Here is a 55,874-nt window from a genome sequence, read left to right on the forward strand (position 1 = left end):
GTGAGGTTTTCGCTGACCCAGCGGCAGTAGGCGTCGTATTCGGTGCGCTGGATGTGGAACTTTTCGGCGAAGTAGAACGGGAAGAGCCGTTCGCGGTGCTTGAGGTAGTTGAGGAAGGTCCAGGGGCTGGCGGGGTCGGCGAGGGTGACCAGGTCGGCGAGGAAGGGGACTTGGAGGGTGGTGCCTTCGATGAGCAGGCCGGGGTGCCAGCGGAAGGCGCGGCGCTGTTCGTAGAAGGCGGTGTCGAGTCCGCCGGGTACGCCGTGGGCGAGGGCGGCCAGCGACAGGTTGAAGGGGCCGATGCCGATGCCGACGAGGTGGTGGGGCTGTTCTTCGGCGGTGGGGGGCTGGGGCGTCATCGGGGGCTGCCTTCCGGGTGGATGGGGGGTGCGGTGGTGCTGAGTGCCGCGTCGAGGAGGGTGTGCAGGTCGTGGGTGGTGAGGTGGGGGTTGAGCAGGGTGGCTTTGAGCCAGAGCTGGCCGTCGGCGCGGGCCCGGCCGAGTACGGCGGTGCCGTCGGTGAGCAGGGTGCGCCGGATGCGGGCGACGGTGTCGTCGTCGGCGCCGTACGGCCGGAACAGGACGGTGGAGATGACGGGGGTTTGATGGAGCTCCAACTGCGGGTGCCGCTCGATGAGTTGGGCGAGCTCGTACGCGGCTGAGCAGACGCGGTCGACCAGTGCCGCCAGGCCGTCGCGGCCGAGCGCGCGCAGGGTGACGGCGATTTTGAGGATGTCGGGGCGGCGGGTGGTGCGCAGGGAGCGGCCGAGGAGGTCGGGCAGGCCGGCGTCGGTGTCGTCGTCGGCGTTGAGGTAGTCGGCGGTGTGCGCGAGGGGGGTGAGAAGGGCCGGGTCGGGGACGACGAGGAGGCCGGCCGCTACCGGCTGCCAGCCGAGTTTGTGCAGGTCGAGGGTGACGGAGTGGGCGCGCTCCAGACCGGCCAGCCGGTGTCGGTGCCGGTCGCTGAAGAGCAGGGGCCCGCCATGGGCGGCGTCCACATGGAGTTCGGCGCCATGTGCGGCGCACACATCGGCGATGGCGGGCAGTGGGTCGATGGCGCCGGTGTCGGTGGTGCCGGCGGTGGCGACGACGAGGGTGGGGCATCCCCTGTCCGAGGGAAGCCCGGAGCCGGGGGAAGGGTGGTGGAGGCCGGCGAGGGCGGTGTCGAGTGCGGCGAGGTCGACGGTGCCGGTGGGGGCGGGTACGACGACGGGTTCGGGCAGGCCGAGCAGCCAGGCGGCCCGGTGGACGGAGTGGTGGGTGTGGGCGCCGCACACGACGTGGACGGGGCCGTGTCGTTCTCTGGCGAGGAGGAGGGCGAGCTGGTTGGACTCGGTGCCGCCGGTGGTGACCAGGGCGTCGCCGTCCGGCCAGATCTCGGCGGCGAGGGTGCGGGTGACGAGGGCTTCCAGCGCGGAGGCGGCCGGGGCCTGGTCCCAGGAGTCCATGGACGGGTTGAGGGCGGACGCGGCGAGGTCGGCAGCGGCCGCGAGGGCGAGGGGCGGGGTGTGGAGGTGGGCGGCGCAGTGCGGTTCGGCGGGGTCGGCGGCGCCCTCGGCGAGGGTGCGGACGAGGGTGGCGAGGGCTTCTTCGGCGCCGGTGCCGTGCGGGGGGAACACATCGTGGGCCGCGTCGCGTACGCGCTGGGCGACGGCTTCGGCCCCGCCGACGGGGAGCGGGCCGCCCCTGGCCCGCGCGCCCTGGTGCAGGGCGTCGAGTACGACGTCGAGGAGGGGGCGCAGGGCGGTGGGGCCTGCGGTGCCTCCGGCTAGGGGCGGGTACATGGGGATCCTTCGGGTGTGCGCGTCTCGGCTACACCAGCGTGCGCCGGGGTCCGCTGGTGTAGCCGTCGTGCGCAACGATCTCTACCCGAAAGTGGTACTGCCTTGTGTTTGGGGGGAGTTGAGGTGGCTGGGGGGTGCTATGGCCCCTGTGGGAGGGGCTGGGTGTGTGGCTAGGGGGTGTCCGGTGGGTCAGGGTCGGACAGGGCGCGGCGGCTGGTGCGGTGCATCGCAAGGCGCCGGAGCGTCTTGATAGCGGAGCTATCGGGGCGTTTCGGCAACGCGGCGAGGTGCCGTGCCAGGCGTCGCGACCCCGGCCATGATCCGCCGGACACCCCCTAGCCCCGTACCTTCAGTGCCCTTCGCAGGTCGTCCACCTGGTCGGCCAGTTTGCGGCGCAGGGCCGGGAGGAGGTCGTCCGTGGCCAGGCAGGATTCGCCCAGGGCCAGTGTCTGCTCGTCCACCGCGAACAGCGGGAACCCGTGGCGGCCCGCTGCCTCGGCGATCGCGGGGCCCCGGCGGGTGGCCAGGGGGACGACGTCCTGGTAGTAGCGGGCGACGTACGGCTGGAGCAGTTCGGCCTGTTCGGGCTGCCAGAAGCCCTGGGCGGTGGCGTTGAACAGGTAGTTGGAGAGGGCGTCGCCGGTGAACATCGCGGACCAGGCGGCTTCCTTCGCGGTGGCGGTGGGCAGCGCGGCCCGGCAGCGGGCGGCGCCTTCCTCGCCGGTGGCGCTGGGGTCGTCGGTGAGGGCGGCGGCGATTTCCCGCTCGTCGCTGGCGCCGAGGACGGCGAGGCGGGTGAGGATGCGCCAGCGCAGTTCGGGGTCGAGTTCGGGGCCGCCGGGCACGCTGCCGTCGGTGAGCCAGGAGCGGAGGGTGTCGGGCTGGGCGGCCGCCGAGATGAAGTGGCGTACGGCGGTGAGGCGCAGGCCGGGGTGGGAGCCGTCCTCGGTGCGGCGGATCAGGTCGCGGGTGAGGTCGGTGAGCAGGGCGAGGGCGGCGGGGCGTTCGCCGGCGGGCAGGTAGCGGTCGGCGATCTGGGTGCCGGCGAAGAGGAGCACGCCCTGGACGACGGCGAGGTCGTTCTCGCGCGGGAGGTGGGTGCGGGCGGCCTCCAGGTAGGCGGCGGGGGCGAGTTGGCCGTCGCGGACCATGTCGCGGGCGGCGTTCCAGATGACGGCGCGGGTCAGGGGGTCGGGCAGCCCGGACAGGGAACGCAGCGCCGTGTCCCAGGAGTCGGCGTCGAGGCGGACCTTGGTGTAGGTGAGGTCGCCGTCGTTGAGCAGGAGCAGGGCGGGGCGGGTGCCGGGGCGGTGTTCGGCGGATTCGCCCTGGGGTACGTCGAGTTCGAGGCGTTCGCGCAGGACCAGGCGGCTGTCGTCGGCGGGGTCGGTGTCGTAGGCGCCGGCGGTGATGCGGTGGGGGCGGCTGCCCTGCTGGTCGACGGTGAGGTGCCAGGAGCCTTCGGCTTCGCCGATGGAGGGTGTGAGGGTGTCGACGCCGGTGGTGCCGAGCCAGGCCGCCGCCCAGGCGTGGACGTCGCGGTCGGTGGCGGAGGCGAGGCTGTCGATGAAGTCGGCGAGGGTGGCGTTGGCGAACTTGTGGCGGGCGAAGTGGGTGTTGATGCCGGCGAGGAAGTCCTTCTCGCCGAGCCAGGCCACGAGTTGGCGCAGGGCGGAGGCGCCCTTGGCGTAGGAGATGCCGTCGAAGTTGAGCATCGCGGAGGCGGTGTCGGGGACGGCGTCGGGGGCGGGGGCGACGGGGTGGGTGGAGGGCCGCTGGTCGGCGTCGTAGCCCCAGGACTTGCGGGTGATGGCGAAGTCGACCCAGGTGTCGGTGAAGCGGGTGGCTTCGGTGAGGGTCTGGTAGCCCATGTACTCGGCGAAGGACTCGTTCAGCCAGATGTCGTCCCACCAGCGCAGGGTGACGAGGTCGCCGAACCACATGTGGGCCATTTCGTGGGCGACGACCATGGCGCGGGTCTGGCGTTCGGTGTCGGTGACGGCGGAGCGGTAGATGAATTCGTCGCGGAAGATGACGAGTCCGGGGTTCTCCATGGCGCCCGCGTTGAATTCGGGGACGAAGGCCTGGTCGTAGGAGTCGAAGGGGTAGGGCTCTTCGAACTTCTCGTGGTAGCGGTCGTAGCACTGCCGGGTGATCTCGAAGAGTTCGTCGGCGTCGGCGTCCAGGTGGGGAGCGAGCGAGCGCCGGCAGTGCAGGCCGAAGGGCAGTCCGGCGTGTTCGGTGGTGACCGAGTGCCAGGGGCCCGCGGCGACGGCGACGAAGTAGGTGGCGAGCAGGGGGGTGCGGGCGGCCTTCCAGCGGCCGTCGCCCTGCTGCTCGGTGATGCTGTTGGCCAGGACGCTCCAGCCGTCGGGGGCGGTGACGGTGAGGTCGAAGACGGCCTTCAGGTCGGGCTGGTCGAAGGCGGCGAAGACCCGCTGGACGTCTTCCATGAAGAGCTGGGTGTAGACGTAGGTCTCGCCGTCGGCGGGGTCGGTGAAGCGGTGGAGGCCTTCGCCGGTGTGCGAGTAGCGCATGGCGCAGTCGATGCGCAGCTCGTGGGGGCCCGCGGTGAGTGCGGTCAGCGGGATCCGGTTCTCGACGAGGGTCTCGGGGTCGAGGTGGTGTCCGTCGAGGGTGACCGTGCGCAGGGTGGCCGGCTTGAGCTCGACGAAGGTGTCCCCGGCGGTGCGTGCGGTGAAGTGGATGACGGTGTGGGAGTCGAAGGTGTCCTCGCCGGTGGTGAGGTCGAGGTCGACTTCGTACCGCTGGATGTCGAGGAGTCGGGCTCGGGTCTGCGCTTCGTCGCGCGTCAGTACGGACATGGGGCCATGCTGCCTGACGTGGCGGGTTCCGCACAGTGGAATGTGGTGTGGGGCGGGGGGCAGGGGGCGCGAAGAGGGCTTCGGCGGTGGGCTGTTGGGGACGTTCGAGACCGGGGCGGTCCAGGTGTCCGGCCATGGCGTCGCCGGCCGGCCCGGGGTGCTGCGCCACCGGTTCTGTCGTCACGGGCCGGTCACGGCACCGGGGGCGGTGCGGTGGTGCGGACTCCGTGCGACAGGTCCGGCATCAGGCATGGGGCGTGGTCGGTGGTGCCGTCAGGCGGATTTGGCGATCGTCTCGTGGTGTCTGATGACCTCGGCGATGATGAAATTGAGCAGCTTCTCGGCGAAAGCCGGGTCGAGTTTGGCGTTCTCGGCCAGGCGCCGCAGCCGGGCGATCTGCTCGGCTTCGCGCGAGGAGTCGGCCGGGGGGAGTTTGTGTGCGGCCTTGAGGTGGCCGACCTGCTGGGTGCATTTGAAGCGTTCGGCCAGCATGTGCACGACGGCCGCGTCGATGTTGTCGATGCTGTCGCGGAGCCTGGTCAGCTCCGCCTGCACGGAGGGGTCGATCGTGGTCATGGTCGTCGAGCTTACGTGGCGTGGCCCGCGATGGTCGGTGGATGTTCAGGATGCGGGATCCGGTTGCTCCAGCCTCCGGGTACGGCGCGGCCCTGCTGCTCGCGGAAGCGTACGGGTGCCAGGCCCACGCGGCGGGTGAACAGGCGGGAGAAGTAGGCGGGGTCGTCGTAGCCGACGCGGCGGGCGATGGCGGCGACGGGCAGTTCGGTGGCGGCGAGGAGTTCCTTGGCGCGGCCGAGCCGGATGCCGAGGAGGTAGTCCTTGGGGCTGCATCCGGCGCCCCTGCGTACCGCGGTGCGCAGTTCGGCGGGGGTCATGCCGTGCCGGGCGGCGTGTTCGGCGACCGACAGGGGCTGGAAGGCGTCGCGGGCCAGGGCCTGGAGCACCGGGTCGCCGTCGGGGGCGACGTCGGCGCGGGCCCGGCGCAGCGCGACGAGCAGTTCGTGGACGGCGGCCGCGGTCTCGACCTCCAGGAGCGGGTTGCCGCGGCGGGCGGCTCTGGCTATGCGGCCGACGGCGGCGCGGGCGCCGACGGTGTCGCCGAGGGGGACGACGGGGCGGTCGGGTTCGATGTAGCCGAGTTCGGTGTAGGTGGTGGTGGCGGGGCCGGTGAAGTCGACGAAGGATTCGTCCCAGCCGGTGGCCGGGTCGGGCCCGTAGTGGTGGGGTACGCCGGGGGTGAGCCAGATCAGGGCGGGTGCGGTGACGGTGATCCGGCGGCCGTCGGCGCCGCGGAACCAGCCGCTGCCCGCGCCGATGACGACGGCGACGTGGTGGTCGAGGGTGCGGGGGCCGACGGTGGGCAGGGTGCCGTGCTGGAGTCCCACGCCGAGGCAGACCAGGCCGAGCCGGTGGTGGGCCGGACTCGGGGTGAAATACCGCATCCAGGTGTGATACATGGCGGTTCGCCCTCTCCGGTGTCCCCCTTGTGTCCAATCAGCGCCGATCTTTGTCCATGGACCGGCGGCACGCCAGGGGCCAGAGTGGCCGGGCGTTGTGATCGAGAGAGATGGGCGGGCTGGCCGGTGGCCGACTTCACCGTGGGGGACGAGGACTTTCTGCTCGACGGGCGGCCGGTGCGGCTGCTTTCGGGCGCGCTGCACTACTTCCGGGTGCACGAGGCGCAGTGGGGGCACCGGCTGGCGATGCTGCGGGCGATGGGCCTGAACTGCGTGGAGACGTATGTGCCGTGGAACGTGCACGAGCCGTTCCTCGGCCGGTACGAGGATGTGGGGGCGCTCGGCCGGTTCCTGGACGCGGCGCACGAGGCGGGCCTGTGGGCGATCGTGCGGCCGGGGCCCTACATCTGTGCCGAGTGGGAGAACGGCGGGCTTCCGCACTGGCTGACCGGGCGGCTGGGGCGGCGGGTGCGGACGGACGACGTGGAGTACCTGGTGCATGTGGACCGCTGGTTCCGCACCCTGCTCCCCCAGGTCGCCGAGCGGCAGAGCGACCGGGGCGGGCCGGTCCTGATGGTGCAGGTGGAGAACGAGTACGGCAGTTACGGCAGTGACCGGGGCTATCTGCGCCATCTCGCCGATCTGCTGCACGAGTGCGGGATCACGGTGCCGCTGTTCACCTCGGACGGCCCCGAGGACCACATGCTGACGGGGGGCTCACTGCCCGGTGTGCTCGCCACGGCGAACTTCGGCAGCGGGGCCCGCGCGGCCTTCGAGGTGCTGCGCCGCCATCAGCCGTCGGGGCCGCTGATGTGCATGGAGTTCTGGTGCGGCTGGTTCGACCACTGGGGTGCGGACCATGTCGTACGCGGTGCGCGGGACGCGGCGGCGACGCTGCGGGAGATCCTGGAGTGCGGGGCGTCGGTCAACATCTACATGGCGCACGGCGGAACCAACTTCGCGGGCTGGTCGGGCGCCAACCGGGCCGGTGAGCTGCACGTGGGCGCGCTCGAACCGACGGCAACGTCGTACGACTACGACGCGCCCGTCGACGAGGCGGGCCGGCCCACGGAGAAGTTCTGGCGCTTCCGCGAGGTGCTCGCGGAGTATCAGGAGGGCCCGCTGCCCGAACTCCCGCCGGAGCAGGTGCAGTTGGCGGGTTCCTTCCCGGCACGGCTGGACGGCTGGGCACCGCTGCGCGACGTCCTGGATGTCCTGGGCGGCGAGGAGATCGAGTCGCCGGTCCCGCCGACGTTCGAGGAGCTGGACGTCGACCGGGGCCTGGTCCACTACCGCCTGGACGTTCCAGGGCCCCGGCAGCCGTATCCGCTGAGTGTGCTCGGTCTGCGTGATCTGGCGACGGTGTACGTCGACGGGGAGCGGGCCGGGGTGCTGGACGGGGAGGACGCGACGCTGCCGGATCCGGTGGCGGGGGGTGCGGTGGTCGAGCTGTGGGTGGAGTCGCTCGGGCGGGTCAACTACGGGCCGCGCAGCGGGGAGTCGAAGGGGATCACGGGCGGGGTGCTGCATGAGCGGCAGTTCCTGCACGGGGTGCGGGCTCGGGGGGTGCGGCTGGATGCGTTCGGGGTGGGGGCGGTGGCGAAGGTCCCCTTCCGAGAGCCGTCGGGGGCGGGGGCGGCCGGGCTGTACCGGGGGTGGGTCGAGCTGCCGGCCGGCGCGGCCGAGTCTTCCTGGGCGGAGCTTCAACTGCCCGGATGGGGGCGGGGGTTCGTGTGGGTGAACGGGTTCTGTCTGGGGCGGTACTGGTGGGTGGGGCCGCAGCGGGGTCTGCACGTGCCGGGGCCGGTGTTGCGGGCGGGCGTGAATGAGGTGTGGGTTCTTGAGCTGGAGGGGGCGGGGGAGGTGGACGGGGTGGTGCTGAGAAGCTGATTTCTCCCCCTTCCCGCCCCTTCCCGCCCCGGAGGGTTTGGGGAAGGGGCGGGGTGGGGTTAGACCTCTTTTGCCTCCCACGAGTCCAGCGTGAATTCCGCCGACCCGTCGTCGCCCACCTTGCGCAGGCCCACCCACGCCTCTCCCGCTCCCGGCGCCGTGAACTCGTAGGAGAACACGGTGGGTTCGGTGGCGACCGGGAGTGCGGACCGGGTCAGCTCGCGGGGGTCCGGGGCGTCCACCGCCGTGATCCAGGCGTACTGGCCCGCCTTCTCGTTCTCGTAGCGGAACGAGATCCGGTAGCGGCGGCCCGGCTCGAAGCGGACGGTGTGCGGGACCGTGCGGTAGACCACGCCGGCGTTCTCGCCCCGCGACTTCAGGGACTGCGTGCCGTCCACGATGTCGTCGATCGCCTTGCCGTTCCAGCCGCGCTGGGTGAACGGGGCGTGCCGCTGGGCGATGTGGGTGCGCGGGTCGGTGGAACCGCCCGCGTCGCCCTTGACGAAGACGCCCCAGCCCTGGGGGACGTTCTGGAAGTCCTCGTGGGCGAGCGTGCCCGGCTTGGTGGTGGGGGTGGCGGGGACGACGCGTACGTTGTCGAAGCGGACCCGGGCGGCGCCCGCGTCGGCGCGCAGGGTGAGGGTGACGGGGCCGCCGCCGGAGGGGACGGTGAAGGGGGTGGACATGCGCTGGAAGCGGGTGTCGTGCTTGCGGTCGGCGGCGACGTAGTTGCCGGCGGTGGAGGTGTCCGTCCAGTTGGTGGCGGTCACCCCGTCCGCGGTGCGGATGTCGAGCGCGGCCCGGCGCCGCTCCCCCGCGCTTGTGCCGACCTCGACCTGGACGGAGGCCACATAGGTGCCGGGGGCGAGGCGGGCCAGGCGCTGGGAGACGGCCGCCGCTCCCGCGCCGGCCAGGACGAGTTCGTAGTCGCCGAGCGGGCTGAGCGCGACCTTCGCGCTGCCGGTGACCTGCCAGCCGTTCAGGGAGCCGGAGTTGAACCCGGGGTCGTGCACGGGCGTGAACCGGCCCCAGCCGGGGTCGCCCTGGGCGGGTGCCCGGTCCCGGTACACCACGTACGGCCGGCCCGCCGCCGCGCCGTCGATGGTGATCCGGCCGGCGCGGACCGGGAGGTCGCGGACGAACGCCCGGCCCTGGTCGGTGAGCTGGTACAGGGCCACCTTGCGCAGGCCCGACCAGCCGCGCGGAAGGCGCCAACTGCTGGTGCCGCCCGCCGGGTTGTAGTGGTAGAGCTTCGCCGGGTCGGTGGCGTCGCGGGGCTCCCACGGCAGGAGGTAGGTCCCGCCGTCGTACACCAGGCGGGTGTCGGTGGTGATGCGGCGCGCGCCGGAGGCGTCGGAGACGGAGGTGCGGGTGGGGCCCGCGAAGGTGACTTCGTGGTCGGCCCACCGCTGGATGGGGTACGCCTGGAGGTACTTGGCGGGCAGCGACTCGGTCCAGATCAGGTCGTAGAACGTCTTCCAGTCGGTCTTGCCGGTCCAGCCCTCGAAGTTGCCCATGTGGACGTGGCCGAGCAGGGTGGGCCACTTGTTGGCGAAGACGTCCTTCTGGTGGTGGCGTATGAAGCGGATCAGCTGGGAGTTGATGCCGCGCGAGGTGTCGGGGCCGTAGTCCGTCTCGTTCGCCCAGTGCGACCACACCGAGGAGCGCTCCAGGCCGTGGGCCCATTCGGAGGCCACCAGCCAGCCCTGGTCGCGCAGGGCGCGCTGGAGGCGGTCGGAGGTCCAGCCCGATTCGCGGAACACGTCGATGTAGACGGCGTTCAGGGCCGGGTCGGCGTCGCGGCGCAGATCGGCGAAGCGCCGGACGATGTCCGCGGAGACGAGATCGCGGCGCTGGTCGATGCGGTACGACTGGTCGAGCCAGTCCCACTGCGGATCGGTCCGGTCGACGAGGGTGTCGGAGAAGGCGTGGGCGACCGGGTAGGACTCGGTGGCGTTCACGTGGACGGCGAAGTCGCTGTTCCACTTCTTGCCCTCGCGGACCAGCGAGTTGAGGTCGGCGAGGCCGCCCGCGCGCTGGTTGTAGTTGCCCGCGTAGTCGGGGTGGGCGGAGTCGTGGCCCTCCGACTGGTAGCCCTTGAGCAGGGTGTACTGGCGCAGTCCGTCGGTGGCGAGCGAGATCCGCTTGACGTTGTCGAGGGTGGCCAGGAACGGGTTGGTGGCCTGCGAGGCGAAGTTGAAGGGGATGTGCGGGACGACCCTGAGGTGCTGTTCGTCGGCGCCGAGCGGGGTGACCATGATGTCGCGGAACGCGATGGCGGCGTCCTGCCAGTCGACCACGCCGTCGCCGTTGCGGTCCGTGGTGACGATGACGGTGGCGTACGGGAGTGGCTCGGTGTCGCCGGTGGCGGCGGTCGCGGCGCGGTGGGTCCACTGTCCGGGTGCCAGCTGTGCCTTGACGTAGCCGTCCTTCTTGAGGGTCTGGCGCCACAGCCGGCCGTTCTCCCAGGTGGCCCCGGGGGTGGTGTCCGGCTTGTCGTAGACGGTGTTGGTCTCGATGGCGCCGCCGAGCCCGTGGTGGGCGAGGACCGCGTAGGCGCAGCCGGTGGGCGCGGCGTCCGGGGTGGTGGTGGCGGTGGGTGCGATCAGGGTGTCGCCGCTCTTGGACTTGTCCAACTGGAGCCTGGCCGCCAGGAGTTGGGCGCCCGTCTGGTCGCTGCGTACCGACAGCAGGGCGAGGCCCGGGATCTGGAGGGTGCCGACGCGCAGGGCCGCGGTGTCGTCGACGCGGGTGACGCGCCAGTCGGTGCGGCGGCCGTCGACGCGGATCTCGACGCCGATCTCGGTGCCGCCGTCGAAGGCGAGGGTGTAGGCGATGCGGTCGGTGCCGGGGCGCGAGGTCACCCGGGGGGTGTGCGGGGTGCCGTCGATGAGGACCTCGGTGAGGGTGTCCTCCTGGCCGTGCAGTACGGCGCCGCTCGCGCGGTCGGTGTACGAGACGATGCGCGGGAACGCGGTGTCGACGCGCACGTCGAGTGCGGCGGAGCGCACCACGGCCTCTCCCGCCGTGCGTGCGGCGGCGAGTGCCGTCGAGGGGATGCCCAGGGCGGCTCCGGCTCCCGCGAGCGCGGTGGCCGCGACCACCGTCCTCCGCTTGGGCCCGTGCAGTTCGGCGTTCACGCTCGCTCCTCCTCGTGACGGCTTCGGGTGCACGCCACGATGGGCCGACGGGCGCGGGTGCGCCCATGGACAAAGGAGGGACAGGTGTTGGACTAACGGGGTCCGGCGGGCTCCGGGTCCAGCGGTGGGGGCGGGCGCCTGCGCGGTGCGGGAGTGCCTACTCCGCGTCCAGCGGCAGTACCGCCGTGACCTGCCAGCCGCCTTCGGGGGCGCGGCCCGCGGTGAGTTCGCCGCCCATCGCGGTGACCCGTTCGGTCAGGCCCGCCAGGCCGAAGCCTCCGCCGCGGGCCTGTTCGGCGAGCTTCACCGCGCTCGACCCGTCGTCGGCGACGCGCACTTCGAGTCCGCTGTTCGTGGTGCGGATGCCGATGCGTACCGCCGTGGCGTTCGCCGCGTGCTTGCGGACGTTGGTCAGCGACTCGCGCACCACCCGGTGGGCGACGGCCGCCACCTCGCGGGGCAGCCGCTGCTCCAGGCCCGCCTCCACGTAGAGCACGGCGGGCGGCCCGGCGCGTGAGAAGCGTTCGGCGAGCGCGCGGATCTGGGCGATGCCGGCCACCGGCTCGGTCTCCGCGGCGCCCTCGCGCAGCACCCGCACCAGGCGCCGCATCGCGCCGAGCGCCTCGCCGCCGGCCTCCTCGATCCGCGCGAAGGACTCGGCGGCGCGTTCGCCCGAGACGGCGGTGAAGCGGGCGGCCTGGGCCTGGACGACGATGCCGGTGACGTGGTGGGCGACCAGGTCGTGGAGTTCGCGGGCGAGTTCGATGCGCTCCGCGGCGCGGACGGCCTCCAGGTCGCGGACCCGCTGGCCGGACTGTGCGCGCATCAGCAGCGAGTACGCGCTGACGACGACGGCCAGCACGGCGAACAGCAGGGTGAACCGGCCGGGTTGGGCGTCGCGTACCGGCACGGCGGTGCAGCCGAGGCCGAGGACGGGTCCGAGGACGGCGGCGGTGCGGGCCGGGGTGTACAGGAGCACGGAGGACAGCAGCACCAGGAGGGCGATCGCCTCGCCCATCCCCCAGACGATCTCGGGCCGTCCGGCGAAGAGCAGGCCGGTCGCGGTCCAGCTGATGGCGGCCGCGGTCCAGGCGCGCGGGATCAGCGGGATCTTCGGCCAGGGCACCGCGCAGATGCACACCATGATCCCGGCGCTCCACACGATGGCGTGCGGCCGGGTGGGCTGGCGGGCGAGCGCGACCCCTTCGTAGGTGACGAGGGTGACGAGGACGGCGGCGAGCAGCAGCGGGGCGGTGGCCGCGGCGCGCGGATGGCGCCCGAACCAGCTGCGTACGGGGCTCACCGGCGCCTCACGCGGCGCTCGTGGCGAGTCCGCTCTCCCAGGCCCAGGCGGCGATCTCGACGCGGTTGCGGGCGCCGAGTTTGCCCTGGACGTTGGCGAGGTGGGTCTTCACGGTGGACAGGGACACGTACAGCTCGCCGGCGATCTCGGCGTTGGTGGCGCCGCGGGCCAGGCAGCGCACGACGTCGCGTTCGCGTTCGGTGAGGGGCTCCGAGGGGCGGCGCCCGCCGTCGGCGGGGCGGGCGGATGCGAGTTCCTTCAGGAGCCGGACGGTGATCGCGGGCGAGACCAGGGCGTCTCCGGCGGCCGCCGCGCGTACCGCCTCGACCAGCATTTCGGGGCTGGCGTCCTTGAGGAGGAAGCCGCAGGCGCCGCCGTGCAGCGCGGCGTGGACGTATTCGTCGAGGTCGAAGGTGGTGCAGATGACGATGCGGGGGCGGTCGCGGCCGGAGAGGCGGCGGGTGACTTCGAGTCCGTCGAGGCCGGGCATCCGGATGTCGAGGAGCAGCACGTCCGGGTCGAGGCGTTCGACGGCTTCGAGGGCGGCGAGCCCGTCGACCACGTCGTCCAGGACCTCGATGTCGGCCCTGCTCTCCAGGATCATGCGGAAGCCGGTCCGGACCATTTCCTGGTCGTCCGCGATGACCACTGTGAGAGACATGCCCCTATATGAGCAGGTTGGGCCGGACGCCCGCAAATTCGGGGCGCCCGGCCGGACGGGGCCGCTACAGCGTGGCGGCCGCCTGGGCGATCGCGGAGGCGAAGGTCGAGACCTCGGAGTAGACGCCGGGGTAGCCGGGCTCGGCGCAGCCCTGGCCCCAGCTGACGATGCCGACCTGGATCCAGGCGCCCGTGTCGTCCTTGCGGAACATGGGTCCGCCGGAGTCGCCCTGGCAGGTGTCGACGCCGCCCTGGGCCAGGTAGCCGGCGCATATCTCTTCACCGGGCACGAGCTGGCCGCCGTACGCCTGCTGGCAGTCGGCCTCGGGGACGAAGGGGACGGCCGCCTTGCGCAGATAGCGCTCCTGTCCGCCGCCTTCGCTGGTGGCGCCCCAGCCGGCGATGGTGAAGGTGCCGCTGTTGTACGCGGCGGTCGTGGCGATCTTGAGGGTGGGCTGGTCGATGGGCTGGGCCAGCTTGATCAGCGCCCAGTCCTTGCCCTGGCCGTTGTAGCCGGGGGCCTGGAGGACCTGGGTGGACTGGACCGTGACCGCGCCGGAGCTCTGGAGGTCCACGACGCCGCCGGTGGCGGTGATGGAGGTGTTGGCGCCGCTGCCGTCGACGCAGTGCGCGGCGGTGAGGACGATCTGCTGGGTGTAGAGGGCGCCGCCGCAGCCCATGGAGAGCCGGACCATGAACGGGAACTCGCCCTGGGCGGCCAGGTCGCCGCCGACGACGGGCCGCGGTGAGGCGAAGGCGTCGGTGGCGGGCAGGCTGAACGCGGCGGCGAGGACGGCCGTGACGGCCAGGCATCTGCGGAGCGCGCGCATGATTTTCTTCAACTGACTGCCTCTCGTGGGGGGTTGACTGTCATACGCACCGACGGACCGCGCCCGTCGTTCAACATGACATGGGCGCGTCAAGGTGCGTTCCGGGATTATCCGGAGGCCGCCGCGCCCGCCACAAGGCCCCCTTTCCGGCCAGCCCCCCGCGGGGCCCGGCGCCCTTACAGTGGAATCCGGTCCACGGTTCGGAACGGGGGTGGCAGCGTGGGCGCCGACAGCCCGGTCGTGCACGGCTATCCGCATCTCGACACGGTGCGCGCTGCGATCACCGCGCTGCACCGGCGCCTGTCCTACGACGGGCTCCAGGGGTACGCGACCAGCGTGCTCCCCGTGGACGTGGCCTTCGCCGACCACGACGACCTGTATCCGGGAGCCCAGCGGGTGGCTCGGGCGCTCGTCCAGCACCTGCATCTGCCGGACGCCCGGATGATCGTCAGTTTCCGCGAGATGGAGCACGCGGCGAGCGTCGAACTGGCCGCGGGGCCCGAGTACTTCATCGAGCTGAACGACCGGTTCCGCCGCCACCGCAGGGACATCGGGGCCGCGCTCGCGCACGAGATCACCCACGTGCTGCTGCACCGCCTGGACCTGACGTTCCCGGGCACCCGCGACAACGAGATCCTCACCGACACCGTGACCACGTATCTCGGCGCGGGCTGGCTGCTGCTCGACGCCTTCCGCGAGGACGGGGTCTCCAGCCAGAAGCTGGGCTATCTGACCCCGGAGGAGTTCGGGTACGTGCTCGCCAAGCGGGCCGAGCTGTTCGGCGAGGACCCCTCGCCGTGGTTCACCAGCCCGCAGGCGTATCCCGCGTACACGGCGGGCGCGGCGCGGGCGCGCGGCGACGGGCAGCTGCCCCCGCTCGTCGCGGCCGGCTGGGCGGGGCGGCGGCGCTACGCCAAGGACCGGAGGTACGCGCGGGAGCACGGCGGCGCCTGGGCCGAGTCCGGCTCCCCCTACTCCTTCGAGCCGGGACCGGAGGGCCTGCGGGTCTGCTTCGCCTGCCCGACCTGCCGCCAGCGGATCCGGGTGCCGGTGCGCGGCCGGGTCCGGGCCCGCTGCGGTCTGTGCCGCACGGTCCTGGAGTGCGACACCTGACCCCGGGGGCGGCACCCTCGCGGGGAGGAGCCGGCCGACCGCCAACTAGGCTTCCGGGCAGGGGGCTTGTGACGAGGTGACTGCCCCGTGAGCGACGGGGTGGTGGGACGCATGGGTGCACAGCGGACGGTCCGGGCACGGCGGATCAGGGAGTGGTTCATCGGGGCGCCCGCGCCCGAGCCGAGAACGCTGCCCGACGCGCTCGGCCTCGCCGAGAACGCGCCCGATCTGCAGCGCCTGTGGCGCTGGCAGCCGCAGCAGCTCGACCGGATCGAGCAGCTGTACGCCGCCGCCCAGCGGGCCTTCGAGCGGCGCACCCGCGACGATGTGTGCCGGGCCCTGGAGCAGGCGGTGCGGGGCGGTGTGCGGATGGCCGCGGTCGAGCACGCCGAGACGCGCGCCGCCGGCGCCGAGCGCCTGGCGGACGAGGCCGACGCCGCGGCCCGGCGCCTGGACTCCGACGCGGCGCTGGCCAGCAGCCGCGGGCTCAACACCGGGCTCGCCTTCGGCATGGTGCTCAGCCCGGTCGTGCTGGTCCTGGTCTTCGCCGTGGGCGAGGCGGTGCCCGCGCTGTTCCACAGCACGCTGGCCTGCCCGGAGCAGCTGAGCCTGATGCACGCCCTGGTCTGCTTCGCGGGCGGGGCGCTCGGCGCGGTGTTCAGCGTGATCGTCCGGCTGCGCAACGCCTACCAGCTGATGCGGCGGGCGCCGGGCCGCGGCGGGGTGCAGAACATACCCGCCGATCCGCGCCAACTGGCCCAGGTCATGCGGCAGGAGGGCTGGTACCGGGTGGTGGTCGGCTGGTTCCTGGCCACCTCGCTGTTCCTGCTCATCAACGGCGGCGTCCTCACCATCTTCGCGCCGCCCGCCACCCCGGCGGGCCTGTGCGGCGCGGGCCCGCTGTCGCTGGCCGACCACGAGGCGCTGATCAAGGCGTTCTTCTTCTGGGGCACGATCGGCTTCCTCGCGGGCCTGAACGAACGCTGGGCGTACGGGCTGCTGCGCCGCGGCGGCGGCGACCGCCACCCGAGCGACCCCGCCTCCTGAGCCCGCCCCGCGCCGGGCACCCCGCCCCGCGTGGCCGAAATCAGCTGACCGGATCCGTACGCCAACGGCATCGCGCCCGTCGCCCCGCGTTCACCGCCGGGCCATCAACCACCCTCGTAATGGAGTTGTCTGTACAACAGTTGTCCGTACAACTTGGAGCTCCCGTGATCGCCCCCCGTATACGCACCGCAGGCCTCGCCGTGACCCTGGCCGCCTCCGCGTTCGCCCTCGCCGCCTGCGGCGCCAAGCCCGGCGCCTCGACCGCCGCGGCCGACTCCGGCAAGGGCGGCAAGAACCTCGCGACCGCCGCCTCGGCGAAGGACGCGGGCGGCCTGGACGCCCTGGCCGCCGCCGCGAAGAAGGAGGGCACGCTCAACGCGATCGCCATCCCACGCGACTGGGCGAACTACGGCGCCGTCATCGACGGTTTCCAGCGGAAGTACGGCGTCAAGGTGTCCGTCGAGAACCCGGCCGGGACCAGCGCCGACGAGATCAACGCGGTGAAGACCCGCAAGGGCCAGGACCGCGCCCCCGACGTGCTCGACCTCGGCGCCTCCTTCGCGCAGTCCGCCGGCCAGCAGGGCCTGACCGCCCCGTACCAGGTCGAGGCCTTCGACAAGATCCCCGCGGGGCAGAAGGACGCGCAGGGCCGCTGGTTCAACGACTACGGCGGCTACGTCTCCATCGGCTGCGACGCCAAGCGCGTCAAGGTGTGCCCGCAGACCTTCGCCGATCTCCTGAGGCCCGAGTACAAGGGCCAGGTCGCGCTCAACGGCAACCCCACCAAGGCCGGTTCGGCCTTCGCGGGCGTGTACGCGGCGGCCCTCGCCAACGGCGGCTCGCTCGACAACATCCAGCCCGGCCTGGACTTCTTCGCCAAGCTGAAGAAGGCCGGCAACTACAACCCGGTCGAGTCGACCCCGGCCACCGTCGAGAAGGGCGAGACGCCCATCTCCATCGACTGGGACTACCTGAACGCGGGCTACGCCGACGAGTTCAAGACCAAGGGCCTGGACTGGAAGACCGTCGTCCCCGCCGACGGCGTCTACGCCCAGTACTACTCGCAGGCCGTCAACAAGGACGCCCCGCACCCGGCGGCGGCCCGCCTGTGGCAGGAGTACCTGTACTCCGCCGAGGGCCAGAACCTGTGGCTCAAGGGGTACGCCCGCCCGGCGCTGATGCCCGCCATGGAGAAGGACGGCTCGCTCGACAAGGACGCCGCGGCCAAGCTCCCCAAGGTCAGCGGCACGCCCACCTTCCCGACCGAGGCGCAGAACACCCAGGCGAAGAAGACCCTCGCCGACGGCTGGGCCAAGGCGATCTCGGGCTGATCACCTCATGACTGTCGCCACCACCTCAACCCCCGCCGCCACCAAGGCAGTTGTGCGCACCGGGCAGCGCCGGGCCCGCAGGCGCCCCGGCGCCTGGCTCGCCGCGGTCCCGCTGCTCGCCTTCGTCGCGCTCGCCTTCGGCCTGCCGGCCTTCGCGATGCTCAACGGGGCGCTGTCCGTCGACGGCTCGTACGGGCTCGGCAATCTGCGCCAGTCCCTTCAGGGCGCCTACTGGACCGCCCTGCTCGGCAGCGTGAAGCTCGCGGCCACCACCGCCGCCATCGCCGCCGTGCTCGGTCTGCTGCTCGCGCAGGCCGTCGTCACCTCGCGCGGCAAGGCGCTGCGCGAGGCCGTCCTCACCGCTTCCGGGGTGCTCGCCAACTTCGGCGGCGTCCCGCTCGCCTTCGCCTTCGTCGCCACCCTCGGCAACGCGGGCGTCCTGACCACCAAGCTGGGTCTCGCCCAGCACGGCTGGAGCCTCTACAGCTTCTGGGGACTCGCCCTGACCTATCTGTACTTCCTCATCCCGCTGATGGTGCTCACCGTGGCACCGGCCCTTGACGGGCTCCGCCCGCAGTGGCGCGAGGCGGCCCGCGACAACGGGGCGAACGCCTGGCAGTACTGGCGCCACGTCGGCATCCCGGTGCTGCTGCCCACCCTGCTCGGCGGCTTCGTCCTGCTGTTCGGCAGCGCGTTCGCCGCGTACGCCACGGCCGCCTCGATGGTGGGCAGTTCGGTGCCGCTGGTCACCATGCAGATCGCGGACGCGCTGTCCGGCAACGTCCTGGTGGGCCAGGAGAACGTGGCGCTCGCGCTCAGCCTCGACATGGTGATCGTCGCCCTCCTGGTGATGGCCGTCCATCTGCCCCTTCAGCGAAGGAGCGCCCGATGGCTCGCCTGACGTATCCGCTGCGCCCGTGGCGCGGGGCGGTCCTGCTCGTCGCGGGCACCTACTTCCTGGTCCCGCTGCTCGCCTCCCTGGTGTTCACGGTGGACGTGCCGGGGCAGGGCCTCACGCTCTCCTCGTACACCCAGATCTTCGGCGCCGACGGCTTCACCGCCGCGCTGCTGCGGTCGCTGGGGCTCGGCCTGTGCACGGTCGCGCTCGCGCTGCTCCTGGCTCTGCCGGCCGCGCTCGCGGTGCGGCTTTCGGGTTCGGGGCGGCTGCGGGCGGTGCTCGAAGTGGTGTGCACGCTGCCGCTCGTGGTGCCGCCGGTGGCGCTGGTGGCCGGATTGGGGACGGTCCTCAAATGGGGCCCGGACCATCTCGCCACGACCCCGCTGTACGCGACGTTCGCCGCCGTCCAGAACCCCGGCTTCCCGCTGGTCCTGGTCTTCGCGTACGTCGTGATGGCGCTGCCCTTCGTGTACCGCTCGCTGGACGCGGGGCTGCGGGCCGTCGATGTGCGCACCCTCGTCGAGGCCGCCCGCGACCTGGGCGCGTCCTGGCCGCGGGCGCTGCTCGCCGTCGTCCTGCCCAATCTGCGCACCGCGCTCCTCAACGCCTCGTTCCTGGCGCTCGCGCTGGTGCTCGGTGAGTTCACCGTGGCCTCGCTGCTCGGATTCCAGCCGTTCGCGGTGTGGATCGTGCAGGCCTCCGGGTCCAACGCCCAGCTGTCGGTGGCGGTTTCGCTGCTCAGCCTGCTGCTGACGTGGGGGCTGCTGCTGGTGCTGACCGGCCTCGCCCGCACCCGCGGCACCCGCACGACTCGTAAGAAGAAGGAAGCCGTCTGATGACCACCGCACCGCCGCGCACCGGCACCGCCCTCACGATCCGGGGGCTGCGCCGCACCTTCGGGTCCGCCGTGGCCCTGGACGGGCTCGACCTCGATGTCGCACCGGGCGAGCTCCTGGCGCTGCTCGGCCCGTCCGGCTGCGGCAAGACCACCGCACTGCGGGTCCTGGCGGGCTTCGAGCGCCCCGACGCGGGCGAGGTGCTGCTCGACGGCGAGGACATCGTGCCGGTGCCGGCCAACCGGCGCGACACCGGGATGGTCTTCCAGTCGTACAGCCTCTTCCCGCATCTGAGCGCCGCCGACAACGTGGCCTTCGGCATGAAGATGCGCAAGGTCGCCGCTCCCCAACGGCGCGCCCGCGCGGCCGAGTTGATGGAGCTCGTGGGCCTTCCCGAGCACGGCGACCGCTTCCCGCACCAGCTGTCCGGCGGCCAGCAGCAGCGCGTGGCGCTGGCCCGCGCGCTCGCCCTCCAACCAAGGCTGCTGCTCCTGGACGAACCGCTCTCGGCCCTGGACGCCAAGGTCCGCGTCCAGCTGCGCGAGGAGATCCGGCGCCTCCAGCTCGAACTCGGCATCACCACCGTCTTCGTCACCCACGACCAGGAGGAGGCCCTCTCGATGGCCGACCGGGTCGCGGTGATGCGCGGCGGGCGGCTCGAACAGTGCGCGGCCCCGGCCGAGTTGTACGACCGTCCGGCGACCGCGTTCGTGGCGTCCTTCATCGGCACGATGAACCGCGTCCCGGGCAAGGTCACCGACGACGGCCTCGCCGAAGTGCTCGGCGTGCGCCTCCCGGTGGACGGCCCCGCGACCGGCACGGTGTTCCTGCTGCGCCCCGAGGCCCTGGAGGTGACGGACGGCGGACCCGACACGGTGACCGGGAGCTCCTTCCACGGCGCGAGTACGCGGCTCAGCGTCCGCCTCGCCGACGGCACCGAGGTCAAGGCCGACCTGCCCTCGCACACCGCCGGCTCCTTCGGCGCGGGCGCCCGCGTCACCGTACGGCCGCAGCCGCGTCCCGTGCTCGCGGCGGGTGAGGACGCGTGAGCGGGCTGCGGGCGGTCCTGTTCGACATGGACGGCACCCTCGTCGACACCGAGGAGGCGTGGGTCGAGGTGGTCGAGAAGGTCGCGGCCCGCCACGGCCACGAGCTGGCCGGCGAGAGCCGCCGCGCGGTGTACGGGCGCTCCGTCGAGGACACCGCCGAGCTGCTGCACGAGGTGCTGGGCGCCCCGCGCGAGCAGCTGGCCGCCGAACTGGGCGCGGACTTCACGGCGCGCCTCGCCGACGGCGCCGAGCCCCGGCCCGGGGCGCTGCGACTCCTGCGCTCGCTGCGGGAGTCGGGGGTGCTCACCGCGCTGGTGTCGGCGTCGCCGAGCGCCGTCGTGCGCAGGGTCGCGACCTCCCTCGACGGCCACCGCTTCGACGCGGTGTACGGGGCCGAGGACACGGCACGCACCAAGCCCGCCCCCGATCCCTACCTCGCGGCGGCCGCGGCGCTCGGCGCGGACCCGGCGCGCTGCGTGGCGGTCGAGGACACCGCGACGGGCATCGCGTCGGCGGAGGCCGCGGGCTGCGCGGTGCTCGCGGTGCCGTCCGTCGAACCCATAGCGCCCGCCCCCGGGCGCACGGTCCTGACTAGTCTGGAGGAGGCGGACCTCACCTTGCTCCGCTCACTGATCGGCAGTTGAGGGGGTCGGGGTGTCCAGCAAGTCGCCGCTCTACCGGAAGGTGGCCGCGGACCTGCGGATCGCGATAGCGGCCGGTGAGTACGGTTCGGGGGCGCGGCTGCCCGCCGAGGACGAACTCGCCCGCCGCTACGGCGTGTCCAGGGGAACGGTCCGCCAGGCGCTGGCCGCGCTGCGCGTCGACGGTCTGGTGACCTCGCGGCGCGGCGCCCGCCGGGTGGTGCTCGGCGGGTCGGCCCGGCTGCAGAGTTTCGCGGAGCTGAGCTCGTTCGCCCGCTGGGCGCGCTCGCTGGGCGAGGAGCCGGGCGGCCGGACCGTCGCCGTCGACCCGGCCGCGGCCGACGAGGAGGAGGCCCTCCACCTCCAACTGCCAACGGGTACAAGGGTGTTCAGGGTGCTGCGGGTGCGCACCCTGTCGGGCGCGCCGGTGATGGTGGAGCGTACGACCTATCCGGAGCGGATCGGCGAGCTGGTGGCTGCGCTGGCGCCCGACGCGGTCTCGCACACCGACCAACTGGAGCTGCACGGCGTCCTGTTCACCGACGCCCAGCACACCATCGACGTGGTTCCCGCCGACCCGGACGACGCGGAGCTGCTCGGCTGCCCGGCCGGTCAGGCGCTGCTGCGCGAGCGGCGGCGCTCCACCGACCCGGCGGGCACCCCGGTCGAGTGGTCGCAGGACCGCTATCTGCCGGGGACGGTGGCCTTCACGGTGCACAACTCGACGGCGACCAGCGCGCTGGGACGCCGGTTCGGCGAGGAGTGAGCCACAACGAGGGCCCGCCCCGCCCCCTGCCAGGGGACGGAGCGGGCCCGGGTTGCCGCGGCTGCCGGCTCAGCAGCCGAAGTCGATGAGGCTGAACGTGGCGTAGTGGTCGGCGGTGTAGTAGTCCTCCTGGGACTGCTCACCCGTCACGATCCGGCGGGCGCCGCGCGTCGGCGCACCCGGCGTGATCACGGTGTACTCGTGGTAGTAGCCGCTGCTCTGGCTCGGCAGCACCTGCTCGCGGTTGGTGAAGACGACGCCGTCCTGGCGGTACGGGAACGGGCCGCCCTGGTCGATGAGGTCGAGGGTGTCGTGCGCCTGGGACGGCAGCGCGGAGTAGCAGACGCTGCCGACGGACTGCACGGATACGGAGGCGGCGGTGGCCATGGGGGCGGCCGACGCGGTTCCGGCGACCGGCCCGGTGAGGAGGGCGGCGGCTATGGCGGCCGCGCCACCGAGGGCTGCGATGCGTGGGGGGATTCTCATGCGGACCATGATGACGCGCGTAGAGCGGGGGCCGTCAACGCCAAGTCCGTTGATTTTTCTACCTGTTAACCAAGACGGCCGAGTGCGTAACGCAAGCGCCGCCGGACCTTAAGCCGTACGCAACCTAAGATCATCAGCGGCTCTGCCGCGACCCGTACACCGTCCCCGGCGGCTCCGCCTGGGCCAGCAACTCCAGTACCGCCGCGCCCGCTTCCCGCGGGGTCCAGCGCGCCCCCTTGTCGCTGCTCGGCCCGGGGCGCCAGCCCTCCATCACGGTGATGCGGCCCGCCTCCGTCTCGAAGACCCGGCCCGTCACACCCGCGCTCGCGGCCGAGCCCAGCCACACCACGAGCGGCGAGACGTTCTCCGGGGCCATCGCGTCGAAGGCCTCCGCCGTGCCCGGCGCCGCCATGGTGTCCGCGAAGGTCCGCTCGGTCATGCGGGTGCGGGCCGCCGGGGCGATGGCGTTGACCTGGACTCCGTAGCGGCCCGTCTCGGCCGCCGCGACCAGGGTGAGACCCACGATCCCGGCCTTCGCGGCGCTGTAGTTGCCCTGACCCACCGAGCCCAACAGGCCCGCTCCGGAACTGGTGTTGATGACCCGCGCAGCGAGCTCGCGGCCCGCCTTCGCTTCGGCGCGCCAGTACGCGGCGGCGTACTTCAGCGGCAGGAAGTGGCCCTTGAGGTGGACCCGCATCACCGCGTCCCAGTCGTCCTCGTCCAGGTTGACCAGCATCCGGTCGCGCAGGAACCCCGCGTTGTTGACCAGCGTGTGCAGCGCGCCGAACGTCTCCACCGCCGTCGCGACGAGCGAGGCCGCGCCCTCGGCGGTGGCGATGTCGCCGCCGTGCGCCACCGCCTCGCCGCCCGCCGCCCGGATCTCCTCCACCACCGACTGCGCGGGGCCGCCGATTGGGGTCTCCCCTGGTCGAGCGGAGCCGAGACCTTGGGGAACGCCCGCCCCGTCGAGTCCGACCCCCAGGTCGTTGACCACGACCCTGGCCCCCTGCTCAGCGAACGCCAGCGCGTGCGCGCGGCCGAGCCCCCGCCCCGCGCCGGTCACGACCACGACCCGGCCCTCGCACAGTCCGCTCATCTTCCGTTCCCTTCAGGCTTGTTGACAGTGGCGGCGTCCAGGAAGGCGGGGCGTTCGCCGCCGCCGTGGACCAGGAGGGAGGCGCCGCTGATGTAGGAAGCCCGCGCGGAGGCGAGGAAGACCGCGGCCGCGCCGACGTCCTCCGGCTCGGCGAGCCGGCCCAGCGGCACGGTCCTGCCCACCGCGGCGACGCCCTCCGCGTCCCCGTAGTGCAGCGCGCTCAGTTCGGTGCGGACCATCCCGAGGACCAGGGTGTTGACGCGGACCTCGGGCGCCCATTCCACCGCCATCGAACGGGCCAGGTTCTCCAGGCCCGCCTTCGCGGCGCCGTACGCGGCCGTGCCCGGCGAGGGCCGCACCCCGCTCACGCTGCCGATCATCACGACCGAGCCGCGGCAGGCGCGCAGATACGGCCGGGCGGCCAGCGACGCCGTGAGCGGGGCCGTCAGGTTCAGGGCGATGACCCGCGCATGCCGTTCCGCCTCGCCCTCGCCCTCGCCCTCGCCCTCGCCCTCGCCCTCGCCGAGCAGCCGGTACGGGGTGCCGCCCGCGTTGTTCACCAGCACGTCCAGCCGCCCGCGGTCGGCCGCGACCGCCGCGAAGAAGTCCCGTACGGCGTCCGGTTCGCGCAGGTCGAGCGGGCGGAACTCGGCCTGGCGGCCGCCGGATTCGACGGCCGCGTCGGGCGGTCTGCGGGCGCACACGATCACGTCCGCGCCCGCGCCGAGGAACGCCTTCGCGATCCCCGCACCCACGCCCCGGGTACCACCGGTGACGACGACTGCCTTCCCGGCCAGCTCCATCCGCTGCTACCTTCCTCACCTAACAAACGTTTGGTGGAAAGGTAGCTGATCCGCCCATGGGTGTCTCCACCGCAAGCCCCGAGAAGGGCATTCACGTCGTCACGGTCGACTTCCCGCCCGTCAACGCCCTTCCCGTGCGGGGCTGGTACGAGCTCGCCGACGCGGTGCGCGCGTCCGGCCGCGACCCCGAGGTCCGCTGTGTCGTCCTCGCCGCACAGGGCCGCGGCTTCAACGCCGGGGTCGACATCAAGGAGATGCAGCGCGACCGCGGCCACACCGCCCTCATCGGCGCGAACCGGGGCTGCTACGAGGCCTTCGCCGCGGTGTACGAGTGCGAGGTGCCGGTCGTCGCGGCGGTGGGCGGGTTCTGCCTGGGCGGCGGCATAGGCCTGGTGGGCAACGCCGACGCGATCGTGGCGAGCGAGGACGCCACCTTCGGCCTGCCCGAACTGGACCGCGGCGCGCTCGGCGCCGCCACCCACCTCGCCCGGCTCGTCCCGCAGCACCTGATGCGCGCGCTCTACTACACCTCGCGCACCGCGACGGCGCGGGAGCTGCACGCCCACGGATCGGTGTGGAAAGTCGTGCCCCGCGCCGAACTCGCCTCTGCCGCACTGGAGTTGGCGCGCGAGATCGCCCGCAAGGACGGCACCCTCATCCGGCTCGCCAAAGCCGCCATCAACGGCATCGACCCCGTCGACGTACGCCGCAGCTACCGCTTCGAGCAGGGCTTCACCTTCGAGGCCAACCTCAGCGGGGTCGCCGACCGCGTCCGCGACACGTTCGGCGCGGCGGGCACCGAGGAGGCGGACCGGTGACGGACAAGACCATGACGCCCGAGGACGTCGTCGCGCGGCTGCGCAGCGGCATGACCATCGGCATCGGCGGCTGGGGCTCGCGCCGCAAACCCATGGCGCTGGTGCGGGCGCTGCTCCGCTCCCCGGTCACCGACCTCACCGTGATCTCGTACGGCGGCCCCGATGTCGGCCTGCTCGCCGCCGCCGGACGGATCCGCAAGCTGGTGGCGCCCTTCGCCACGCTCGACTCGATCCCCCTGGAGCCGCACTTCCGTACCGCCCGCCAAGCGGGCGCCTTCGAGCTGATGGAGGTGGACGAGGCGATGTTCATGTGGGGGCTGCACGCCGCCGCCAACCGGCTGCCGTTCCTGCCGGTCCGCGCGGGCATCGGCTCCGACGTGATGCGGGTCAACCCGCAGCTGCGCACGGTCACTTCACCGTATGAGGACGGCGAGCGCTTCGTGGCGATGCCCGCCCTGCGGATGGACGCGGCCCTCGTCCACCTCAACCGCGCCGACCGGCTCGGCAACGGCCAGTACCTGGGCCCCGACCCCTACTTCGACGACCTGTTCTGCGAGGCCGCCGACAGCGCGTACGCCTCCTGCGAGCACGTCGTGGACGGCTTCCGGGAAGCCGTTCCGCAGACCCTCCTCGTCAGGCGGTACGCGGTCACCGGAGTCGTGGAGACCCCGAACGGCGCCCACTTCACCTCCTGCGGCCCCGACTACGGCCGCGACGAGCCCTTCCAGAAGCTGTACGCGACCACGCCCTGGCCCGAGTTCGCCGAACGCTTCCTGTCCGGGCCCGACGAGAAGTCCTACCAGTCGGCCGTCCAGGCCTGGCACGAGGAGCAGAAGTGAGGACGGGTGTGCCCGCGGAGGCGACGGCCGTGACCCGCGCCGAGTACTGCGTGATCGCCTGCGCCGAGGCCTGGCGCGACAACGGGGAGGTGCTCGCCAGCCCGATGGGCCTGATCCCCTCGGTCGGGGCCCGGCTCGCCCGGCGCACCTTCTCCCCCGATCTGCTGCTCACCGACGGCGAGGCGCTGCTCGTCGGCCCCGACGGCGAGCCCGAGGGCTGGCTGCCGTACCGCCGGCACCTCGCCATGGTCACCGGCGGCAGGCGGCACGTCATGATGGGCGCGAGCCAGATCGACCGGTTCGGCAACCAGAACATCTCCTGCATCGGCGACTGGTCCCGGCCCGCCCGCCAGCTCCTCGGGGTACGCGGCGCGCCGGTCAACACCCTGAACAATCCGGTGAGTTACTGGGTGCCCAAGCACTCGACCCGGGTCTTCGTGCCGAAGGTCGACATGATCAGCGGGGTCGGCTACGACAGCGCGGCGGCCGCGGGCCCGTCCGCGACCCGCTTCCACCGCATCCCGCGGGTCGTCACCGATCTGGGCGTCTTCGACTTCGCGACCCCGGACCACGCGATGCGGCTGGCCTCGCTGCATCCCGGCGTGACGGTGGAGCAGGTGCGGGAGGCGACCGCGTTCGAACTCGCCGTGGCCGACGAGGTCCCGTACACCCGCGCCCCCACCCCCGAGGAACTCCGCCTCGTCCGGGACGTGATCGACCCGGAGAACCTGCGCGACCGCGAGGTGAGGCCATGACGCCGCCCGCTCCTCCCCTCATCGAGACCGCACTCACCGAACTGGTCGGCGTCCGGCATCCGGTCGTGCAGACCGGCATGGGCTGGGTGGCGGGCCCCCGCCTGGTCTCGGCCACGGCGAACGCGGGCGCGCTCGGCATCCTCGGCTCGGCGACGATGACGACGGCTCGGCTGAGGCAGGCGGTCTTGGAGGTCAAGTCCCGTACGGACGCGCCGTTCGGGGTGAATCTGCGGGCCGATGCCGGGGATGCCCGCGAGCGGGTACGGATCATCGTCGAGGAGGGCGTGAAAGTGGCCTCCTTCGCGCTCGCCCCCTCCCGCGAGCTCATCGCCGAACTGAAGGACGCGGGCGTCGTCGTGATCCCCTCCATCGGTGCCAGGCGGCATGCCGAGAAGGTCGCGGCGTGGGGCGCGGACGCGGTGATCGTGCAGGGCGGCGAGGGCGGCGGCCACACCGGGGAGGTGGCAACTACCGTACTGCTCCCGCAAGTTGTGGACGCGGTGGACATCCCGGTGGTCGCCGCGGGGGGCTTCCATGACGGCCGGGGGCTGGTGGCCGCGCTCGCGTACGGGGCGGCGGGCATCGCGATGGGCACCCGCTTCCTGCTCACCTCGGACTCGACCGTGCCCGACGCAGTGAAGGCGGCGTATCTGGCGGCGACGGTCAAGGACGTCACCGTCACGACGGCCGTGGACGGGCTGCCGCACCGCATGCTCCGTACGGAACTCGTCGCCTCGCTCGAAGGGGCCGGGCGGGCGGTGGCGCTGGCGCGGGCGGTGCGGCGGGCGGCCGGGTTCCGGAAGCTCTCCGGCCTCTCCTGGCCCCAACTGGTCCGGGACGGCCTGGCGATGAAGCACGGCAAGGACCTGACGTGGAGTCAGGTCCTGCTGGCCGCCAACACCCCGATGCTGCTGCGGGCGTCCATGGTGGAGGGCCGCACGGACCTCGGCGTCATGGCCTCCGGCCAGGTGGCCGGGGTGATCGAGGACCTCCCGAGCTGCGAGGAGCTGCTCGGGAGGGTGATGGGGGAGGCGTCGGAGGTCTTGGCGATGCTGGCCAAGAAGCCCAGCCCCTCCGGCGTTTGAGGAGCGGGGGTCCGGGGGCAGGGCCCCCGGTTCGGGAAGGGGCGGGTAGGGGAAAAGATCAGCCCCGGCTCGCGCCGCCCTGGCCGCGCCCGCGGCCACCCGCACGGCCACCCTGCCCAGAGCCCTGCGCACGAGGCGCACGCGCACCCTGCCCAGAGCCCGAGCCCTGCGCACGGGCGCCCTGGCCGGAACCCTGGGCGCGGGCGCCGGAGGTCTGGGGTCGGGCGCCCTGGCCCGTGGACTGACGCGGCGTGCCGGAACCCTGGCCGCCGCGACGACCCCGGCCGCGCCCCCCGGAGGGCGCCCGCTTCGGCTCCGGCTGGGCCGGCACCTCGATGACCACCGGGACACCGGACGGCTCGCGCGCGCCCGTGACCCGTACGAGCTCCTCGGAGCTCGACTTGACCTCGGCCGTCCGCGGCCGGATCCCCGCGAACGACATGAGCTTGGTCATCTCGCGCTTCTCGTCGGGCAGGACGAGCGTGACGACGCTGCCCGACTCGCCCGCCCGCGCGGTGCGCCCGCCGCGGTGGAGGTAGTCCTTGTGGTCCGTCGGCGGGTCGACGTTCACCACGAGGTCCAGGTCGTCCACGTGGATGCCGCGCGCCGCGACGTTCGTCGCCACCAGCGCGGTGACCTGGCCGTTCTTGAACTGGTCCAGCGTCCGGTTGCGCTGCGGCTGGGAACGCCCGCCGTGCAGCCCGGCCGCGCGGACCCCGCTCGCGAGCAGCCGCTTGACCAGCCGGTCCACGGAGCGCTTGGTGTCCAGGAACATGATGACGCGGCCGTCGCGGGCCGCGATGCGCGTGGTGACGGCCTTCTTGTCGGTCTCGTCGAGCACGTACAGCACGTGGTGTTCCATCGTGGTGACCGCGCCCGCCGACGGGTCGACGGAGTGCACCACCGGGTCGGTGAGGAACATCCGGACCAGGCGGTCGATGTTGGCGTCCAGGGTCGCCGAGAACAGCATCCGCTGGCCGTCCGGCTCGACCTGCTTGAGCAGCGCGGTGACCTGCGGCATGAAGCCCATGTCGGCCATCTGGTCGGCCTCGTCGAGGACGGTGATGCCCACGTTCTCCAGCGAGCAGTCACCCCTCTCTATGAGGTCCTTGAGCCGGCCCGGGGTGGCGACCATGACCTCGGCGCCGCGGCGCAGCGCGTTCGCCTGCTTGGTGATGGAGAGCCCGCCGACGACGGTGGTGAGGCGCAGGTTCACGGACGTCGCGTACGGCGTGAGCGCGTCGGTGACCTGCTGCGCGAGTTCCCGGGTGGGTACCAGGACGAGCGCGAGCGGCGCCTTGGGCTCGGCCCGCCGGCCCGCGGTGCGGGCGAGCAGCGCGAGGCCGAAGGCGAGGGTCTTGCCGGAGCCGGTGCGGCCGCGGCCGAGGATGTCGCGGCCCGCGAGCGAGTTCGGCAGGGTGGCGCCCTGGATCGGGAACGGCTCGGTCACGCCCTGCGCGTCGAGCGTCTTGAGGAGCGCCGCGGGCATGTCCAGGTCGGCAAAGGCCTCGACGGCGGGCAGCGCGGGGGTGAGGGTCTCCGGCAGCTTGAATTCACCCTGCGGCGCCATGGTCTTGCCCTTGGCGGGCTTGGCGGAGGGTCGGCCGGAGCCCCTGCGGGGACCGGAACCGGTGCCGGAACCGGAACGGGAGCCGGTGCCGGCACCGGAGCCCGAGCGCTTGCTGGTCATGCGCGTCATACGGTTTTGCCTTCCTGGGACAAGACAGCACAAGCCGGGACCCGCACCTGAGGGTGCGGGCCCCGGCTGCGAAATTCGCGAGCCGCGGCGTGCGCGGCTGCAAAATACGCCTCGTCGGCGATTAGGCGGGGAGAATGTTCTCCGCCTGCAGGCCCTTCTGGCCCTGGGTGACCTCGAAGGAGACCTTCTGGCCCTCAAGGAGCTCACGGAAGCCGGAGGAGGCGATGTTGGAGTAGTGGGCGAAGACGTCGGGGCCGCCGCCGTCCTGCTCGATGAAGCCGAAGCCCTTTTCCGAGTTGAACCACTTCACGGTGCCAGTAGCCATGTCATTTCTCCTAAGACAGGGGCAGTTCCGGAAATCCGCGGATTTACGGATTCCTCGTCGCCGCATTGAGCCCATCCGGAGAAACCCGGAAAACAAATATGCGCCTGAGGAGCATTCCCGTCAGGCGCACATAAAGTATATGGGTACCAAAACTGCAACAGCCCCCACGATAGCATGCCGCCGCGCGGAGCAGCCGTGATGCCGGTTACAGCCGCTCGATGATCGTCACGTTGGCCTGGCCGCCGCCCTCGCACATCGTCTGGAGGCCGTAGCGGCCGCCGGTGCGCTCCAGCTCGTGCAGCAGGGTCGTCATCAGTCTGACTCCGGTCGCACCCAGCGGGTGGCCGAGCGCGATCGCGCCGCCGTTGACGTTGACCCGGGCCGGGTCGGCGCCGGTCTCCTTGAGCCAGGCGAGCACCACCGGCGCGAAGGCCTCGTTGATCTCGACCAGGTCGATGTCGTCGATCTTCATGCCGGTCTTCTTCAGGGCGTACGCGGTCGCGGGGATCGGCGCAGACAGCATCCGGACGGGGTCCTCGCCGCGTACCGAGAGGTGGTGGACGCGGGCGCGCGGGGTCAGTCCGTGGTCGGCGACCGCGCGCTCGGAGGCGATGAGCAGGGCCGCGGCTCCGTCGGAGACCTGGGAGGAGCAGGCCGCGGTGATCGCGCCGCCGGGCAGGACGGGCTTCAGGCCCGCCATCTTCTCCAGGGTCGTGTCCCGGCGCGGCCCCTCGTCCGCCGCGACCTCGCCGTAAGGGACCGTCTCGCGCTCGAAGCGGCCCGCGTCGACGGCGCGGATCGCACGCTGGTGGGAGCCGAGCGCGAACTCCTCCATGTCGCGGCGCGAGATGCCCCACTTCTCGGCGATGAGCTGGGCGCCGTGGAACTGGTTGACGGGTGCCTCGCCGTACCGGGCCCGCCAGCCCGCGCTGCCGAGGTAGGGGCCTTCGGTGAGACCGAGCGGCTCGGCGGCCTGCCGGGAGGCGAAGGCGATGGGGATCATCGACATGTTCTGGGTGCCGCCCGCGACCACCAGGTCCTGCGTGCCGGACAGGACGCCCTGAGCCGCGAAGTGGACGGCCTGCTGGGACGAGCCGCACTGGCGGTCGACGGTGACGCCGGGCACCTCCTCGGGGAGTCCGGCCGCCAGCCATGCCGTGCGGGCGATGTCGCCGGCCTGCGGGCCCACCGCGTCCAGACAGCCGAAGACCACGTCCTCGACGGCCGCCGGGTCGATGCCGGAGCGCTCGACCAGCGCCCTCAGCACATGGGCGCCGAGGTCCGCGGGATGGACCGCCGAGAGCCCTCCCCCGCGCCGCCCCACCGGGGTGCGTACCGCTTCGACCATGTAGGCCTCGCCCATGCCAACTCCCCATTCGTGTAAGTGAGTTACGTACGTACGGCGATTCCGTCCAGGACCATGGAGAGGTACTGGCGGGCGATCTCCTCCGGGCTGTGCCGGCCGCCGGGGCGGTACCAGGAGGCGGCCACCCACACGGTGTCGCGCACGAACCGGTAGGTGAGCCGGATGTCCAGGTCGGCCCGGAAGGCGTGGGCGGCCACCCCGCGCTCCAGCGTCCCCAGCCACGCCTTCTCGAACTTCTGCTGCGAGTCGGCGAGGTAGTGGAAACGCTCCTGGTCCACCAGGTGTTTGGCCTCCTTCTGGTAGATCGCGACGGCGGCGCGGTGCCGGTCGATCTCCCGGAAGGACTCGGTGACGAGGGCCTCGATGGTCTCCCGGGGGCCGAGCCCGGCGGCGAGCACGGTGTCGTACCCCTCCCAGAGCTCGTTCAGGAAGGCCGAGAGGATCTCGTCCAGCATCGATTCCTTGGAGTCGAAGTGGTAGTAGAGGCTGCCCGCGAGCATGCCCGCCTCGTCCGCGATCCTGCGGACGGTGGTGGCGTTGTACCCCTGGGCGGCGAACACTTCGGCCGCCGTGGCGAGGAGTTCACGGCGCCGCTCGGGCGAGGCGGTCACCTGCGTCTTCTTCTTGTTCGTTGGCACCCGACCATTGTGCTGCCCCCCCGTCAGGGGTGCTGGCTGCTGACGGAGACCACCTCGCCGGTCAGGTACGAGGCGTAGCCGCTGGCCAGGAAGACGATGACGTTGGCGACCTCCCAGGGCTCGGCGTACCGGCCGAACGCCTCACGGGCGGTGAGCTCTTCGAGCAGTTCGGCGGAGGTGACCTTCACCAGGTGGGGGTGCATGGCGAGGGACGGCGCGACCGCGTTGACCCGGACCCCGAAGCCGGCCGCCTCGACGGCCGCGCACCGGGTGAGCGCCATGACGCCCGCCTTGGCCGCCGCGTAGTGGGCCTGGCCGGCCTGGGCGCGCCAGCCGACGACGGAGGCGTTGTTGACGATCACGCCGGTGCGGCCGGAGTCCTGGAAGGCGCGCAGGGCCGCCCGGGTACAGCGGAAGGTGCCGTTCAGGGTCACGTCGAGGACCTTGGACCACTGCTCGTCGGTCATGTCGACGAGGGGGCAAGTGCCGCCGAGGCCCGCGTTGTTGACGACGATGTCGAGTCCGCCGTGTTCGCGTGCGGCGAGCGCGAAGAGGGCGGCGACCTGTTGTTCGTCGGTCACGTCGCACGGCAGGGAGGCGATGTTGTGCGGGCCGAACTCCCCGGCGAGGGCCTGCTCGGTCTCCTTCAGGCGGCGCGCGTGCGCGTCGCCGATGACGATCCGGGCGCCCTCCTCCAGGAACCTGCGGGCGGTGGCGCCGCCGATTCCGGCGCCGGCCGCCGCCGTGACGACGGCGGTGCGGCCGTCGAGCAGCCGGTGTCCCGGCACGTACCGAGCCTTGTTGTCCGTCACGGCGCCACGCTAACCTACCAAACACTTGTTAGGGAAGGATGGTGCACCGCAACCATGGACCTGGACCCCACCCCCGACCAGGAGGCCTTCCGGGCCGAGGCGCGGGACTGGCTCGCCGCGCACGTCCCCGCCGCCCCGCTCCCCTCTCTGGAGACCGAGGCCGGTTTCGCCGCCCACCGCGCATGGGAGGCAGAGCTGTCCGCGGACCGCTGGTCGGTCGTGTCGTGGCCGAGGGAGTACGGGGGCCGGGGCGTCGACATCTTCAGGTGGCTGGTCTTCGAGGAGGAGTACTTCGCGGCGGGCGCCCCCGGCCGCGTCGCGCAGAACGGCGTCAATCTGCTCGCGCCCACCCTCTTCGACCACGGGACGCCCGAGCAGCGGGCGCGGATCCTGCCGGACATGGCGAGCGGCGCGACGATCTGGGCGCAGGCCTGGTCGGAGCCGGAGGCCGGTTCCGATCTCGCCTCGCTCAGGTCCACGGCCGTGCGCACCCGAGGGGGCTGGCTGCTCTCGGGGCAGAAGACCTGGTCCTCACGGGCCGCGTTCGCCGACCGCGCCTTCGGCATCTTCCGTACCGATCCGGACGCGGCCCCACCCCATCAGGGCCTGACCTACCTCATGTTCGACCTGCGGGCGCCCGGGGTGACGGTCCGGCCCATCGGGCGCCTCGACGGCAAACCGGCCTTCGCGGAGCTCTTCCTGGACGAGGTGTTCGTACCGGACGAGGACGTGATCGGCGAGCCCGGGGCGGGCTGGCGGATCGCCATGTCGACCACCGGCAACGAGCGGGGCCTGATGCTGCGCTCCCCCGGCCGCTTCCTCGCCGCCGCAGAGCGCCTCGTGGACCTGTGGCGCGCGAGTGGCGATCCGGCCGACACGGCGCTGCGGGACCGGGTCGCGGACGCGGTGATCGGGGCGCGCGCCTACCAGCTCTTCACCTGCGCCAACGCCTCCCGCTTCGCGGCGGGCGAGTCGATCGGCGCCGAGTCCAGCCTCAACAAGGTGTTCTGGTCGCACTACGACATCGCCCTGCACGAGACCGCGCTCGACCTCCTCGGCCCGTACGGCGAACTGTCCGACGAGGCCGACGAGGCGCCGCAGCACGGCAGTTGGGCCGAGAACTACGTCTTCTCACTCGCCGGTCCGATCTACGCCGGTACGAACGAGATCCAGCGCGACATCATCGCCGAGCGGCTGCTCGGCCTCCCGAAGGGCCGGCGCTGATGAGGTTCCTGCTCGATGCGGAACAGCTCGACTTCGCGCGCTCCCTGGACGCGATGCTGACCGCCGCCGGCACGCCTTCGGTGGTACGGGAGTGGGGTGCTGGGAACGCCGGGCCCGGCCGCGCCCTGTGGTCCCGCCTCGCCGGGGCCGGGGTGTTCGCGCTTGCCGCGCCCGAGGCGTACGAGGGCGTCGGGCCACTGCCCGTCGAACTGGCCGTCGCCCTCGTGGAGTTGGGGCGCCACGCGGTGCCGGGACCGCTGGTCGAGACGGTGGCCGCGACGGCCCTGCTCGCCCGGCTCGCGCAGCTGGGCGAGAGCGGCCCGGCCAAGCGGCTGCTGCCCGGGATCGTCGCGGGCGAGTGCGCGGCGAGCGTCCTGTTCCCGGGCCGGGGCCCGTACGCGCTCGACGCGGACGCGTCGGACGCGGTGCTGGCCGTCAGCGGCCAGGAGGTGCGGCTCGCCCCGGGACACGGGCCCGTCCAGCCCTCCCTCGACCCGGCCCGGCGGCTGTCCCGGCCCTCGCGGGGCGGTGAACTCCTCGTAGCGGTGCCGCAGTTGGGGGATGCCGTCACGCATGCCACCCGGTGGGCGCGGCTTGCGGCGGCCGGGCAGTGCCTCGGGGTCGCCGAGGCACTGCTGCACCGGACGGTGGCCTACGTCAAGCAGCGCACCCAGTTCGGTACGCCGATCGGTTCCTTCCAGGCGGTCAAGCACCGGCTCGCGGACACGCTGGTCGCGGTGGAGTTCGCGCGGCCGCTGCTCTACGGGGCGGCGCTGTCGCTCGCTCCGCGCGATGTCGCCGCGGCGAAGGTGACGGCGGGAGAGGCCGCGTACGCCGCCGCCCGCACCGCACTGCAACTGCACGGCGCGGTGGGCTACACCGACGAGCTCGACCTGTCGCTGTGGCTGCGCAAGGCGCGGGCGCTGCGGGAGACGTGGGGGTCGCCCGGCGAGTGCCGGGCGGAGGTGCTGGCAGGCTGAGCTCGCCGCTCCTTGGGCGCCGGGGGCTCAGGCGTCCTCGCGGACTCCCTCGTCGCCGTTGCCGCGCCTGAGGGTGCGCAGGGCGGCGCCGGGCCGCCAGGCCCGTACGACCAGTTCGCCGTTCTCGACGCCGGTGCGGACGACTTCGGTCAGCTCGGCGCGGAAGAGGTGGAAGGGTTCGGGCGGCTCCACCTGGGAGGCGAACCGCGCCAGCACCGCGGGGTCGGTGACCTCCACGGCGCGCCCGCTGACGCGTACGTCGCCGTCGGCCATCTCGGCGTCCGGGCCGGGGTTCGCCTGGACGGCGAAGCGCGGATCGCGGCGCAGGTCGAGCGCCTTCATCGAGTTCGGCATCATGCCGAGCCACAGCTCGCCGTCCCGGAACTCCACCTCCAGGCCGGTCACCCGGGGCGAGCCGTCCTTGCGGAGGGTCGCGAGGACGTGGTGCTTGTACTGCTTGAACCGCGCCTCGACGGCCTCGGCGAACCGCGGCTCCGCGCCGCGGAAGCCCGACCAGCCGACCGCTGTGCGCGCTGTCTCGTTGGATGCCATGGCTCCAGCAAACCCCAGATACCGGACAGATTCTGTCCTGATTGCCCCTCGGCGTGCCGTCTCCCTACCGCGGCAGCGTGACGACTGCGGCGCGCCCCTCGGCCCGTACGGTCGCACCGCCCTCGTCGGTCAGGACCGCGTCGTACCGGTCGAGGGTGACGCCGTCGACCTGTGCGGGCGCGTCGAGTGCGACGACCAGCGCGGGCCCGGCGACCGTCAGGGCGCCCCGCACCACGGCGACCGACGGCGCGGGGCGCCCCCGGCGGTACATCACGTTGAAGTTGACGACGGGCCCGGCCAGCAGACGGCACTCGGTGGGGGCGTCGCCCGCAAAGCCCTGGGGCGCGAACGGCTCGTCCACCAGCCGCCGTTGACCGGCGACGGTGAGGTCCATTCCGGCGCCCTCGACCAGCGTCAGGATCCGGTCCACACCGGGAAAGCCGGAGAAGGGGCCGTCCGCGCCGACCTCGGCGAGGCTCACCCGCCATTCGAAGTCGGCGGTCCCGGCGCCTTCGGGGTGGGCGGCGACGCCCCGTGTCACACCGCCGCCGTTCTTCCACGGCACGGCCGTCCTGTCGGCGGCCCGCAGCATCCTCACCGTACGATCCCTTCCGTAGCGGCCGGTGGAGTGGTGAGGTTACGCCACCGGGCCGCCGCGGCCGCTACCCCACCTGGTCCTGGAAGGCGGGCAGGGCGAAAACCCGCTCCTTGGCGGCGTCGTCCATCAACTCGACCAGCGGCATGACCGGTTCCCACAGGTTCTGCTTGTCGACCTCGCGGGCCAGCGCGTCCAGGTCCTCGTCCGCGAGGGCGCCCGCCGCGTCGGCGACGACCTTGCGGGACTCCTCGGGCAGCAGCTCGGCCAGCGGCAGGAACTCCGCCCACAGCGCGGTCGCCACGACCGCGGGCACGATCCCGGTGAGCACGGATGGATCCGCGAGGGACGGCAGTACGGCGACGGCCCGGCGGTCCTCCTCGCCGAGCAGCGCCACCAGCGGGAGCAGCGACTCCCACAGGTCCTGCTCGGCGACCGTCCGCACCAGCGAGTCGAGCCGGTCCTCGGGCTGCCGGGCGGCGAGCGCGGCGATCTGTCCGCGCTGCTCCCCGGGCACCATCGCGGCGACGGCGAGCGCCTCGGGCCACAGCCCGTCGGCGGCCGAGGCGACGACTTCGGCGAGGCGCTCCTCACCCATCAACTCGATGATCCTGCCCAGGCGTTGGGGCCTGTCGATGGCGAAGCCGGTCTTCAGGACGACGGCGTCGGCGACCTGGGGCAGGATGCGGGTCAGCGCCGAGTCGCGCAGATGGCCGACGAAACGGCCCATGGTGAGGTGGTCGCCGCGTTCGGCGAGGGCGACCGAGATCCGTACCAGCAGGTTCTCGTCCAGGCGGTCCACGATCCCGGCGATGCGCCGCGGGTCCAGGTGCGCGCAGGACTCGGCGGTGAACGACACCGGGAGCTTCTCGATGATGTCGGCGGCCCGCGCGGGTTCCAGCTTGCCCGCGACGGCGGCGGCGAGGCGCGGCCCGAGGGCTTTCTGCGAGATGGCGGCGGCGACGCCGGCCGGGACCAGCTTGGTGGCCTTGGCGATCCGGTCGAGCATGTCGGGCGTACCGTCGAACAGCGCGGCGACGGCCTGCTCGCGCAGGGTGCGTACGTCGTCGGCGGGCAGGTCGTCGAGGAAGGCGAGGCGGCCGGGGTCCGCGCCGAGCAGCGCGGCGATCTTCTGGGTCTCGGCGCGGTTGCGGAGCTTGTCCATCTGGATCACCCGGCTCACTTGAAGAGGATGCGGCGGACGGGACCGCGGGCGATGGCGGGCACGAGCCCCAGCGCCTCTTCGGCGGCCTCTTCGAGCCCGGCGGCCCGCGCCTCGCGCTCCGCGCGCAAGGCGCCGCAGAGCAAGGCGAGTTGACCCTCCGTCAGCTCGGCGAATCCGGCCGGGGGCGCCGCCCCCAGCTCCGTACTCAACTGCGACAGCGCTTCGTTGCTCACGGGACCTCCCGGTGGCGGACGGCGGCTCGTCCCGAGAGTGGAGCGGATTTGACTTTTAGTCAATAGAGCGGGCGGGGGTGGCCCGCGGCCGGGCCGGAACGCGCGCGGCGCCCGCCCTGTCGTCCGGTCGGGGACAGTTGGGCAGGCGCCGTGCTCAGTTCCGTACCTCGTTGTACGGGACGTCTGTGGGGAGCGGACCTCAGACCGTCAGGGCCCGGTCCGTCGGGCGGATCGGGGCGGGCAGGTCGCTCGCGCCCGTCAGGTAGCGGTCGACGCCGCGGGCGGCCGAGCGGCCCTCGGCGATCGCCCACACGATCAGGGACTGGCCGCGGCCCGCGTCACCGGCGACGAACACGCCGTCGACGTTGGTCGCGAAGTCCGCGTCGCGGGCCACGTTGCCGCGCTCGTCCAGTTCCAGGCCGAACTGCTGGACGAGGCCGTTGGACTGGTCGGTGCCGGTGAAGCCCATGGCGAGGGTGACCAGCTGGGCGGGGATCTTCCGCTCGGTGCCCGGCTTCTGGGTCAGCCTGCCGTCGACGAACTCGACCTCGACGAGGTGCAGGAACTGGACGTTGCCGTCCTCGTCGCCCTCGAAGTGGGTGGTGGAGACGGAGTAGACCCGCTCGCCGCCCTCCTCGTGCGCGGAGGTGACCTTGTAGAGCATCGGGAAGGTCGGCCAGGGCTGGCCCGCCGAACGCTCGTCGCCCGGCTTCGGCATGATCTCCAGCTGGGTGACCGAGGCCGCGCCCTGGCGGTGGGCGGTGCCCACGCAGTCCGCGCCGGTGTCGCCGCCGCCGATCACGACCACGTGCTTGCCCGCCGCCGTGATGGGCGGGGCCACGAAGTCGCCCTCCTGGACCTTGTTGGCGAGCGGCAGGTACTCCATCGCGAAGTGGATGCCGTTCAGCTCGCGGCCCGGGACCGGCAGGTCGCGGGAGACGGTGGCGCCCGCGGCGATGACCACGGCGTCGTACCGCTTGCGCAGCTTCGCGGCGTCGATGTCGCGGCCGATCTCGACCTCGGTGCGGAACTTGGTGCCCTCCGCGCGCATCTGCTCGATGCGGCGGTTGATGTGCACCTTCTCCATCTTGAACTCGGGGATGCCGTAGCGGAGCAGACCGCCGATGCGGTCGGCGCGCTCGTACACGGCGACCGTGTGTCCGGCCCGGGTCAGCTGCTGGGCGGCGGCCAGGCCCGCCGGGCCCGAGCCGATGACCGCGACGGTCTTGCCCGAGAGGCGCTCGGGCGCCTGGGGCCTGACGTCGCCCGTGTCCCACGCCTTGTCGATGATCGAGACTTCGACGTTCTTGATCGTGACGGCGGGCTGGTTGATGCCGAGCACGCACGCCGACTCACAGGGAGCCGGGCACAACCGCCCGGTGAATTCGGGGAAGTTGTTCGTGGCGTGCAGGCGCTCGGAGGCGGCCTGCCAGTCCTCGCGGTAGGCGTAGTCGTTCCACTCGGGGATGAGGTTGCCCAGCGGACAGCCGTTGTGGCAGAACGGGATGCCGCAGTCCATGCAGCGCCCGGCCTGCTTGCTGATGATCGGCAGCAGCGAACCGGGAACGTAGACCTCGTTCCAGTCCTTGAGGCGCTCGCCCACCGGGCGGGTCGTGGCGACCTCGCGCCCGGTGGTCAGGAAGCCCTTGGGGTCAGCCATTGGTCGCCGCCTCCATCATCTTCTCGGTGGTCTCCTGCTCGGAGAGACCGGCGAGCTCAGCGGCGTCCTTGGCGGCGAGCACTGCCTTGTACGTGGTCGGGATGATCTTGCTGAAGCGGTCCACGTGCACGGACCAGTCGGCGAGCAGCTTCTCGGCGACGGTCGAGCCGGTCTCCTCGAAGTGGCGGCGCACGACGTCGTGCAGCCACTGCCTGTCGGTGTCGCTCAGGGCCTCGACGGCGTTCAGGTTCCCGGAGTTGACGTTGTCCCGGTCGAGGTCGATCACGTAGGCGATGCCGCCGGACATGCCCGCAGCGAAGTTGCGGCCGGTCTCGCCAAGCACCACCGCGTGGCCGCCGGTCATGTACTCGCAGCCGTGGTCGCCCACGCCCTCCGAGACGACCGTCGCCCCGGAGTTGCGGACGCAGAACCGCTCGCCGGTCCGTCCCCGCAGGAACAGCTCGCCGCCGGTCGCGCCGTACGCGATGGTGTTGCCCGCGATGGTCGAGTACTCGGCGAGGTGGTCGGCGCCCCGGTCCGGGCGGACGATGACGCGGCCGCCGGAGAGGCCCTTGCCGACGTAGTCGTTGGCGTCGCCCTCCAGGCGCAGCGTCACGCCGCTGGGGAGGAAGGCGCCGAAGGACTGGCCGGCCGAACCGGTGAAGGTGATGTCGATGGTGTCGTCGGGCAGGCCCGCACCGCCGAACTTCCGGGTCACCTCGTGGCCGAGCATGGTGCCGACGGTCCGGTTGATGTTCCGGATCGCGATCTGGGCCCGGACCGGCTGGGCGGCCTCGGCGGACTCGGCCTCCAGGGCGTCGGAGGCGAGCTTGATGAGCTCGTTGTCGAGCGCCTTCGACAGGCCGTGGTCCTGCGCGATCACCGCGTGGCGCACGGCGCCCTCGGGCAGTTCGGGGACGTAGAAGAGCGGCTTCAGGTCGAGGCCCTGGGCCTTCCAGTGCGTCACGGCCCGGTCGGTGTCGAGGAGTTCGGCGTGGCCGACGGCCTCCTCGATCGTACGGAAGCCGAGCTCGGCCAGGATCTCGCGGACCTCCTCGGCGATGAACTCGAAGAAGTTCACCACGAATTCGGGCTTGCCCGAGAAGCGGTCGCGCAGCACCGGGTTCTGGGTGGCGATGCCGACCGGGCAGGTGTCCAGGTGGCAGACGCGCATCATGACGCAGCCGGAGACGACGAGCGGCGCGGTCGCGAAACCGAACTCCTCGGCGCCGAGCAGCGCCGCGATGATCACGTCGCGACCGGTCTTCAGCTGGCCGTCGGTCTGCACGACGATGCGGTCGCGCAGGCCGTTGAGCAGCAGCGTCTGCTGGGTCTCGGCGAGGCCCAGCTCCCAGGGTCCACCGGCGTGCTTGAGGCTCGTCAGCGGGGAGGCGCCGGTACCGCCGTCGTGGCCGGAGATCAGGACGACATCCGCGTGCGCCTTGGAGACACCCGCGGCGACCGTGCCCACGCCGACCTCGGACACCAGCTTCACGTGGATGCGGGCGGCCGGGTTGGCGTTCTTGAGGTCGTGGATCAGCTGAGCCAGGTCCTCGATGGAGTAGATGTCGTGGTGCGGCGGCGGCGAGATGAGGCCGACACCCGGGGTGGAGTGCCGGGTCTTGGCGACCCACGGGTAGACCTTGTGGCCGGGCAGCTGCCCGCCCTCGCCGGGCTTGGCGCCCTGCGCCATCTTGATCTGGATGTCGTCCGCGTTGACGAGGTACTCACTCGTCACACCGAAGCGGCCGGAGGCGACCTGCTTGATGGCGGAGCGGCGCGCCGGGTCGTACAGGCGGTCCGCGTCCTCGCCGCCCTCACCGGTGTTGGACTTGCCGCCCAGCTGGTTCATGGCGACGGCGAGCGTCTCGTGCGCCTCGCGCGAGATCGATCCGTACGACATGGCGCCGGTCGAGAAGCGCTTGACGATCTCGGAGACCGGCTCCACCTCGTCGATGGGGACCGGGCCCCGCTCGCTCTTGAAGCCGAACAGACCGCGCAGCGTCATCAGGCGCTCGGACTGCTCGTTCACGCGGTCCGTGTACTTCTTGAAGATGTCGTACCGCTTGGTGCGCGTGGCGTGCTGGAGGCGGAAGACCGTCTCCGGGTCGAACAGGTGCGGCTCGCCCTCGCGGCGCCACTGGTACTCGCCGCCGATCTCCAGCGCGCGGTGCGCGGACGGGACGCCGGAGGCGGGGTAGGCCTTGGCGTGCCGGGCGGCGACCTCCTTGGCGACGACGTCGAGACCGGCGCCGCCGATCTTGGTGGCCGTACCGATGAAGTACTTCTGCACGAAGGACTCTTCGAGGCCGACGGCCTCGAAGACCTGGGCGCCGCGGTAGGAGGCGACCGTGGAGATGCCCATCTTGGACATGACCTTCAGGACGCCCTTGCCGAGCGCGTAGATCAGGTTGCGGATGGCCTGCTCGGGCTCCAGGCCCTCGATGAAGGTGCCGGCCCGGACCAGGTCCTCGACGGACTCCATCGCGAGGTACGGGTTGACCGCCGCGGCACCGTAGCCGATGAGCAGCGCGACGTGGTGCACCTCGCGGACGTCACCGGCCTCGACGAGCAGGCCCACCTGGGTGCGCTGCTTGGTGCGGATGAGGTGGTGGTGGACGGCCGCGGTGAGCAGCAGCGAGGGGATCGGCGCGTGCTCGGCGTCGGAGTGCCGGTCGGACAGGACGATCAGACGGGCGCCGCCCTCGATCGCCGCGTCGGTCTCCTTGCAGATGGCGTCGATGCGGGCGGCGAGCGCGTCGCCGCCGCCGGAGACCCGGTAGAGACCGGAGAGCGTGACGGCCTTCATGCCCGGCATGTCGCCGTCGGCGTTGATGTGTATCAGCTTCGCCAGCTCATCGTTGTCGATGACCGGGAAGGGGAGCGTGACGCTGCGGCAGGACGCGGCGGTGGGCTCAAGCAGGTTGCCCTGCGGGCCGAGGGTGGAGCGCAGGCTCGTCACCAGCTCTTCGCGGATCGCGTCCAGCGGCGGGTTGGTGACCTGCGCGAACAGCTGGGTGAAGTAGTCGAAGAGCAGCCGGGGGCGCTCGGAGAGCGCAGCGATCGGCGAGTCCGTGCCCATGGAGCCGAGCGGCTCGCCCGCAGTGCGGGCCATCGGCGCGAGGATGACGCGGAGCTCTTCCTCGGTGTAGCCGAAGGTCTGCTGGCGGCGGGTGACCGAGGCGTGGGTGTGCACGATGTGCTCACGCTCGGGCAGGTCGCCCAGCTCGATCCCGCCGGCTTCCAGCCACTCCTTGTACGGGTTCTCGGCGGCGAGGGCCGCCTTGATCTCGTCGTCCTCGATGATGCGGTGCTCGGCGGTGTCGACCAGGAACATCCTGCCGGGCTGGAGGCGGCCCTTGCGGACGACCTTCGCGGGGTCGATGTCGAGAACACCGACTTCGGACGAGAGAACCACGAGTCCGTCATCCGTCACCCAGTACCTGCCCGGCCGCAGACCGTTGCGGTCGAGGACCGCGCCGACCTGGGTGCCGTCGGTGAAGGTGATGCAGGCCGGGCCGTCCCAGGGCTCCATCATCGTGGCGTGGAACTGGTAGAAGGCACGGCGTGCCGGGTCCATCGACTCGTGGTTCTCCCACGCCTCGGGGACCATCATCAGCACCGAGTGCGGCAGCGAGCGCCCGCCGAGGTGGAGGAGTTCGAGCACCTCGTCGAAGGACGCGGAGTCGGAGGCGTCCGGCGTACAGACCGGGAAGATCCGCTCCAGCTTGCCGGCGCCGGAGTTGAACAGGCCGGAGGCGAGCTGGGACTCGCGGGCCACCATCCAGTTGCGGTTGCCCTTGACCGTGTTGATCTCGCCGTTGTGCGCGACGAAGCGGTACGGGTGGGCCAGCGGCCAGCTGGGGAAGGTGTTGGTGGAGAACCGCGAGTGCACGAGGGCGACCGCGGTGGCGCAGCGGCGGTCGGAGAGGTCCGGGAAGAACGGCTCCAGCTGGCCCGTGGTCAGCATGCCCTTGTAGACGATGGTCCGGGCGGAGAGCGACGGGAAGTACACACCGGCCTCCCGCTCGGCGCGCTTGCGCAGCACGAAGGCCTTGCGGTCGAGCGCGATCCCGGACGAGGTGCCGTCGCCGACGAACAGCTGGCGGAAGGCGGGCATGGTGGCGCGGGCGCCGTTGCCGAGCAGTGCGGGCGTGACGGGAACCTCGCGCCAGCCCAGCACGGCGAGACCTTCTTCGCCGGCGATCGTCTCAATCTTCGAGACGGCTTCGGCGGTCTCCTCCAGGGGCAGGAAGCCGATACCGACGGCGTACGAGCCCGCCTCGGGCAGCTCGAAGTCGGTGACCTCGCGGAGGAACGCGTCCGGGACCTGGAGCAGGATGCCGGCGCCGTCACCGGAGTCGGGCTCGGAGCCGGTGGCACCCCGGTGTTCGAGGTTGCGCAGTACGGTCAGCGCCTGTTCGACCAGCTCATGGCTGGCAACACCGGTGAGGGTGGCCACGAACCCGACACCGCAGGCGTCGTGTTCGTTACGGGGGTCGTACATCCCCTGCTGGGCGGGGCGACCGTCCATGGGCGACCAGGCGTCGGAACGCATCGGCTCTCCCGTCGTCGTCGTGGCATTGGGGCCTCCCCTGTTCGAGCGAAGTCGAGAATTTGGGGAAGCAGTGCCGAGGGACGACGTTGGCCCTCTGCGAAATTTCGTGCAGGTTACATGATGGAACGCATCTCGGGAACTGGATAGAACCATTCCAGCATGCGGACACCCAGGGGTGCGGGCTCCATTGCCCACGGGGGCGCACAAGGGTGCGATTCTCGGGTGTGTACGGCCTATGCCCGGCGGTAAAAGACGCGAAACCGCCGAGTAATGGTTATTTATGTGGCCGGTTGCATACTCCGCCATCCTACGGCGCGGAGCCGGAAAGCGCGCAGGACGTACGTCACACGGGGCGGGGCCATCGGCCCCGCCCCGTGTGAAGTGCCGCGGTGTCCGTCAGCCGATGGCCGCACCGAACAGGCCGCCGAGCCCGAAGGTCAGCGCGGCCGCCGCACCGCCGAGGACCAGCTGGCGCAGCCCGCTGAACCACCACGAGCGGGCCGTCACCTTGGCGACCACCGCACCGCAGCCGAACAGCCCCACCAGCGCGAGCAGCACCGCCGGCCACAGCGCGGTCGCGCCCAGCAGATACGGCAGCAGGGGCAGCAGCGCGCCCAGCGCGAAGGAGGCGAACGACGACACGGCGGCCACGAGGGGCGAGGGCAGATCGGACGGGTCGATGCCGAGCTCCTCGCGGGCGTGGATCTCCAGCGCCTGCTCGGGGTCCTGCGAGAGCTGGCGGGCGACCTCGCGGGCGAGGTCGGGCTCGACGCCCCGGGACATGTACAGCTCGGCGAGCTCGCGCTCCTCGTCGGCCGGGTGCCTGCGCAACTCCCGCCGCTCGATGTCGAGTTCAGCCTGGACGAGCTCACGCTGCGAGGCGACCGAGGTGTACTCTCCAGCCGCCATCGAGAAGGCGCCGGCCGCGAGTCCGGCGAGGCCGGTGATGATGATGGTCTGCTGCGCGACCGCGCCACCGGCGACACCGGTCATGAGGGCGAGGTTGGAGACCAGACCGTCCATCGCGCCGAACACGGCCGGGCGCAGCCAGCCACCGTTGACATCGCGGTGGGTGTGGTTGTCGCGGTGCGCCTCGTGCAGCGTCGCTTCGGTATCGATGATGGACACAGCTATCCCCTTGCGTTCAGCAGCGGGCACCGTTCGCGTCCCGCGCCCCTCAACAGAGTTGAAATTACGCTCGATGTAAGGCCCGCGCCAGCAAGCAAGGCCTTACTTAGTGAGGCTGGGCTCAGTCACGGCCCGGGGCGTCGGGGCGGTCCCGGTGAACTCGCCGGGCCGCCGGCACCCGCGGAAGCGGCCGCCCAGGGTGGACAATTCCCGCATGACCCGCATCGCCGTGCTCGGCAGCACCAACATGGACCTCGTCGCGTACGTCACCACCGCGCCCCGCAGCGGCGAGACCGTCACGGGGCACGAGTTCCGCACCGCCCCCGGCGGCAAGGGCGCCAACCAGGCCGTCGCCGCCGCCCGCGCCGGGGCGGAGGTGTCGATGATCGGCGCGGTCGGCACGGACGACTTCGGCGACCGGCTGCGCACCGCGCTCGACAGCGCCGGCGTCGACATCGATCTGCTCCGCACCACCGAGGGCCCCTCGGGCACCGCCCACATCGTGGTCGACGGCGACGGCGGGAACGCGATCGTCGTCATCCCCGGCGCCAACGGTTCGGTCACCTCGCTCAGCCACGCCGACCGGGCGATGATCGCCGAAGCCCAGTCCCTGCTGCTCCAGCTGGAGCTGCCGATGAGCGCCGTCGTCGCGGGCGCCGAAACGGCCCGCCGCAACGGCGTCCGTACGATCCTGACCCCCGCGCCCGCCCAGCCGCTGCCCGCCGAACTCCTCGCCGCCACCGACCTGTTGGTGCCCAACGAGCACGAGGCGGCCGCCCTCACCGGCATCTCGGGCGACCCCGAGCGGGCCGCCGCGGCGCTCCTCGCCACCGTGCCCGAGGTCGTGATCACGCTCGGCGCGCGGGGCTGTCTGTACGCGTCGAGGGCGCAGCGGGAACCGGTCGCCGTGCTCGCCCCGCCGGTCACCGCCGTGGACACGACCGGGGCGGGCGACACCTTCGTGGGCACGCTGGCGGTCGCGCTGGGCGAGGGCCGCCCGATGACTGACGCGCTGGCCTGGGCGTCGGGTGCGGCGGCGCTGTCCGTTCAGCGGCCGGGGGCGGCTACGTCCATGCCGTACCGGGCGGAGATCGACGCGTGAGGTTGCGGCGTGGGGGTCGCTGACTGCCCCGCGTCGCGCGGGGGGCCGGTACCGCGGGGGCTCCGCCCCCGCACCCCCGCTCCTCAAACTCCCCCAAGGACTAAAGGTCCAGGGGGGACCCCCATGAGGGGCTGGATTTCGGCCCGCCCGGCACCCACCGGAGAGGCCTGATTTTGCCCCGCCCGGCACCCACCGTAAGGGTCTGAGTTTGCTCCGCCCGGCAATCGCCGGGTAGGGCTGGATTTGCCCCGCCCGGCGCGGAAGCCTCAGGCTTCCTTTGGCTCCGGGTGGCGCGGCGCCGAGTCGGCCTTGGCGTCGGTCTCGGTGTCGCCGGTCGGCTCGGTGGAGTCGGGCTGCTCGGCGGAGGCGGTCTTCTCCGGGCCCTCGCCCTCCGCCTCCTGCGCGCCCGGCTCGACGATCTCCTCGCGGCCGGGGCGGAGCTTCGTCGAGATCACGATGTAGGCGACCGCCAGCAGGAAGACGCCGCCCGCCGTCCAGTCGTTCAGGCGCAGACCCAGGATGTGGTGGGCCTCGTCCACCCGCATGTACTCGATCCAGAACCGGCCCACGCAGTACGCGGCGACGTACAGCGCGAACGCCCGGCCGTGGCCCAGCTTGAAGCGGCGGTCGGCCCAGATGACCAGGAACGCCACGCCCACGCACCACAGCGACTCGTACAGGAAGGTCGGGTGGTAGGTGCCCGCGATCCGGTTCGGGCCCTCGCTGATCTTCAGCGCCCACGGCACGTCCGTCGGCTTGCCGTACAGCTCCTGGTTGAACCAGTTGCCCCAGCGGCCGATGGCCTGGGCGAAGGCGATGCCGGGGGCCAGCGCGTCGGCCCAGGCCGGCAGCGGGATGCCGCGGCGGCGGCAGCCGATCCAGGCGCCGACCGCGCCGAGCGCGATCGCGCCCCAGATGCCGAGGCCGCCCTCCCAGATCTTGAAGGCGTTGACCCAGTCCTCACCCTCGCTGAAGTACAGCTGGTAATCGGTGATGACGTGGTAGAGCCGACCGCCGACGAGCCCGAAGGGGACGGCCCAGACGGCGATGTCGGCGACGGTGCCGGAGCGGCCGCCGCGGGCGACCCACCGCTTGTTGCCGTACCAGACGGCAACGAAGACACCGATGATGATGCAGAAGGCGTAGCCGCGCAGCGGGATCGGTCCGAGGTGGAGCACCCCGGTCGACGGGCTGGGGATGAAGGCAAGTGTCATGGCAGGGTCGACGCTACCGTGCCGGGCGGGCGCAGCGGCAACTCGCCCGGCAACTTATGAGTAACGGGAGACCGCGTGCTCAGGACGCCGGAGGCGTGGCCGCGGGGGTGGCCTTGCCCGGCTGCTTGCCCTTGTTGGCCTCGGTCACCCACTTCTTCAGGTTGACCGGGGTGATGTTCTCGTTCCCCTTCTTCGGGAAGACCGACTCGCCGTTGAGCTGCACGGTCGGTGTCCCGCTGAACTTGCCCGCCTGGAACGCAGCGTTGGACTTCACGACCCAGCTGTCGTGCGTGCCGTTGTTGACGCAGGAGCGGAAGGCGGGCGTGTCCAGGCCCGGGACCTTCCCGGCCAGCTCGATCAGCCTGGCGTTCTTGGCGTAGGCGTCGTCCGTCTCCTCCGGCTGGTTGGTGTAGAGGACGTCGTGGTACGCCGAGAACTTGCCCGCGTCCTGCGCGCAGCCCGCCGCGTTGGCCGCGCGCAGCGAGCCGCTGCCGCCCATGTTGCCGTCGATGAGGGTGGCCAGGTGGTACTGGACGCGGAGCTGGCCGCTGTTCTCCAGCTCGTGGACGGTGGTCCGGAAAGCGTTCTCGAACGCCGCGCAGGCCGGGCAGCGGAAGTCCTCCCACACCGTGAGCGTGGACGGTGCGTCGGCGGCGCCCACGGGGATGGCGAGGCTTTCCTTGTCGTCGGCCCCGGCCGGGGGCACCGCCGGTCTCGCGGTGGTGCTCTTGCCGCTGTCGCCGCCGGTGTTGGCGGCGATCACGCCGATCACGGCGGCCAGGCCCAGCACGCACACCACGGCGCCGCCCACGATCAGCTGTCGCCGCCGCCGCTCGCCCGCCTTCTGCTGCTCGCGTTCTTGGATGAGCCGGTCTCGCGCGGCCCGCTTCGCATCACGGTTGTCACTCACACCCGCAGCAACGAACCGGGGAGGCACGGTCGTGCCTCCCCGGTCCCAGTTCCACCCGTTCGGGCGATCTGTGTGATCGGCGCGCTAGCGAGCCCGGCGAACGCCCTCGGCGAGCTCGGCCGCCAGTTCCCGTACGGCGGTCAGGCCCGCCGCCTCGTCCGGTGCGTCCAGCATCCGCTTGACGAAGGCCGAGCCGACGATCACGCCGTCGGAGAAGGCCGCGACCTCCTTGGCCTGGGCCGCGTTGGAGACGCCGAGGCCCACGCAGACCGGGAGTTCGGTGGTGGCCCTGGTCCTGCGCACCAGGTCCTCGGCCGAGGCGCCGACCGACTCGCGGGTGCCCGTGACGCCCATCAGCGAGGCCGCGTACACAAAGCCGGAACCGGCCGCCGTGATCTTGGCGAGGCGCTCGTCCCTGCTGCTGGGCGCGACCACGAAGACCGTGCCGAGACCGTGCTTCTCGGCGTGCTCGCGCCACACCCCGGCCTCCTCGACCGGCAGGTCGGGCAGGATGCAGCCGGCGCCGCCCGCCTCGGCCAGCTCGGCGGTGAAGCGCTCGACGCCGTAGCGGTCGATGGGGTTCCAGTACGTCATGACCAGGACGGCCCTGCCGGTGGCCGCGTGGGCCTCGCGGACCGTGCGCAGCACGTCGGCGATCTTCACGCCGCCCTTGAGCGCGATGTCGTCGGCGGTCTGGATGACCGGGCCGTCGAGCACCGGGTCGCTGTGCGGGAGCCCGACCTCGACCACGTCGGCGCCGCCGTCGAAGGCGGCCTTGACCGCTTCGATGCCGCCGTCGACGGTCGGGAAGCCGGCCGGGAGGTAGGCGATCAGCGCGGCCCGGTTCTCGGCCTTCGCCTTGGCGAGGGTGTCGTTCAGGAGCTGTACGTTCCCGCTCACTTCGCGTCCTCCGTGTCGTACAGGCCGAAGTAGCGGGCCGCCGTGTCCATGTCCTTGTCGCCGCGCCCGGACAGGTTGATCAGGATCAGTCCGTCCTTGCCGAGCTCCTTGCCGACGTCGAGGGCGCCCGCGAGGGCGTGCGCCGACTCGATGGCCGGGATGATGCCCTCGGTGCGCGACAGCAGGCGCAGGGCCTGCATCGCGGCGTCGTCGGTGACCGCGCGGTACTCGCCGCGGCCGGTGTCCTTGAGGTAGGAGTGCTCCGGGCCGATGCCGGGGTAGTCCAGACCCGCCGAGATCGAGTAGGGCTCGGTGATCTGGCCCTCCTCGTCCTGGAGGACGTAACTGCGGGAACCGTGCAGGATGCCGGGCTCGCCCTTGGTCAGGGTCGCCGCGTGCTCGCCGGTCTCGATGCCGTGCCCGGCGGGCTCGCAGCCGATGAGGCGTACACCGGTGTCCGGGATGAAGGCGTGGAACAGGCCGATCGCGTTGGAGCCGCCGCCGACGCAGGCCACGGCCGCGTCGGGCAGCCGTCCGGCGCGCTCCAGGATCTGGCGGCGGGCCTCGACGCCGATCACGCGGTGGAAGTCGCGGACCATCGCGGGGAAGGGGTGCGGTCCCGCGACCGTGCCGAAGAGGTAGTGGGTGCGGTCGACGTTGGCGACCCAGTCGCGGAACGCCTCGTTGATGGCGTCCTTGAGGGTGCGGCTGCCGGAGGTGACCGGGATGACCTCGGCGCCGAGCATCCGCATGCGGGCGACGTTCAGCGCCTGGCGCTGGGTGTCGATCTCGCCCATGTAGATGGTGCATTCGAGGCCGAACAGGGCGCAGGCGGTGGCGGTCGCGACGCCGTGCTGGCCGGCTCCGGTCTCGGCGATGACCCGCGTCTTGCCCATGCGCTTGGTGAGCAGCGCCTGGCCGAGGACGTTGTTGATCTTGTGTGAGCCGGTGTGGTTGAGGTCCTCGCGCTTGAGGAAGACCCGGGCGCCGCCCGCGTGCTCGGCGAACCGGGGCACCTCGGTCAGCGCGCTCGGCCGGCCGGTGTAGTTGACCATGAGGTCGCCCAGCTCGGCGGCGAAGGCGGGGTCGTGCTTGGCCTTCTCGTACTCGACGGCCACCTCGTCGACCGCGGCGACCAGCGCCTCGGGGATGAACTTGCCGCCGAAGGCGCCGAAGTAGCCCTCGGCGCTGGGGACTTGACCCTCGGGGTCGGGAATGAAGAACTCGTTGGACATGCGGTTACCTCGCAGGGGCGTTTGCGGCCCCGGTCCTGGGTTGGGTGTTGTGGCGGGTACGCCCAGGCGCCGTAGGTGATGAGCCGAGTGCGCGACTGCGAGCCGTCGTGGCTGGTCGCGCAGTTCCCCGCGCCCCTTTCGGGGCGCTCTGCTCAGGCGGCGCTCAGGGCACCGCGCCATCGCATGCCGTTGACCTGGCCCGGCTCCGAGCCGATGACGTACCGCACGCGCCGTCCGTGCACCCGGCGTGCCGGGGCCCGGCAGCCGCGGGGGCGGCAGCCGGGGGCGAGGCGGACGGAGATGGCCATGGTGCGGGTCAGCTCCGTCCGTGGCGCAGGGCCGGGTGGGCCCCCGCGGCGACCAGGTCGGCGACGGCCGCGCGCGGGTCCTTGCCGGTGACCAGGGACTCGCCGACGAGCACGGCGTCGGCACCGGCGTTGGCGTACGCGATCAGGTCGTGCGGTCCGCGCACGCCCGACTCGGCGATCTTGACGATGTGGTTCGGGATCTCCGGGGCGACCCGCTCGAACGTGGTGCGGTCGACCTTGAGGTCCTTGAGGTTGCGCGCGTTGACGCCGATGATCTTCGCGCCGGCGTCGACGGCCCGGTCCACCTCGTCCTCGTCGTGCACCTCGACCAGCGGGGTGAGCCCGATCGACTCGGCGCGCTCGATCAGCGACACCAGGGCCGGCTGGTCCAGGGCGGCCACGATGAGCAGCGCCAGGTCGGCGCCGTACGCACGGGCCTCCCACAGCTGATAGGCCGTGACGATGAAGTCCTTGCGCAGGATGGGGATGTCGACCTTGGCGCGGACGGCCTCCAGGTCGGCGAGCGAGCCGCCGAAGCGGCGCTGCTCGGTCAGTACGGAGATGACGGACGCGCCGCCCGCCTCGTAGTCGGCGGCGAGCGCGGCCGGGTCCGCGATGGCGGCGAGCGCGCCCTTGGAGGGGCTGGAGCGCTTGACCTCGCAGATGACCTTCACGCCGTCGCCGCGCAGCGCGGCGACCCCGTCACGGGCCCGGGGCGCCTTGTCGGCGCGCTCCTTGAGCTCGTCGAGGCTGACGCGCGCCTGCCGCTCTGCGAGGTCGGCGCGGACGCCTTCGATGATCTCGTCGAGCACACTCACGCGAGCGGCCCCCTTCCGGGACGGTGATGTCGGTCAGGACAAGGGTGACCGTCAAGAACGGTCACGATCAGCCATGTCGATGGTATCCGCACCGGGGCGAAGGGATCGCATCCGGTTGACGGGCGTCCCAGCAATTGGGACGTCACCTGGGGATTCACCGAGCGCGTCATGGTGCGAGAGCCGATCCGAACGGCAGGTTCCGGACCACCGAGAAGATCAGCACGACGGATCCGATGATCCACCAGTGGCGGTCGCCGAGCACGATCTTGAAGGGCAGTCCGCGGGCCGAGCGCACCGCCCACAGGATCCACCCCGCGGCGAAGAGCAGATAGCCCGCGACGGCGAGCACGTTGGAGCCGACGGCCGCGGCGAAGTGGCCGGTGATGAAGTCGTGGGCGCTGCGCAGCCCGCCGCAGCCCGGACAGTAGACGCCGGTGAGCCGGAACAGCGGGCAGACCGGGTAGTGGCCGGGGTGGTTCGGGTCGACCAGGCCCACGTAGGCGAAGGCGGCGGCGACCGCGCCGAGGGTGCCCAGCGGCACCAGGAGCCTGCGGGCCGCGGTGCCCGCGCCGGTCGCGTGCACCGGGGCGGGGGCGGGGTTCGGCTGGGCTGCGTCCACTTGGCGATTGTCCCCGTTCACATGGAAAGGCGCAGCCCGGACGGGGCTGCGCCTTGCAGGGTGGCTGCCGGGTTCAGCCGGCCTGGGCCTCAAGCCGGGCGCGGGTCGCGGCGGCGGCGGCCTCGCGCATGCGCTGGATCTCGGGCGTGTCCTTGGGGGTGCCGAGGCCGGCCATCTTCATGACGCCGCCGACGACGGCGGAGATGCCGAGGAGTGCGATGCCGGCCCAGAAGCCCACCGGGTTGGCGGCCACTATGAAGACGCAGGTCACGCAGAATCCGATGAAGGCAATGATGACACCGGTCCAGGCTGCCGGGGTGTGGCCGTGGCCGCTCTTCGCCATGGGGTTGCTCCTCGTAGGTGTTTCCGTGTTGTCGTCGCCGTTGTCGCCGTCGCCGGACCCGACGCTCCGTGCCATTGTCCCGCACCGCGGCGGGTGCCTGAGTGCGGGGGTCAGCTCTCGCGCGTCGGGTCCTCGCCGCGGTCCAGTGCCTTCCAGAGTTCCTCGGGGCGCTCCGGGTCGGGGGCGGTGCGGGCCTTGCGGGGGCGAGGGGTGCCGTCGCGCTCGTAGCGGCCGCCCATCGCGGGCCAGGCCGTGCCGCAGCGCAGGGCGAGGACTCCGGCGAGCAGCAGCAGGGCGCCGCCCGCGACGGCGACGTACGGCCAGCCGGTGTGGGTGAGCGCGCCGATCGTGGCGGCGGCGTCGCCGCTGGTCCTGGCCGCCTTCTCGTCCAGGGCGGCGCTGTCGCCGACGCCGAGCCAGGCGGTCGCCGCGGCTCCGGCGCCGCTCAGGGTGAGCAGCGCCGCAACCAGGACGCGGCCCGCGCCGCGGACGGCGAAGACGGCGACCAGCGCGGCGAGGCCCACGATCGCGAGGGCGGAGGGCACGCCGGTGATGTCGCCGCCGGACGCCTTGAGCGGCAGCGTGCCGCCGCCGACGGCCGCGGCGCCGTTGGCCCAGGTCTGCCCGGAGGCCAGCAGGACGACGGCGGCGCCGACTGCGCCGGCGAGCAGAGCGGCGGCGAGACTGCGGCGCCCGCCGCGGGCGGACGGCGCGGCTGCTTCGGCGCGGGGCTGGGGTACGGATGCGGCACTCACGTACTCCACTATCGCCTGCGCGCGGCACGGCGTGTCACCCGGGGCCCGCGCGCTTCCCACACGGCACCGCCCGCGGGAACCAAGAGCGGGCAAGAGATCGGCCATCGAATGTCCGTGAACGGCCTGCGAAATGTCCTTGAACCGCCCGCGAAGGCAAAGCGGCTATAGAGATTCCAGCCCCGATCTTGTTGGCATGCCCTGGTCACTCGTAGGTTCACCGCCGGTCCGTGTCGCGCACCACGCGTCACGTCCTGCACAGCGCACCCGCCCGTACTCCTGGTTAACCCACCTCACGGAGGCAGTAAGTTGCGCAGAACCCTCTCCCCCACAGCTGCGGCCGCCACACTGGCCGCGGCGGCGCTCGCCCTGGCAACTCCCCTCGCCCAGGCGGCCGCTCCTTCCACCGCGGCGCACGTCACCACCGTCCGCTCCTGCGCGGCCCCGACGCACAAGGACGTCATGGCCTGCAAGGCGCTGAAGGTGACCGGCGGCACGGTGAAGTCCGCCAACGCCGAGCGCGCGCTGACCACCGCGGCCGCGCCCTCCGGCTACGGACCCGCCTCGCTCCAGGCGGCGTACAAACTCCCGTCCGCGTCGGCCGGTTCGGGCCGGACGGTGGCGATCGTGGACGCCTATGACGACCCCAACGCGGAGTCCGACCTCGGCAAGTACCGTGCGCAGTACGGCCTTTCGGCCTGCACCACGGCCAACGGCTGCTTCAAGAAGGTCGGTCAGAGCGGCACCAGCAAGCTGCCGCGCGCCGACGCGGGCTGGGCCGAGGAGATATCCCTCGACCTCGACATGGTCAGCGCGGCCTGCCCCAACTGCAAGATCCTGCTGGTCGAGGCGTCGTCCACGTCGATGACCAGCCTCGGCACGGCCGTCAACACCGCCGTGAAGCTGGGCGCCAAGTACGTCTCCAACAGCTACGGCGGCGGCGAGTCGTCCTCCGACTCCTCGTACGACACCTCGTACTTCAACCACCCGGGCGTCGCCATCACCGTGAGCTCCGGTGACGGCGGCTACGGCGTCGAGTACCCGGCGGCGTCCCGCTACGTCACCGCCGTCGGCGGCACCTCGCTCAGCACCTCGTCCAACAGCCGGGGCTGGGTGGACAGCGTGTGGAGCGGCGCCGGTTCCGGCTGCTCCGGCTACGACGCCAAGCCGAGCTGGCAGAAGGACACCGGCTGCGCCAAGCGGACCGTCGCGGACGTCTCGGCGGTCGCCGACCCGCAGACCGGTGTCTCGGTGTACGACACCTACGGCAGCGACACCGGCTGGGAGGTGTTCGGCGGCACCAGCGCCTCCTCGCCGCTGATCGCCGCGGTGTACGCACTGGCGGGCGCCCCGTCCTCGGGCTCCACCCCGGCCTCGTTCCCGTACGCCCACACCGGCTCGCTCAACGATGTGACGAGCGGCTCGAACGGCAGCTGCTCCCCGGCCTACCTGTGCACCGGAGGCACCGGCTACGACGGCCCGTCGGGGCTCGGCACCCCGAACGGGACCGCCGCGTTCACCGGCTGAGCCTCAGCCGTCGGCTCCCAGCCGATTGGCCGTGTTGACGGCGCGCAGGACGGCGGCCGCCTTGTTGCGGCACTCGTTGTCCTCCGCCACCGGGTCGGAGTCGGCCACCACACCGGCTCCGGCCTGCACGTACGCCGTGCCGTTCCGCAGCAGTGCGGTGCGGATGGCGATCGCCGTGTCCAGGTCGCCCGCGAAGTCGAGGTAGCCGACACAGCCCCCGTAGAGCCCGCGGCGGCTGGGCTCCAGCTCCTCGATGATCTGCATCGCGCGGGGCTTGGGGGCCCCGGAGAGCGTGCCGGCCGGGAAGCAGGCCGTCAGGACGTCGAACGCGGTGCGTCCCCCGGCCACCCGGCCGGTCACGGTCGACACGATGTGCATCACGTGTGAGTAGCGCTCGATCGACATGAAGTCCACGACCTCCACCGAGCCGGGCTCGCAGACCCGGCCCAGGTCGTTGCGGCCCAGGTCGACGAGCATGAGGTGCTCGGCGCGCTCCTTGGGGTCGCCGAGCAGCTCGTCGGCGAGCGCCTGGTCGTGCTGCGGGGTGGCGCCGCGCGGCCGGGTCCCGGCGATCGGGTGCACCATCGCCCGCCCGTCCTCGACCTTGACGAGCGCCTCGGGGCTGGAGCCCACGACGTCGAAGCCGTCGAAGCGGAAGAGGTACATGTACGGCGACGGATTGGTGGCCCGCAGCACCCGGTAGACGTCCAACGCGCTTGCCGTGCAAGGGGTTTCGAACCGCTGCGAGGGCACCACCTGGAAGGCCTCGCCGGCCCGGATGCGCTCCTTGATGTCCTCGACGGCCGCCTGGTAGGCCGGGCCGCCCCACAGCGCCGTGTACTCGGGAAGCTCCGACCGCGGCAGCGCGACCGGCGCGTACTCGGCCGGCTTGGCCAGGTCGGTCTCCATCGCATCCAGGCGGGCCACGGCGTCCGCGTACGCCTCGTCGACGCCGGTGTCGAGGTCGTTGTGGTTGATCGCGTTGGCGATCAGCAGGACCGAGCCGTCCCAGTGGTCGAGCACCGCGAGGTCCGAGGTGAGCAGCATGGTCAGCTCGGGCAGCCGGAGATCGTCGCCGCCGTGCTCGCCGATCTTCTCCAGGCGCCGCACGATGTCGTACCCGAGGTAGCCGACCATGCCGCCGGTGAACGGGGGCAGCGAGGCGGCCAGGTCGCGCGGGGTGTGCAGGGCCTCGACGGTGGCCTTCAGCGCCCGGAGCGGATCACCCGAAGTGGGGACCCCGACCGGCGGCGTGCCGATCCAGTGGGCCTCGCCGTCGCGCGCGGTGAGGGTCGCCGCGGACCGTACGCCCACGAAGGAGTAGCGCGACCAGGAGCGGCCGTTCTCCGCCGATTCCAGCAGGAAGGTGCCGGGGCGCTCGGCGGCGAGCTTGCGGTAGAGGCCGACCGGGGTGTCGCCGTCCGCGAGGAGGCGGCGGTGGACCGGGATGACCCGGCGGTCGACGGCGAGCTTGCGGAACGTCTCCAGATCCATGTGGGCTACTTCCCGAGGTCGAGTACGTCGGCGTCGAAGCAGGTGCGGTCGCCCGTGTGGCAGGCCGCGCCCACCTGGTCGACCTTGACCAGAATCGTGTCCGCGTCGCAGTCCAGGGCGACCGACTTCACGTGCTGGACGTGCCCGGAGGTGTCCCCCTTGACCCAGTACTCCTGGCGGCTGCGCGACCAGTACGTGCAGCGGCCGGTGGTCAGGGTGCGGTGCAGGGCCTCGTCGTCCATCCAGCC

The 55,874-nt window shown here is 72.2% G+C and carries 52 protein-coding genes (2 of these 52 only partly in view); 17 read left to right on the plus strand and 35 right to left on the minus strand.

Annotation, left to right across the window (positions count from 1 at the left end; all coding sequences use genetic code 11):
• The 5 genes from ACIQ8J_RS01040 to ACIQ8J_RS01060 all read right to left on the minus strand — a co-directional run.
• Nucleotides 1-359 carry the start of a lysine N(6)-hydroxylase/L-ornithine N(5)-oxygenase family protein gene (locus ACIQ8J_RS01040; protein WP_403263533.1) on the minus strand. The gene continues 1,054 nt to the left of window position 1, outside the view, so 359 of the gene's 1,413 nt are visible here — the first part of the coding sequence; it begins with the start codon at nt 357-359; its stop codon lies beyond the left edge, outside the window.
• Nucleotides 356-1,783 carry a pyridoxal phosphate-dependent decarboxylase family protein gene (locus ACIQ8J_RS01045; RefSeq protein WP_403263535.1) on the minus strand — a complete coding sequence of 476 codons (1,428 nt, stop codon included), beginning with the start codon at nt 1,781-1,783 and terminating at the stop codon, nt 356-358. The genes ACIQ8J_RS01040 and ACIQ8J_RS01045 overlap by 4 nt, the downstream gene beginning before the upstream one ends.
• A gap of 335 nt (nt 1,784-2,118) precedes the next feature.
• A complete protein-coding gene (pepN, locus tag ACIQ8J_RS01050; RefSeq protein ID WP_403263536.1) occupies nt 2,119-4,608 on the minus strand; it encodes an aminopeptidase N in 2,490 nt (829 codons plus the stop codon).
• Nucleotides 4,609-4,881: 273 nt separating this feature from the next.
• Nucleotides 4,882-5,184 (minus strand): chorismate mutase, encoded by a 303-nt coding sequence (locus ACIQ8J_RS01055; protein WP_403263538.1) that lies wholly within the window; start codon nt 5,182-5,184, stop codon nt 4,882-4,884.
• Nucleotides 5,185-5,195: 11 nt separating this feature from the next.
• Nucleotides 5,196-6,083 (minus strand): helix-turn-helix domain-containing protein, encoded by an 888-nt coding sequence (locus ACIQ8J_RS01060; RefSeq protein WP_403263540.1) that lies wholly within the window; start codon nt 6,081-6,083, stop codon nt 5,196-5,198.
• A 126-nt stretch (nt 6,084-6,209) separates the two neighbouring features.
• Between ACIQ8J_RS01060 and ACIQ8J_RS01065 the strand changes: the two genes are divergently transcribed.
• Nucleotides 6,210-7,973, plus strand: a complete 1,764-nt coding sequence (locus tag ACIQ8J_RS01065) for a beta-galactosidase family protein (RefSeq protein WP_403263542.1) — start codon at nt 6,210-6,212, stop codon at nt 7,971-7,973.
• A 59-nt stretch (nt 7,974-8,032) separates the two neighbouring features.
• Here ACIQ8J_RS01065 and ACIQ8J_RS01070 read toward each other — a convergent pair whose 3' ends face one another.
• The 4 genes from ACIQ8J_RS01070 to ACIQ8J_RS01085 form a co-directional block, all read right to left on the minus strand.
• Nucleotides 8,033-11,113 carry an endo-alpha-N-acetylgalactosaminidase family protein gene (locus ACIQ8J_RS01070; protein WP_403263544.1) on the minus strand — a complete coding sequence of 1,027 codons (3,081 nt, stop codon included), beginning with the start codon at nt 11,111-11,113 and terminating at the stop codon, nt 8,033-8,035.
• A gap of 157 nt (nt 11,114-11,270) precedes the next feature.
• Nucleotides 11,271-12,416 carry a sensor histidine kinase gene (locus ACIQ8J_RS01075; protein ID WP_403263546.1) on the minus strand — a complete coding sequence of 382 codons (1,146 nt, stop codon included), beginning with the start codon at nt 12,414-12,416 and terminating at the stop codon, nt 11,271-11,273.
• 7 nt (nt 12,417-12,423) lie between these two features.
• Entirely contained in the window at nt 12,424-13,077 is a 654-nt protein-coding gene (locus ACIQ8J_RS01080; RefSeq protein ID WP_403263548.1) for a response regulator, read from the minus strand.
• Between the two features lie 64 nt (nt 13,078-13,141).
• Nucleotides 13,142-13,918, minus strand: a complete 777-nt coding sequence (locus ACIQ8J_RS01085) for a S1 family peptidase (protein ID WP_403263549.1) — start codon at nt 13,916-13,918, stop codon at nt 13,142-13,144.
• Nucleotides 13,919-14,125: 207 nt separating this feature from the next.
• On the opposite strand from ACIQ8J_RS01085, the gene ACIQ8J_RS01090 reads away from it, so the two are divergent.
• The 8 genes from ACIQ8J_RS01090 to ACIQ8J_RS01125 all read left to right on the plus strand — a co-directional run bounded on the left by ACIQ8J_RS01090 (nt 14,126) and on the right by ACIQ8J_RS01125 (nt 21,587).
• Nucleotides 14,126-15,019, plus strand: a complete 894-nt coding sequence (locus ACIQ8J_RS01090) for a hypothetical protein (protein WP_403263551.1) — start codon at nt 14,126-14,128, stop codon at nt 15,017-15,019.
• Between the two features lie 111 nt (nt 15,020-15,130).
• Nucleotides 15,131-16,066, plus strand: coding sequence for a hypothetical protein (locus ACIQ8J_RS01095; RefSeq protein WP_403263553.1), 936 nt, complete (start codon nt 15,131-15,133; stop codon nt 16,064-16,066).
• A gap of 119 nt (nt 16,067-16,185) precedes the next feature.
• Nucleotides 16,186-17,397, plus strand: coding sequence for an ABC transporter substrate-binding protein (locus ACIQ8J_RS01100; RefSeq protein ID WP_403263555.1), 1,212 nt, complete (start codon nt 16,186-16,188; stop codon nt 17,395-17,397).
• 7 nt (nt 17,398-17,404) lie between these two features.
• Entirely contained in the window at nt 17,405-18,298 is an 894-nt protein-coding gene (locus tag ACIQ8J_RS01105; protein WP_403263556.1) for an ABC transporter permease, read from the plus strand.
• Nucleotides 18,286-19,131, plus strand: coding sequence for an ABC transporter permease (locus tag ACIQ8J_RS01110; RefSeq protein WP_403263557.1), 846 nt, complete (start codon nt 18,286-18,288; stop codon nt 19,129-19,131). Before ACIQ8J_RS01105 ends, ACIQ8J_RS01110 begins: the two co-directional genes overlap by 13 nt.
• Entirely contained in the window at nt 19,131-20,180 is a 1,050-nt protein-coding gene (locus tag ACIQ8J_RS01115; protein WP_403263559.1) for an ABC transporter ATP-binding protein, read from the plus strand. The genes ACIQ8J_RS01110 and ACIQ8J_RS01115 overlap by 1 nt, the downstream gene beginning before the upstream one ends.
• Nucleotides 20,177-20,824, plus strand: coding sequence for an HAD family hydrolase (locus tag ACIQ8J_RS01120; RefSeq protein WP_403263561.1), 648 nt, complete (start codon nt 20,177-20,179; stop codon nt 20,822-20,824). The genes ACIQ8J_RS01115 and ACIQ8J_RS01120 overlap by 4 nt, the downstream gene beginning before the upstream one ends.
• Nucleotides 20,825-20,834: 10 nt before the next feature.
• The gene (locus ACIQ8J_RS01125) at nt 20,835-21,587 is read left to right on the plus strand and encodes a GntR family transcriptional regulator (RefSeq protein ID WP_403263563.1); all 753 of its coding nucleotides are present in this window, start codon (nt 20,835-20,837) and stop codon (nt 21,585-21,587) included.
• A 69-nt stretch (nt 21,588-21,656) separates the two neighbouring features.
• Here ACIQ8J_RS01125 and ACIQ8J_RS01130 read toward each other — a convergent pair whose 3' ends face one another.
• The 3 genes from ACIQ8J_RS01130 to ACIQ8J_RS01140 all read right to left on the minus strand — a co-directional run bounded on the left by ACIQ8J_RS01130 (nt 21,657) and on the right by ACIQ8J_RS01140 (nt 23,972).
• Nucleotides 21,657-22,073, minus strand: a complete 417-nt coding sequence (locus tag ACIQ8J_RS01130) for a ribonuclease domain-containing protein (RefSeq protein WP_403263564.1) — start codon at nt 22,071-22,073, stop codon at nt 21,657-21,659.
• Nucleotides 22,074-22,206: 133 nt separating this feature from the next.
• Nucleotides 22,207-23,169: an SDR family oxidoreductase gene (locus tag ACIQ8J_RS01135; RefSeq protein WP_403263566.1), complete on the minus strand. Its 963-nt coding sequence runs from the start codon at nt 23,167-23,169 to the stop codon at nt 22,207-22,209.
• Nucleotides 23,166-23,972, minus strand: a complete 807-nt coding sequence (locus ACIQ8J_RS01140; protein WP_403263568.1) for an SDR family oxidoreductase — start codon at nt 23,970-23,972, stop codon at nt 23,166-23,168. The genes ACIQ8J_RS01135 and ACIQ8J_RS01140 overlap by 4 nt, the downstream gene beginning before the upstream one ends.
• Nucleotides 23,973-24,028: 56 nt before the next feature.
• On the opposite strand from ACIQ8J_RS01140, the gene ACIQ8J_RS01145 reads away from it, so the two are divergent.
• Genes ACIQ8J_RS01145 through ACIQ8J_RS01160 form a run of 4 tightly spaced genes read left to right on the plus strand, consistent with a single transcriptional unit; the run spans nt 24,029 to nt 27,469 of the window.
• Nucleotides 24,029-24,790, plus strand: a complete 762-nt coding sequence (locus tag ACIQ8J_RS01145; protein WP_403263569.1) for an enoyl-CoA hydratase family protein — start codon at nt 24,029-24,031, stop codon at nt 24,788-24,790.
• Nucleotides 24,787-25,629, plus strand: a complete 843-nt coding sequence (locus ACIQ8J_RS01150; protein WP_403263571.1) for a CoA transferase subunit A — start codon at nt 24,787-24,789, stop codon at nt 25,627-25,629. The genes ACIQ8J_RS01145 and ACIQ8J_RS01150 overlap by 4 nt, the downstream gene beginning before the upstream one ends.
• Nucleotides 25,626-26,384, plus strand: coding sequence for a CoA-transferase subunit beta (locus ACIQ8J_RS01155; protein WP_403263573.1), 759 nt, complete (start codon nt 25,626-25,628; stop codon nt 26,382-26,384). Before ACIQ8J_RS01150 ends, ACIQ8J_RS01155 begins: the two co-directional genes overlap by 4 nt.
• A 20-nt stretch (nt 26,385-26,404) precedes the next feature.
• On the plus strand, nt 26,405-27,469 hold the full coding sequence (locus ACIQ8J_RS01160; protein ID WP_403265144.1) for an NAD(P)H-dependent flavin oxidoreductase: 1,065 nt from the start codon (nt 26,405-26,407) through the stop codon (nt 27,467-27,469).
• 58 nt (nt 27,470-27,527) lie between these two features.
• Here ACIQ8J_RS01160 and ACIQ8J_RS01165 read toward each other — a convergent pair whose 3' ends face one another.
• From ACIQ8J_RS01165 to ACIQ8J_RS01185, 5 genes are all read right to left on the minus strand, one after another.
• A complete protein-coding gene (locus tag ACIQ8J_RS01165; RefSeq protein WP_403265147.1) occupies nt 27,528-29,159 on the minus strand; it encodes a DEAD/DEAH box helicase in 1,632 nt (543 codons plus the stop codon).
• Between the two features lie 130 nt (nt 29,160-29,289).
• Entirely contained in the window at nt 29,290-29,493 is a 204-nt protein-coding gene (locus ACIQ8J_RS01170) for a cold-shock protein (RefSeq protein ID WP_053727847.1), read from the minus strand.
• Nucleotides 29,494-29,698: 205 nt separating this feature from the next.
• Nucleotides 29,699-30,856 (minus strand): acetyl-CoA C-acetyltransferase, encoded by a 1,158-nt coding sequence (locus ACIQ8J_RS01175; RefSeq protein ID WP_403263575.1) that lies wholly within the window; start codon nt 30,854-30,856, stop codon nt 29,699-29,701.
• A 26-nt stretch (nt 30,857-30,882) separates the two neighbouring features.
• A complete protein-coding gene (locus ACIQ8J_RS01180; RefSeq protein WP_403263576.1) occupies nt 30,883-31,497 on the minus strand; it encodes a TetR/AcrR family transcriptional regulator in 615 nt (204 codons plus the stop codon).
• Nucleotides 31,498-31,520: 23 nt separating this feature from the next.
• Complete coding sequence (locus tag ACIQ8J_RS01185; RefSeq protein ID WP_403263577.1) at nt 31,521-32,309, minus strand: SDR family oxidoreductase; 789 nt, start codon at nt 32,307-32,309, stop codon at nt 31,521-31,523.
• 54 nt (nt 32,310-32,363) lie between these two features.
• Between ACIQ8J_RS01185 and ACIQ8J_RS01190 the strand changes: the two genes are divergently transcribed.
• Nucleotides 32,364-33,533 carry an acyl-CoA dehydrogenase family protein gene (locus ACIQ8J_RS01190; protein ID WP_403263579.1) on the plus strand — a complete coding sequence of 390 codons (1,170 nt, stop codon included), beginning with the start codon at nt 32,364-32,366 and terminating at the stop codon, nt 33,531-33,533.
• The gene (locus ACIQ8J_RS01195) at nt 33,533-34,513 is read left to right on the plus strand and encodes an acyl-CoA dehydrogenase family protein (RefSeq protein WP_403263581.1); all 981 of its coding nucleotides are present in this window, start codon (nt 33,533-33,535) and stop codon (nt 34,511-34,513) included. The genes ACIQ8J_RS01190 and ACIQ8J_RS01195 overlap by 1 nt, the downstream gene beginning before the upstream one ends.
• Nucleotides 34,514-34,540: 27 nt before the next feature.
• Here ACIQ8J_RS01195 and ACIQ8J_RS01200 read toward each other — a convergent pair whose 3' ends face one another.
• The 7 genes from ACIQ8J_RS01200 to ACIQ8J_RS01230 form a co-directional block, all read right to left on the minus strand.
• Entirely contained in the window at nt 34,541-35,065 is a 525-nt protein-coding gene (locus tag ACIQ8J_RS01200; protein ID WP_403263584.1) for a pyridoxamine 5'-phosphate oxidase family protein, read from the minus strand.
• 64 nt (nt 35,066-35,129) lie between these two features.
• Nucleotides 35,130-35,657, minus strand: a complete 528-nt coding sequence (locus ACIQ8J_RS01205) for a HutD family protein (RefSeq protein WP_403265150.1) — start codon at nt 35,655-35,657, stop codon at nt 35,130-35,132.
• 70 nt (nt 35,658-35,727) lie between these two features.
• A complete protein-coding gene (locus ACIQ8J_RS01210; protein WP_403263586.1) occupies nt 35,728-36,843 on the minus strand; it encodes a hypothetical protein in 1,116 nt (371 codons plus the stop codon).
• Nucleotides 36,840-37,058 (minus strand): hypothetical protein, encoded by a 219-nt coding sequence (locus tag ACIQ8J_RS01215; protein ID WP_403263588.1) that lies wholly within the window; start codon nt 37,056-37,058, stop codon nt 36,840-36,842. The genes ACIQ8J_RS01210 and ACIQ8J_RS01215 overlap by 4 nt, the downstream gene beginning before the upstream one ends.
• Nucleotides 37,059-37,257: 199 nt before the next feature.
• The gene (locus ACIQ8J_RS01220) at nt 37,258-38,718 is read right to left on the minus strand and encodes a glutamate synthase subunit beta (protein ID WP_403263589.1); all 1,461 of its coding nucleotides are present in this window, start codon (nt 38,716-38,718) and stop codon (nt 37,258-37,260) included.
• Nucleotides 38,711-43,276 carry a glutamate synthase large subunit gene (gltB, locus tag ACIQ8J_RS01225; protein WP_403263591.1) on the minus strand — a complete coding sequence of 1,522 codons (4,566 nt, stop codon included), beginning with the start codon at nt 43,274-43,276 and terminating at the stop codon, nt 38,711-38,713. Before gltB ends, ACIQ8J_RS01220 begins: the two co-directional genes overlap by 8 nt.
• Nucleotides 43,277-43,672: 396 nt before the next feature.
• On the minus strand, nt 43,673-44,404 hold the full coding sequence (locus tag ACIQ8J_RS01230; protein WP_403263593.1) for a VIT1/CCC1 transporter family protein: 732 nt from the start codon (nt 44,402-44,404) through the stop codon (nt 43,673-43,675).
• A gap of 214 nt (nt 44,405-44,618) precedes the next feature.
• Here ACIQ8J_RS01230 and rbsK point away from each other — a divergent pair, with 214 nt between their 5' ends.
• Complete coding sequence (gene rbsK, locus ACIQ8J_RS01235; RefSeq protein ID WP_403263594.1) at nt 44,619-45,506, plus strand: ribokinase; 888 nt, start codon at nt 44,619-44,621, stop codon at nt 45,504-45,506.
• Nucleotides 45,507-45,772: 266 nt separating this feature from the next.
• On the opposite strand, the gene lgt is transcribed toward rbsK, so the two are convergent.
• The 9 genes from lgt to ACIQ8J_RS01280 all read right to left on the minus strand — a co-directional run bounded on the left by lgt (nt 45,773) and on the right by ACIQ8J_RS01280 (nt 52,617).
• Nucleotides 45,773-46,720 (minus strand): prolipoprotein diacylglyceryl transferase, encoded by a 948-nt coding sequence (gene lgt / locus ACIQ8J_RS01240; protein ID WP_403263596.1) that lies wholly within the window; start codon nt 46,718-46,720, stop codon nt 45,773-45,775.
• 79 nt (nt 46,721-46,799) lie between these two features.
• Nucleotides 46,800-47,630: a DsbA family protein gene (locus ACIQ8J_RS01245; protein WP_403263598.1), complete on the minus strand. Its 831-nt coding sequence runs from the start codon at nt 47,628-47,630 to the stop codon at nt 46,800-46,802.
• 84 nt (nt 47,631-47,714) lie between these two features.
• A complete protein-coding gene (trpA, locus tag ACIQ8J_RS01250; protein WP_403263600.1) occupies nt 47,715-48,530 on the minus strand; it encodes a tryptophan synthase subunit alpha in 816 nt (271 codons plus the stop codon).
• The gene (gene trpB, locus ACIQ8J_RS01255) at nt 48,527-49,765 is read right to left on the minus strand and encodes a tryptophan synthase subunit beta (protein ID WP_403263601.1); all 1,239 of its coding nucleotides are present in this window, start codon (nt 49,763-49,765) and stop codon (nt 48,527-48,529) included. Before trpB ends, trpA begins: the two co-directional genes overlap by 4 nt.
• Before the next feature lie 152 nt (nt 49,766-49,917).
• The gene (trpM, locus tag ACIQ8J_RS01260; protein ID WP_403263603.1) at nt 49,918-50,073 is read right to left on the minus strand and encodes a tryptophan biosynthesis modulator TrpM; all 156 of its coding nucleotides are present in this window, start codon (nt 50,071-50,073) and stop codon (nt 49,918-49,920) included.
• 8 nt (nt 50,074-50,081) lie between these two features.
• Nucleotides 50,082-50,891, minus strand: coding sequence for an indole-3-glycerol phosphate synthase TrpC (trpC, locus tag ACIQ8J_RS01265; RefSeq protein WP_403263605.1), 810 nt, complete (start codon nt 50,889-50,891; stop codon nt 50,082-50,084).
• A 166-nt stretch (nt 50,892-51,057) separates the two neighbouring features.
• Nucleotides 51,058-51,510, minus strand: a complete 453-nt coding sequence (locus ACIQ8J_RS01270) for a DUF2752 domain-containing protein (RefSeq protein ID WP_403263606.1) — start codon at nt 51,508-51,510, stop codon at nt 51,058-51,060.
• A gap of 73 nt (nt 51,511-51,583) precedes the next feature.
• Nucleotides 51,584-51,853, minus strand: coding sequence for an HGxxPAAW family protein (locus ACIQ8J_RS01275; RefSeq protein ID WP_399049731.1), 270 nt, complete (start codon nt 51,851-51,853; stop codon nt 51,584-51,586).
• A gap of 110 nt (nt 51,854-51,963) precedes the next feature.
• Nucleotides 51,964-52,617, minus strand: coding sequence for a TIGR02234 family membrane protein (locus ACIQ8J_RS01280; protein ID WP_403263608.1), 654 nt, complete (start codon nt 52,615-52,617; stop codon nt 51,964-51,966).
• Nucleotides 52,618-52,914: 297 nt separating this feature from the next.
• On the opposite strand from ACIQ8J_RS01280, the gene ACIQ8J_RS01285 reads away from it, so the two are divergent.
• Nucleotides 52,915-54,132, plus strand: a complete 1,218-nt coding sequence (locus ACIQ8J_RS01285) for a peptidase S8 (protein ID WP_403263610.1) — start codon at nt 52,915-52,917, stop codon at nt 54,130-54,132.
• A gap of 3 nt (nt 54,133-54,135) precedes the next feature.
• Here the strand turns inward: ACIQ8J_RS01285 and ACIQ8J_RS01290 are convergent, their stop codons facing one another.
• Nucleotides 54,136-55,626, minus strand: coding sequence for an anthranilate synthase component I (locus tag ACIQ8J_RS01290; RefSeq protein WP_403263612.1), 1,491 nt, complete (start codon nt 55,624-55,626; stop codon nt 54,136-54,138).
• Nucleotides 55,627-55,631: 5 nt separating this feature from the next.
• Nucleotides 55,632-55,874, minus strand: partial view of a phosphoribosyl-AMP cyclohydrolase gene (gene hisI / locus ACIQ8J_RS01295; protein WP_329465685.1) — the 3' portion only. The gene runs 108 nt beyond the window's last position; only the last 243 of its 351 coding nucleotides appear in the window; its start codon lies off the right edge, out of view; its stop codon occupies nt 55,632-55,634.

Origin of the sequence: Streptomyces sp. NPDC094147, assembly GCF_044764265.1 — a bacterium.
Lineage (GTDB): Bacteria > Actinomycetota > Actinomycetes > Streptomycetales > Streptomycetaceae > Streptomyces.

What these genes read in the sequence shown, in the direction of transcription:
- trpB (WP_403263601.1), bottom strand. Translation starts at nt 49,765, where the DNA reads ATGTCCAACGAGTTCTTCATTCCCGACCCCGAGGGTCAAGTCCCCAGC.
- ACIQ8J_RS01080 (WP_403263548.1), bottom strand. Translation starts at nt 13,077, where the DNA reads ATGTCTCTCACAGTGGTCATCGCGGACGACCAGGAAATGGTCCGGACC.
- ACIQ8J_RS01145 (WP_403263569.1), top strand. Translation starts at nt 24,029, where the DNA reads ATGGGTGTCTCCACCGCAAGCCCCGAGAAGGGCATTCACGTCGTCACG.
- ACIQ8J_RS01220 (WP_403263589.1), bottom strand. Translation starts at nt 38,718, where the DNA reads ATGGCTGACCCCAAGGGCTTCCTGACCACCGGGCGCGAGGTCGCCACG.
- ACIQ8J_RS01195 (WP_403263581.1), top strand. Translation starts at nt 33,533, where the DNA reads ATGAGGTTCCTGCTCGATGCGGAACAGCTCGACTTCGCGCGCTCCCTG.
- ACIQ8J_RS01095 (WP_403263553.1), top strand. Translation starts at nt 15,131, where the DNA reads ATGGGTGCACAGCGGACGGTCCGGGCACGGCGGATCAGGGAGTGGTTC.
- ACIQ8J_RS01105 (WP_403263556.1), top strand. Translation starts at nt 17,405, where the DNA reads ATGACTGTCGCCACCACCTCAACCCCCGCCGCCACCAAGGCAGTTGTG.
- ACIQ8J_RS01130 (WP_403263564.1), bottom strand. Translation starts at nt 22,073, where the DNA reads ATGAGAATCCCCCCACGCATCGCAGCCCTCGGTGGCGCGGCCGCCATA.
- ACIQ8J_RS01175 (WP_403263575.1), bottom strand. Translation starts at nt 30,856, where the DNA reads ATGGGCGAGGCCTACATGGTCGAAGCGGTACGCACCCCGGTGGGGCGG.
- ACIQ8J_RS01135 (WP_403263566.1), bottom strand. Translation starts at nt 23,169, where the DNA reads ATGAGCGGACTGTGCGAGGGCCGGGTCGTGGTCGTGACCGGCGCGGGG.
- ACIQ8J_RS01140 (WP_403263568.1), bottom strand. Translation starts at nt 23,972, where the DNA reads ATGGAGCTGGCCGGGAAGGCAGTCGTCGTCACCGGTGGTACCCGGGGC.
- ACIQ8J_RS01190 (WP_403263579.1), top strand. Translation starts at nt 32,364, where the DNA reads ATGGACCTGGACCCCACCCCCGACCAGGAGGCCTTCCGGGCCGAGGCG.
- ACIQ8J_RS01115 (WP_403263559.1), top strand. Translation starts at nt 19,131, where the DNA reads ATGACCACCGCACCGCCGCGCACCGGCACCGCCCTCACGATCCGGGGG.
- ACIQ8J_RS01275 (WP_399049731.1), bottom strand. Translation starts at nt 51,853, where the DNA reads ATGGCGAAGAGCGGCCACGGCCACACCCCGGCAGCCTGGACCGGTGTC.
- ACIQ8J_RS01170 (WP_053727847.1), bottom strand. Translation starts at nt 29,493, where the DNA reads ATGGCTACTGGCACCGTGAAGTGGTTCAACTCGGAAAAGGGCTTCGGC.
- ACIQ8J_RS01100 (WP_403263555.1), top strand. Translation starts at nt 16,186, where the DNA reads ATGGAGTTGTCTGTACAACAGTTGTCCGTACAACTTGGAGCTCCCGTG.
- ACIQ8J_RS01205 (WP_403265150.1), bottom strand. Translation starts at nt 35,657, where the DNA reads ATGCTGCGGGCCGCCGACAGGACGGCCGTGCCGTGGAAGAACGGCGGC.
- trpM (WP_403263603.1), bottom strand. Translation starts at nt 50,073, where the DNA reads ATGGCCATCTCCGTCCGCCTCGCCCCCGGCTGCCGCCCCCGCGGCTGC.
- ACIQ8J_RS01045 (WP_403263535.1), bottom strand. Translation starts at nt 1,783, where the DNA reads ATGTACCCGCCCCTAGCCGGAGGCACCGCAGGCCCCACCGCCCTGCGC.
- ACIQ8J_RS01200 (WP_403263584.1), bottom strand. Translation starts at nt 35,065, where the DNA reads ATGGCATCCAACGAGACAGCGCGCACAGCGGTCGGCTGGTCGGGCTTC.
- gltB (WP_403263591.1), bottom strand. Translation starts at nt 43,276, where the DNA reads ATGCGTTCCGACGCCTGGTCGCCCATGGACGGTCGCCCCGCCCAGCAG.
- ACIQ8J_RS01060 (WP_403263540.1), bottom strand. Translation starts at nt 6,083, where the DNA reads ATGTATCACACCTGGATGCGGTATTTCACCCCGAGTCCGGCCCACCAC.
- rbsK (WP_403263594.1), top strand. Translation starts at nt 44,619, where the DNA reads ATGACCCGCATCGCCGTGCTCGGCAGCACCAACATGGACCTCGTCGCG.
- ACIQ8J_RS01165 (WP_403265147.1), bottom strand. Translation starts at nt 29,159, where the DNA reads ATGACCAGCAAGCGCTCGGGCTCCGGTGCCGGCACCGGCTCCCGTTCC.
- pepN (WP_403263536.1), bottom strand. Translation starts at nt 4,608, where the DNA reads ATGTCCGTACTGACGCGCGACGAAGCGCAGACCCGAGCCCGACTCCTC.
- ACIQ8J_RS01055 (WP_403263538.1), bottom strand. Translation starts at nt 5,184, where the DNA reads ATGACCACGATCGACCCCTCCGTGCAGGCGGAGCTGACCAGGCTCCGC.
- ACIQ8J_RS01110 (WP_403263557.1), top strand. Translation starts at nt 18,286, where the DNA reads ATGGCTCGCCTGACGTATCCGCTGCGCCCGTGGCGCGGGGCGGTCCTG.
- lgt (WP_403263596.1), bottom strand. Translation starts at nt 46,720, where the DNA reads ATGACACTTGCCTTCATCCCCAGCCCGTCGACCGGGGTGCTCCACCTC.
- ACIQ8J_RS01290 (WP_403263612.1), bottom strand. Translation starts at nt 55,626, where the DNA reads ATGGATCTGGAGACGTTCCGCAAGCTCGCCGTCGACCGCCGGGTCATC.